The organism is Streptomyces lycii, assembly GCF_009735685.1.
GTDB lineage: Bacteria > Actinomycetota > Actinomycetes > Streptomycetales > Streptomycetaceae > Streptomyces > Streptomyces lycii.
In genome coordinates this window covers 1-55,683 of sequence record NZ_WHPN01000157.1, presented here as the reverse complement: position 1 = coordinate 55,683, position 55,683 = coordinate 1, and the positions used below count along the sequence as shown (strand labels likewise).

The following is a 55,683-nucleotide window of genomic DNA, read 5'->3' as shown; positions in this document are numbered from 1 at the left end:
CGCTTCCGTGGGCCGCCGCGGGATTCCGCCGGGCCGGAACGCGACAGGGCCGAGCCGGGACAGGGCCGAGCCGGGGCGGGCCCGGCCGGTCGGACGCCGGACCGGATCAACCCGGGCGGGTCGGGGCGGCAGCGGTCGGACGAGCCGGCCGGGGCCGGACCAGCCGCGACAGACGGTGCGGACCAGTCCAGTCCGGCCCAGCCAGTCCGGTCGGTCGGTCCGGTCGGTCCGGTCGGTCCAGTCCAGTCGGTCCAGTCCAGTCGGTCCAGTCCAGTCGGTCCAGTCCGGTCAGGCCCGTTCGGGCCGGCCGAAGACCACACAGGAGGCGGCCGGGGCCTCCAGGGACCCCGAGCGCCGGGGAACGCCCGTGGCCGGGTCCACCGTGAACCAGGTGACGTCCCCCGAGCGCTCGTTGGCCGCGTACAGCGTGCCGCCGTCCGGGCCGAGCGCGAGATGGCGCGGCCAGTGCCCGCCGCAGCCGACGGTGGTGACCAGCCGGGGCGTTCCGGCCGGGCCGTCCAGGGCGAGCACGGCGATGCTGTCGTGTCCCCGGTTCGCGGCCCAGAGGAAGCGGCCGTCCCGCGAGATCACGATCTCGGAGGGGAACCTCTCCCCCTCCGCGCCGGCCGGCACCACGGGGCTCTCCCCGGCCGGCGTCAGTTCGCCGGTCTCCGCGTCCCAGCGGCAGGCGGTGACGGTCGGTTCCAGCTCGTTGATCACGTACGCCCGGTCGCCCGCGGGGTGGAACACCAGATGCCGCGGGCCGCTGCCAGGCCGCAGTTCCGTCTCACGGTGCGGGTTGAGGGACCCGGTCCGCGGGTCGAGGGCGTGGACGTACACGGAGTCGGTGCCGAGGTCCACCGCCAGGACCCAGCGCCCGGAGGGGTCGGGCAGCACCGCGTGCGCGTGCGGGCCCTCCTGGCGTCCGGTGTTCGGGCCGCTCCCCCGGTGCCGGTGTACGGCGGTGGGTGCGCCGAGGCCGCCGTCCTCGCGGACGGGGAGTACGGAGACGCTGCCGGAGCCGTAGTTGGCGGTGACCAGGTGGTCCGCCGCGAGGGCCAGATGGGTGGGCGAGTCGCCGCCGACGGGCACGGCCCGGCCCATCGGGGCGGGCCGGTCGCGGTCCGCCCCGAGGTCCAGGGCGACGGCGGCCCCGTCCTCGGTCTCACTGACCGCGTAGAGCGTCCCGCCGTCGGCGGAGAGCGCCAGGAACGAGGGGTCGGTGACCGCGCGGGTGCTGTGCAGCGCGCCCAGTGAGCCGTCAGCGCCGACGGACGCCGTGGTGATGCCGTGTCCGCCCGCCGAGGTGAACGACCCGATGTACGCCCTCGCCGCCCTGCCGCCGCCCATGGTCCGGCCTTCCGCTGGTCCTGCCCGCTGTGACGCGGCAGACTGTATCAGGCTCTGTACCATGCTTCGCCGGACTCCGGGAGGCCGGCCCGGACGGTGCTCAGAACGGCACGAGCGGTGAGCGCGGCGAGCTCTTGACGGGCGCCGCGAGCCGCAGGAGCGCCGCCTCCAGGCCGTGCAGACAGGCCAGCGCCCGATCGGTGCCGAGGGGCGCCTGCGCGGCCGCAGGAGGTACCGCGCCCGGGGTCAGCAGCGCCTCGACGGCTGCCTCCACCCGCAGGCAGGCCGCGGTGAGCCGGGAGTCGTGGCCCGCGTCGCGGTCGGCGGCGATCGCCGCCAGCTCGCGGACCTGGCCGGCGCACTCGTCGAGCAGGGTGACGATCCGCCGGGCCCGGCTCCGGCGTGCGGTCAGCGGGCTGAGCGGGTGCAGCAGCGGGGCCACGGACACCCGCACCCGCCCGAGCAGCAGCTCCAGCTCGGCGACGCGGCGGGCCGGATCCGCCCCGGGGTCCCCGGCCAGCCCGCGGGCCGCCTCCGCCGTACAGGCGCGTACGCAGATCAGCGCCCGCTGGATCCAGCCGTCGGTCGCCGCGTGGGTCGTCACCGGCAGGACCACGGCCACGGCCAGGGCGGCGGCCAGGGCCCCGGCGAGCGTCTCCTCCAGGCGCAGCACGAGCAGCGCCGGGTCGAGCACGCCGAGCAGGCCGTAGCAGAGTCCGGCCATGACGGTCACGAAGAACATCATCCAGCTGTAGGACAGCGCGGCCGTGTAGAAGATGCCGAAGACGCAGACGGCTGCGACGACCGCCGTCGGCACCGGTGCGCCGTGCAGCGGCAGGGCGGTGACGAACCCGGCCGCGATGCCCGCGAGTGTGCCGAACACCCGCCGCCAGCCGCGGACCAGGGTCTCGCCGCGGGAGGCGGTGTTGACGAAGATCCACCAGGCGGCGCCGACGGCCCAGTACCAGCGGTCGCCGGAGAGGATCTGCCCCGCCGCGAGAGCCAGCCCGCAGGCGACGGTGGCCTGGAACGCCTGCCGGGTGGTCGGCCGGGACAGGCCCCGGCCGCCGGGCGGCGCGGGCACGGCCGCCGGCGGGGTGCGGCGTTCGAGACACCAGGGACCGAAGCGCACGGCACCAGCCACGGCGACGGCCAGCACGACGGCCGCGCCCAGCCCGGGCAGCTGCGCGGGCTCCGTGTGCAGGAACTGCACGGCGAAGAACATCATGAAGGCGAAGATGCCGAGCGCGTGGCCGCGCGGACCCCAGCGCCTGGCGTACACCCCGCCGAAGACGACGGCGAGGAACGCGGCGTCGCGCGCCGGCGGCAGTTCCTGCAGAGCCGTGGCCAGGGCCAGCACCGGGAGTCCGGCGACCGGCAGGAGCGCGGTGGTGACCGCCTGCCGCCGTACGGTGGCGTCGCCGACGGTGAAGAGGGCGAGCAGGGCCGCGAGGCCGCTGGTGATCGAGGCGGACAGCGAGAGCCCGGACGCCCCGGTGGCAGCGATCGCGAGCCCGATGCCGAGCACCGCCCGCAGCGAGACGCGCAGCCGCAGCAGGCCCGGGTCCGGGGCGGTGAACATGGTGCGGAGCAGCGGGACGGCTCCCCGGGTCGGTCGCGGCACAGCGGTGTCCCCCTTCTGCTTCCTCTGCTTCACCCGTGTCGTGTCTCTTCCTCCGCGTCACCCGTGCCGGCCGCGTCGCCGCGGGGCACGGGGCGGACGCCGCTGCCGGGCGTCCGTGGCACACATGGGAAAGGCGCTGCGGGGCCCGGACCGGCTTCCTTGCCGTCCGGCGCAGCCCAGCGCAACGCCATCGATACGAACAGGAAAGCATCTGGCGGGACATTGGCTCAACTCAGCCACACCGTGCTGGGCCATTGGTACAGTGATCGAGGATTTTCGCCGACCTCAAGGGAGCCGTTGGCCCATGGCCGCCGTGGACTCGCTCGACACCCGCATCCTGCGGCTGCTGCTGGAGCAGCCGCGCACCAGCGTCCGGGAGTACGCCCGCCTGCTGGGCATCGCGCGCGGAACACTCCAGGCGCGTCTGGAGCGTATGGAACGGGACGGTGTCATCACCGGCTCCGGGCCGCACCTCTCCGCCGCCGCCCTGGGCCACCCGGTCCTGGCGTTCGTCCACATCGAGGTCACCCAGGGGCACCTCGTGGACGTGGGGGACGCGCTGGCCGAGGTGCCGGAGATCATCGAGGCGTTCTCGGTGACCGGCGGCGGGGACCTGCTGACCCGGGTCGTCGCCCGCGACAACGGGCATCTGGAGGACGTCATCCAGCAGCTCATCCAGCTGCCGGGCGTGGTCCGCACCCGTACCGACGTGGCGCTGCGCCGCCGCGTGCCGTACCGGATGCTGCCGCTGGTGGAGTCGGTCGGCCGGGCGGCGCGGCGCCCGGCCTGAGCGGCGGGCGCCCGCTGCCGGCCGGCGGCGGCGCCCTTGGCATGCTGGAGCCATGAACGCCCCGTCCGGCACCCCGCACGTGATCTTCGACCTCGACGGCACCCTCGTCGACAGCGAGCCGAACTACTACGAGGCGGGACGCCGGCTGCTCGCCCGGTACGGCGTGCACGACTTCGACTGGGCGCAGCACACCCGCTTCATCGGGATCGGCACCCGCGAGACGCTGGAGACGCTGCGCGCCCGGTACGCCCTGGACGCTCCCCTCGGGGAACTCCTCGCCGGGAAGAACCGGCTCTATCTGGAGCTGGCCGGTGCCGCGACCGAGGTCTTCCCGCAGATGCGGAAGCTGGTGGAGGCGCTGCACGCGTCGGGGGTGCCGATGGCGGTCGCGTCCGGTTCCTCCCGGGCGGCGATCGAGGCGGTCCTCGCGGTGACGGGGCTGGACGCGCTGATCCCGGTGACCGTGTCGGCGGAGGAGGTCGCGCGCGGCAAGCCGGAGCCGGACGTCTTCCTGGAGGCGGCGCGCCGGCTCGGGGCCGCCCCCGCCGACTGTGTGGTGCTGGAGGACGCGCCGCCCGGCGCCGAGGCGGCCCGGCGCGCCGGGATGCGCTGCGTCGCCGTTCCGTACGTCCCGGAGACGGCCGGCGATCCGGCGTTCGCAGCGGCCGGGCTGCTGTTCGCGGGCGGGCAGCGGGAGTTCGACGCCCGGGCGGCCCTCGACTGGATCACGGGACCGCGCTGAGCCGGCCGTCACCGGCGGCCGGTGACAGGCCGCCGGCCCGGTCTCCGCGTGTGCCGTCCGGCGGCACGGGCGGCCCTGGGCAAGCAGCCGGCCCGGCTGGTACGGCCGGGCCCGGCCGCCCGGGCCGCGGGCCGCGGGGCTCCGCGTCCGGGTGACCCGCAGGCCCGCGCAGGCGTGGCGGCACCGGAGCCGGCGGCGCTTTTCCGGACACTGGCCGGGCATGGATCGCGTCGCTCCGGGCACCGGGCTCCGAGGCAGCCCGGTGGTGTGGAGGTCGGATGAGCGTGGAGGCGGAACAGGAGGCGGCGGCTCCGCCTCCGGCCGGTGAGCGGTCGCTGCGGGTGGGCAGGGCGGTGGTGCGGTGGCTCACCACGACCGATCACAAGGTGATCGGGAACATGTACCTGGTGACGTCGTTCGCCTTCTTCCTGCTGGCCGGGCTCATGGCGATGCTGATGCGGGCCGAACTGGCACGGCCGGGCATGCAGATCGTCTCCGAGCACCAGTACAACCAGCTGTTCACCCTGCACGGCACCATCATGATGCTGCTGTTCGCGACCCCCACCTTCACCGGCTTTGCGAACGCCGTCATGCCGCTGCAGATCGGCGCCCCCGACGTCGCCTTTCCCCGGCTCAACGCCTTCACCTACTGGGTGTTCCTGTTCGGCGGGCTGATGGTCGTCGGCGGCTTTCTCACGTCGAACGGCGCGGCGGCCTTCGGCTGGTTCGCGTACGCGCCCCTCAACCGGCAGGAGTTCTCTCCCGGCACCGGCGGTGACCTGTGGACGGTCGGACTGATCGTGGCCGGACTGAGCACCATTCTGGGGTCGGTCAACTTCATCACCACGATCGTCTGCCTGCGCGCGCCGGGCATGACCGTCTTCCGGATGCCGCTGTTCACCTGGAACGTGCTGTTCACCTCGATCCTGGCGCTGCTCGCCTTTCCCGTGCTGACGGCGGCGCTGTTCGCGCTGTACGCGGACCGGCGGTTCGGCGCGCACGTCTTCGATCCCGCGAACGGCGGTGCCCTGCTGTGGCAGCACCTCTTCTGGTTCTTCGGCCATCCCGAGGTCTACATCGTCGCGCTGCCCTTCTTCGGTGTCGTCACCGAGATCATTCCGGTGTTCAGCAGAAAACCGGTCTTCGGATACCTCGGGCTGATCGGCGCGACCATCGCCATCACCGGGCTGTCGGCCACCGTCTGGGCCCACCACATGTTCGCCACCGGCGGTGTGCTGCTGCCGTTCTTCTCCCTGATGTCCTTTCTGATCGCCGTACCCACCGGCGTGAAGTTCTTCAACTGGATCGGCACCATGTGGAAGGGCTCGCTGTCCTTCGAGACCCCCATGCTCTGGTCGGCCGGCTTTCTCGTCACCTTTCTGCTGGGCGGTCTCACCGGCGTGCTCATCGCCTCCCCGCCGCTGGACTTCCACGTGACCGACACGTATTTCATCGTGGCGCACCTGCATTACGTCCTGTTCGGCACGATCGTCTTCGCGACCTTCGCCGGTTTCTACTTCTGGTGGCCCAAATTCACCGGGAAGATGCTCGACGAACGGCTCGGGAAGATCCATTTCTGGACGCTTTTCGTGGGCTTCCAGGGCACCTTCCTCGTCCACCACTGGCTGGGCGAGCAGGGCATGCCCCGGCGGTACGCCGACTATCTGGCCGCCGACGGGTTCACCGCCCTCAACACCATCTCCTCCATCAGCTCCTTCCTGCTCGGACTGTCCACGCTGCCGTTCCTCTACAACCTCTGGAAGACGGCGCGGTACGGCGAACGGGTCACCACGGACGACCCGTGGGGCTGGGGACGGTCCCTGGAGTGGGCCACCAGCTGCCCGCCGCCCCGGCACAACTTCCACGCCCTGCCCCGGATCCGCTCCGAGTCGCCCGCCTTCGACCTGCACCATCCGGAGACGGCGGGCGCCGGGCACCGTCCCCCCACGGGCTCGTCCGGCCATCCGGCGGGGAAGCGGGCGGACCGGTGAAGACGGAGGCGTACCTGTTCACGGGCGTGGCGGTGTTCTTCGCCGCTGTCACCGCGGTCTACGCCTGGGGGTCACTGGAACCGGCCGGCACCGCGGTCCTGCTGGTCTCCTTCCTGATGGCCTCCCTCGTCGCCGCCTTCCTCTGGGTCCAGTGGGCCCGCGCGGGCAAGCGGCCGCAGGACACCCGGGAAGCACCGGTCCACGAGGGCGCCGGGCCGGTGGACTTCTTCTCCCCGCGCAGCTACTACCCGGTGCTCACCGCGGCCGGCACGGCGCTGCTGGGCCTGGGCATGGTCTACGGGCTGTGGCTGTTCCTCATCGGCATCGGGGTCGTCGCTCCCGGCATCGCCGGATTCGTCTTCCAGCACAACGACCGCTGACCGGCTGACAGGAAGGGGCGCGGCGGATGCTGTTCGCGCGGCGGAAGGGGAGGCCCGGGGCGAAGGCCGGGCGGCCGACCGGAACGGGATTCCGGGCGCTGGACAGCCGGCTGCCCGCGGCCGAGGGCGGGGCGCTGCTGCGCAAGGCGTTCCCGGACCACTGGTCGTTCCTGCTCGGTGAGATCGCCCTGTACAGCCTGGTCCTGCTGGTGCTGACCGGGGTGTTCCTCACGCTGTTCTTCAACCCGGGCATGAGCCAGGTCCCGTACGAGGGCTCGTACGAACCGCTGCGGGGCGTCCCGGTCTCCGAGGCCTACGCGTCCACCCTGCGCATCAGCTTCGACGTGCGCGGCGGGCTGCTGATCCGGCAGATGCACCACTGGGCGGCGCTGGTCTTCGTCAGCGCCATCGGCCTGCACATGCTGCGCATCTTCTTCACCGGGGCGTTCCGCAAGCCGCGGGAGCTGAACTGGGTCATCGGGCTGACGCTGTTCCTGCTGGCGGTCGTCGAGGGCTTCTGCGGCTATTCGCTGCCCGACGACCTGCTGTCGGGCACCGGCATGCGGGTGGTGCAGAGCCTGCTGCTGTCGATCCCGGTCGTCGGCACCTATCTGATGTTCTTCCTGTTCGGCGGCGAATACCCGGGGCACGACATCGTCCCGCGCCTGTACGTGACCCACATCCTGCTCGTCCCGGGCCTGCTGCTCGCCCTGGTCGTCGTCCATCTGATCCTGGTCGTGTACCTGAAGCACACCCAGTGGGGCGGGCCCGGCCGGTCGAACCGGAACGTCGTCGGCAAGCCCGCCTTCCCCGGGTTCACCGCGTCGTCCGCGGGACTGTGCGCCATGGTCTTCGGGGTGCTCGCCCTGCTGGGCGGGCTCGCGCAGATCAACCCGGTCTGGGACTACGGCCCGTACCGTGCCGACCAGGTCAGCACCGGCTCGCAGCCGGACTGGTACGTCGGTTTCCTGGAGGGCTCGCTGCGGCTCATGCCGCCCTTCGAGACCACGCTGTGGGGCCACACCCTCGTGTGGAACGTCCTCGTCCCCACCGTGATCCTGCCGGCGCTGCTGTTCCTGTGCCTGTATCTCTACCCGTTCCTGGAGAGATGGGTGACGGGCGACACCGGGGAGCACCATTTGTGCGACCGCCCCCGGAACCGCCCGGTCCGGACCGGGCTGGGCGCCGCGGGCATCACCTTCTACGGCGTGCTGCTGCTGGCCGGGGGCAACGACGTCGTCGCGTACACGCTGGACATCTCGCTGAACGCCCTGACCTGGGTCCTGCGGGTCGCCCTGGTGGCCGGCCCGGTGGCCGCCTTCCTGCTGACCAGGAGCGTCTGCCTGGGGCTCCAGGCGCACGACCTGGAGCGCATCGAGCGGGGTGACGAGACCGGCGAGGTCCGGCAGAGCGTGCAGGGCGGCCTGGACGAGGGGCGCCGGCCGCTGTCCCCGCGGGAGCGCTGGACACTGGCGCTGAAGGAGTCCCCGCGGCCGCTCCGGCTGCCCGGCCCGGACGCCGGCAAGGCGTCACGGGCCCGGCGGCTGCGGGTGGCGCTCAGCCGCTGGTTCCACGGCGGCTGACGGGATCTCATGTACGGCCGAGCGCACGAGGATCCGCGTTGGCCCGTTCGAGCACACCCCGCGCCGACACGGACCGCGCGGTGCTGGACTGGGCGGCCGGCGCGGCCGACACTGCCTACCACCCGCCACGCGCCGCCCGGACGCGCGAGGACGGGACTGCGTACCGCACACAGGGGAGCCGGCTTCGTGTCAACCGATGGAGAGAGCGGCACACGGCTCAAGCCCGTCGTCTTCTTCGGGTCGTCCGTGCTGATCCTGGCCATCTCGGTCTGGGCGATCATCACGCCGGAGGGCGCGGAGAGCACGATCGGCGTCGTGGTGGGGTGGATCTCCTCCGGTTTCGGCTGGTACTACTTCCTCGCCGCCACCCTGTATCTCCTGTTCGTGGTGTACGCCGCCGCCTCCCGGTACGGGACCATCAAGCTCGGCCCGCAGCACTCCACCCCGGACTACGGCCTGTTCGCGTGGGCCACCATGCTGTTCGCGGCGGGCATCGGCATCGACCTGATGTTCTTCTCCGTCGCCGGGCCGGTCAGCCACTATCTCGCCCCGCCCGAGGGCGAGGCGGAGACGGTCGAGGCGGCGCGGCAGGCCGTGGTGTGGACGCTGTTCCACTACGGCATCACCGGCTGGGGCATGTACGCGCTGATGGGCATGGCCCTCGGTTACTTCTCGTTCCGCTACCGCCTCCCGCTGGCGATCCGGTCGGCGCTGTACCCGATCATCGGCAAGCGCATCCACGGACGGATCGGGGACGCGGTCGACCTCGCCGCCGTCATCGGCACGGTCTTCGGCATCTCCGTGTCCCTCGGCATCGGCGTCGTCCAGCTCAACTACGGGCTGACGTTCCTCTTCGGCATCCCGCAGGGGACGGCCGCGCAGATCGGCCTCATCGCCGTCGCCGTGGTGCTGGCGACGGCCTCGGCCGTGGCGGGCGTGGACAAGGGCATCCGGCGGCTGTCCGAGCTGAACGTCGTCCTGGCCGTCGCCCTGATGCTCTACATGCTGTTCGTCTCCAGCCCCATCCGGCTCCTCAACAGCCTCGTCCTCAACATCGGCGACTACGTCAGCCGCTTCCCGTCGATGATGCTGAACACCTTCGCGTACGACCAGCCCACCGAGTGGCTCAACGCCTGGACGCTGTTCTTCTGGGCGTGGTGGATCGCGTGGGCGCCGTTCGTCGGGCTGTTCCTGGCGAGGATCTCGCGCGGCCGGACCATCCGGGAGTTCGTCGCGGCGACGCTGGTGATCCCCTTCCTCTTCACCCTGGTGTTCCTGTCCGTCTTCGGAAACAGCGCGCTCGCCCTGGTGCGGTCCGGCAACGCCGAGTTCGGCGAGACCGCCGCCACCACCCCCGAGCAGGGCTTCTACGAGCTGCTCGCGCAGTATCCGGGGGCGACCTTCAGCGCCGGGCTGGCGACCTTCGTCGGGCTGCTGCTCTACGTCACCTCGGCGGACTCCGGCGCGCTGGTGATGAGCAATCTCAGTTCGCACCTGCCGACCCCGCTCACCGACGCTCCCTCCTGGGTGCGCATCTTCTGGGCGTCGGCGACCGGGCTGCTGACCCTCGCCATGCTGCTCGTCGGCGGCGTGGAGGCGTTGACGAACGCGACCATCATCATGGGCCTGCCCTTCTCCTTCGTGATGTTCCTCATCATCTGGGGCCTGTACAAGGCGCTGCGCATCGAACGGATGCGGCAGGACGCGTCCAGGACCCCGCTGCCGTCGTCGCTTTCCGGGCCCGCCCCGCACCTCGGCCCGGCCACGGAGGGCACCTGGCGGCAGCGCCTCGGGCGGGCCATGAGCTTCCCCAGCAGGCGGGCGGCGGTCAGATTCCTGGACCAGGTGTGCCGCCCGGCGTTCGCGGACGTGGCGGAGGAGCTGGGCCGGCAGGGGGTCGAGGCGTCGGTCGTGGAGGGGACGGACGAGGAGGCCGGGCTGCCGCACACGGAGATCCGCATCCCGATGGGCGGGGCCGAGGTCTTCTTCTACCGCCTCTGGCCGGTGGAGGTGCCCACCCCGGCGTTCGCGATGCGCACGGTCACCGAACGCGACACGTACGTCCGCTTCGAGGTGCACCTCACCGACGGCAGCCAGGGCTATGACGTGATGGGCTACAGCAAGGAGCAGCTCATCGACAACATCCTCGACCAGTACGAGCGCTATCTGGAGTTCCTGCGGCTGCACCGCGAGGCCACCGCCGGTTCCTCGATGCCGGGCCACCGGCCCGATACGGCCGAGGTGCACCTGCCGGGCAAGGAGGACTGACCCCGGCCGCGGAAGGACCGCGCCGCGCCGGGAGGCGGCCGGGCGTACGCGGCAGCCGGGACGGGCCCGGCCCGCACCGGAGCCGGGCGCGCGGGCGGGCGGAACACCGGCCGCGCCGTCACCCCCTCCGGTGCGGGACCGACGTTTCCGCCCGCGGCCGGGGGTTACCCGCAGCCGTGTCCGTGACCCGCCGCGGAAGTCACGGGCCCGCGGGAAGTACCGCGGAAGTCCCGGGAATGAAACGGAGTACCCATGGCCGGCTCGAAGGTGTCCGACTACATCCTCCAGCGACTGCGCGACTGGGACGTGGAGCATGTCTTCTCCTACGCCGGCGACGGGATCAACGGCCTGCTGGCGGCCTGGGGCCGGGCCGGCAACCGGCCGAAGTTCGTCCAGGCCCGGCACGAGGAGATGTCCGCCTTCCAGGCGGTGGGATACGCCAAGTTCTCCGGCCGGGTGGGCGTGTGCGCGGCCACGTCCGGGCCGGGCGCGATCCACCTGCTGAACGGCCTCTACGACGCGAAGCTCGACCACGTTCCGGTCGTGGCGCTGATCGGGCAGACCAACCGCAGCGCCATGGGCGGCTCGTACCAGCAGGAAGTGGACCTGCAGAGCCTCTACAAGGACGTCGCCTCGGAGTTCTGCGAGACGGCGATGGTGCCGGAACAACTGCCGAACCTGATCGACCGGGCGTTCCGCACCGCGTACGCCAAGCGCACCGTCACCGCGATCATCCTGCCCGCCGACGTGCAGGAGCTGGACTACTCCCCGCCCACCCACGCGTTCAAGATGGTGCCGTCCAGCCTGGGCCTGGGGCACTACGCGCCGGTGCCGGCCGACGAGGACGTCCAGCGGGCCGCCGATGTGCTGAACGCCGGTGAGAAGGTCGCCGTCCTGATCGGGCAGGGCGCCCGCGGGGCACGACAGGAGGTCGAGCGGCTGGCGGACGTGCTCGGCGCCGGTGTGGCCAAGGCCCTGCTGGGCAAGGACGTGCTGCCGGACGACCTGCCCTGTGTGACCGGCTCCATCGGACTGCTGGGCACCCGCCCCTCGTACGAGCTGATGCAGGGGTGCGACACCCTGTTGATGATCGGCTCCAGCTTCCCCTACACCCAGTTCATGCCGGAGCTGGACCAGGCGCGGGCGGTGCAGATCGACATCGACCCGCACATGATCGGTCTGCGCTACCCGTTCGAGGTGAACCTCGTCGGTGACGCCCGCGAGACGCTGCAGCGGCTGCTGCCCCGGCTGCACCGCAAGGAGAGCCGCGGCTGGCGGGAGAAGATCGAGAAGGACGTCGCCCGCTGGTGGGAGGTCATGCAGCGGCGCGCCGCCGTGGACGCCGACCCGGTCAATCCCGAGTACGTGGTGCACGCCCTGGACGGCAAGCTGCCCGACGACGCCCTCCTCACCGCCGACTCCGGCTCCGCCGCCAACTGGTACGCCCGGCATCTGCGGCTGCGCGGCCGGATGCGCGGCTCGCTGTCCGGCACGCTGGCGACGATGGGTCCGGGCGTGCCGTACGCCATCGGTGCGAAGTTCGCGCATCCGGACCGGCCCGCCATCGCCCTCGTCGGGGACGGCGCCATGCAGATGAACGGCATGATGGAAATGGTGACGGCCGCGAAGTACTGCCGCGAGTGGTCCGATCCGCGGCTGATCGTCGCCGTGCTGAACAACGGGGACCTCAACCAGGTCACCTGGGAGATGCGGGCCATGTCCGGTGCCCCGCAGTTCGAGGAGTCGCAGCACATCCCGGACCTGCCCTACGCCGAGATCGCCCGGAACCTCGGACTGGACGGCGTTCGGGTGGAGAAGCCGAAGCACGTCGAGTCCGCCTGGGACCGGGCGCTCGCCGCGGACGGGCCCTTCGTCATCGACTTCCGCACCGACCCGGCTGTGCCGCCCATCCCGCCGCACGCGTCCTTCGACCAGATCGAGGCCGCGGCCTCCGCGATCCTCCAGGGCGACAGCGACCGCGGCTCGATGGTGAAACAGGGCTTCAAGGCCAAGGTGCAGGAGTTCCTGCCGGGCGGCCGGCACCGTGAGGACCGGCCCGGCGCGGCGGAGGAGGACAGCGCCGAGAAGAACGAGTGACCGGGGAACCGGCCCGGGCGCGGCAGCACCGGAGAGCCCGGAATCCCCGGATCGCACTGGCGTGGCGTCCGTTCCCGCGGTGCACGGGACCATGGCCCCCGCCCGGCGCCCGCCGGTCCCGGGGCCCGTCCGCCGCGAGGTCCCGGTACGGATCCGGCCGTACCGCCGTCCCGGTCCCGTGCGCGGACCGTGCGAGGGCGCCGGGGCCGTACGGGGCGACGTCCCGGTCCGCGTGCGGGGAGGCCCGGGAGCCGTGATGGCACGGGACTGCCGGTGCTATCCGAGGAACGACAGCCGCACCTTGCGGTCCGGGTTGTCCCTGTTCGTGTCGACCAGGCACACGGACTGCCAGGTGCCCAGCTCCAGCCGTCCGCCGATGACCGGCAGCGTCGCGTGCGGCGGGACGAGGGCCGGCAGGACATGGTCTCGGCCGTGTCCGGGGCTGCCGTGCCGGTGCCGCCAGCGGTCGTCGGCGGGCAGCAGGTCGCGCAGGGCGGCCAGCAGGTCGTCGTCGCTGCCCGCGCCGGTCTCCAGCACGGCGATGCCGGCCGTCGCGTGCGGCACGAACACATGGAGGAGGCCGTCGCGGCCGCGGGCGCCGGTGCGCAGGAACTCCTCGCAGTCTCCTGTCAGGTCGCGCACCGTCTCCGAGGAACCGGTGCTGACGTCGATCGTGCGGGTGATGAAGGCGTCGGACATGCCTCCATCCTGACCGATTCCGGGCCGTGGGAAGAGCAGCGGGCTCCGTCGCGTTGGCGGGGACGTGAGCATTTCCGGAACGCGGTACGTGGACGTGGCGGTCGTGGGAGCGGGGCAGGCGGGCCTGTCCGGCGCCTACCACCTGCGGCGCGCCGGCTGGGAACCGGACCGCGGCTTCGTCGTCCTGGACCACGCGCCGGGCCCCGGGGGCGCCTGGCAGTTCCGCTGGCCGTCCCTGACCTTCGACAAGGTGCACGGGATGCACGACCTGCCGGGCATGCCGCTGGCCGGCGCGCCCGGCGACCGGCCCTCGGCCGAGGTCGTCGGCGCCTATTTCGGCGCCTACGAGCGCGAGTTCGGCCTCCGGGTGCACCGGCCGGTGGAGGTGTCCGCCGTCCGCGAGGGCACGGGCGGGAGGCTGCTGGTGGAGACCTCGGAGGGCGACTGGTCGGCCCGTGCGCTGATCAACGCCACCGGGACCTGGGACCGGCCGTTCCGGCCGCGCTACCCGGGACAGGAAACCTTCCTCGGCCGCCAGCCGCACACGGCGGACTACCGGGGGCCCGGGGACTTCGCCGGCGAGCGGGTGATCGTGGTGGGCGGCGGCACGTCCGCCGTGCAGCATCTGCTGGAGATCGCCGACGTGGCCGCGGACACGCTGTGGGTGACCAGGCGGCCGCCGGTGTTCCACGAGGGACCGTTCGACGAGCGGCGCGGCCGCGAGGCCGTGGCCATGGTGGACGAGCGGGTGCGGCACGGGCTGCCGCCGCGCAGCGTGGTGTCGGTCACGGGCCTGCCCATGAACGAGGCGATGCGGGAGGCCCGGGCCCGCGGCGTGCTCGACCGCCGGCCGATGTTCGAACGGATCACACCGGAGGGTGTCGTCTGGGCGGACGGCCGCACCGCCGGCGCGGACACCATCCTGTGGGCCACCGGTTTCCGCGCCGCGCTCGGCCATCTGGCGCCGCTGCGGCTGCGCGAGCCCGGCGGCGGCATCCGCCTGGAGGGCAGCCGTGTCGTCCGGGACCCCCGCGTGCACCTCGTCGGGTACGGCCCGTCGGCGAGCACCATCGGTGCGAACCGCTACGGGCGCGCGGCGGTGCGGGAGATCCGCAGGCTGCTGGAGCGCTCGGCGGCACCCGCCGCCTGAGGCTCCGCCGAGGACCGTCCGCGGCCCGGCCCGAGGGCCCTCGGCGGCGCGACGGGCCGGCGGGCTGCGGTCAGGGCGCCGTCACCGCCGCGGCTTCCGGGGCCGTGTCCCCGCTGACGGGAGCCTCCGTGCCCGCGGTGACCACCGGGCCGGCGGCTCCCGCCCCGTCCCCGGTCCCCGAGTCCCGCCGCACCAGCGCGGCGTACCGGCCGTCCCGCGCCAGCAGCTCCGCGTGGGTGCCGCGCTCGACGATCCGGCCGCCGTCCAGGAACACGATCTGGTCCGCGTCCCGGACGGTGGAGAGCCGGTGCGCGATGGTGATGGTCGTGCGCCCGGCCGACAGCGCGTCGATCGCCTGCTGCACGGCCTGCTCGGTGCGGGTGTCGAGGGCGCTGGTCGCCTCGTCCAGGACGAGCACCGGCGGGTCCCGCAGGATGGTCCGGGCGATGGCCAGGCGCTGCTTCTCACCGCCGGAGAAGCGGTAGCCGCGCTCGCCGACGAGCGTGTCGTAACCGTCCGGGAGGCCGGCTATGTGGTCGTGGATCTGGGCGGCCCGCGCGGCCTCGTACAGCTCCTCGTCCGTGGCCGAGGGCTTGGCGAAGCGGAGGTTGTCCGCGACCGAGGCGTGCAGCAGATACGTCTCCTGCGCGACGACGCCGACGGCCCGTGCGAGGGTGTCCAGCCCGAGGTCGCGCACGTCCACCCCGTCGAGCAGCACCCGGCCGCCGGTCACGTCGTAGAGCCGGGGCACCAGATAGCTCAGGGTGCTCTTCCCCGAGCCCGTCGGGCCGACCACGGCGAGGCTGCCTCCGGCCGGAACGGTGAGGTCGATCCCGGAGAGCGTCGGGGCCCCGGGCTGCTCCCCGACGTGCCCGCCGGCGTGTCCCCCGCCGCGCTGCGCGTCATCCCGCTGCTTCTCGGCGCGCTGTCCGCCGTCCTCCCCGTCCCCCCGCGTCCCCCCGGGGCCCTCGGCGTCGTACCGGAAGGTGACGTCCTCGAAGCGCACCTCGCCGCGGATCTCCTCCGGAGTGACCGGATGCTCGGGGTCGGTGATGTCGACGCGCAGGTCGAGATACTCGAAGATCCGCTGGAACAGGGCGAGCGAGGTCTGCATCTGCACGCCCGTGGACAGCAGGCTGACCGTGGGCCGGAACAGCCCCTGCTGGAGGGTGACGAAGGCGACGAGCGTGCCGATCGACATCCGCGGGCCGCCGACGCTCAGCGCGATGCCCGCGGCCCAGTAGAGCAGCGCGGGCATCGCCGCCATGACGATGCCGATGACGGCCATCCGCCAGCGCCCCGCCATGTTCGAGCGGACCTCCAGGTCCACGAGCCGCTCGGACTCCGCGGAGAAACTCCGCACGAGGGAGTCCGAGCGGCCCATCGTGCGGCCGAGCAGGATGCCGCTGACCGACAGCGACTCGGTGACGATCGCGGCCATCGACGCCATCTGCTTCTGCCGCTGCGAGGCGATCCTCTTCCGCTCCCGGCCCACCCGGCGGCTGATCCACACGAACACCGGCAGCAGCAGGAGCGAGACGACGGTCAGCCGCCAGTCGAGGGCGAGCATCGCGACGACCGTGGCGACGACACTGGTGAGGTTGGAGACCAGCGAGGTGGCGGTGGAGGTCACGGTGGCCTGCATGCCGCCGATGTCGCTGGCGATCCTGGACTGGACCTCGCCGGTGCGGGTGTGGGTGAAGAAGGCGAGCGGCATGTGCTGGAGCCGGTCGTAGACCGCGGTGCGCAGATCGTGCATGACGCGCTGGCCGACGGTCGTCGAGATCAGGGTCTGCAGGACCCCGAAGACGCTGCTGACGACGGCGGTGGCGACCATGCCCAGCGCGAGCAGGCTCAGCAGCCCGGTCCGGCCCTGCGGGATCGCGGTGTCCAGGACCTCGCGCAGCAGGAAGGGCGAGGCGACGGAGACCAGCGAGGACGCGGCGACGAGCAGCCCGACCAGGGCGAGGCGGCCGCGGTAGGGGCGGAAGAGCCGCAGGATGCGCCGCAGCTGCGCGGGACGCTCCGGGTCGGCCTGCGGCGGTGTCCCGTCGGGGACCGTTTCGGGGTGAGGCATGGGCTCCTTCGCGATCGGGCCGGCGGGCCTCCGGGGGTCTGCGGGATCGTGCCGGTGCCGGCACCCGGAAAGCCTATCCGCCTCCTCCGACAGTGCCGCCCCGCCCGGGTTCCGCCCGCTTCGCGCGGTGGCATACTGCGCGGGGCCAGCGCCGTACCACCGAGGAGAGCGTCCGCATGCCCTTGCTGGAGCCCAAGTCCGGAACTCTCCGGCCGCACGCCGCGGACGCCGTCCCCGCCCCGGACCGGGTGCCCGGCGAGCGGGCGGCGGGCACCGACGACGAGCTGCGCCGGGGTCTGGAGGCGCTGCTCGGGGCCGGGAAGGTGCTGTGGAAGATCTCCGACCTGGTGCGGTACGCCTCCGACGCCAGCCCCTACCGCTTCGTGCCGCGGGCCGTGGTGCTGGCCGAGGACGTCACCGATGTCTCGCTGGTCCTCTCCTACGCGCTCCGGCACGGCCGGCAGATCGTCTTCCGGGCCGCCGGGACCTCCCTCAACGGCCAGGCGCAGGGCGAGGACATCCTCGTGGACGTCCGCCGCCACTGGTCGGGCATCGAGGTCCTCGGCCGGGGCGAGCGCGCCCGGATCGCGCCCGGCACCACCGTGGTCCGCGCCAACGCGGGTCTGGCCCGGTACGGCCGGGTGCTCGGGCCGGACCCGGCCAGCGCCATCGCCTGCACCGTCGGCGGGGTCGTCGCCAACAACGCGTCCGGCATGACGGCGGGCACCACCCGCAACTCGTACCGTACGGTCGCCTCGCTGACGTTCGTCCTGCCGAGCGGGACCGTGGTCGACACCGCCGACCCGGAGGCCGACGCCCGGCTGGCCGCGGCCGAGCCCGAACTCTGCGCGGGGCTGCTCGCGCTCAGGGCGGAGATCGAGGCGGACCGGGAGCTGACCGCCCGTATCCGCGCGAAGTACCAGCTCAAGAACACCAACGGCTACCGCCTCGACGCCTTCCTCGACGGGACGACTCCCGTGGAGATCCTGCGCGGCCTGATGGTCGGTTCCGAGGGGACCTTCGGTTTCATCTCCGAGATCGTCTTCGACACGCTGCCGCTGCACCGGCGGACCTCCTCCGCGCTCCTCTTCTTCCCGTCCCTGTCCGCCGCCGCGGCCGCCGTGCCGCTGTTCAACGAGGCGGGCGCGCTCGCCGTCGAGCTGATGGACGGCAACACCCTGCGGGCCTCCGTCAGCGTGCAGGGCGTGCCCGCCGACTGGGCGGACCTGCCGAAGGAGACCGCGGCGCTGCTGGTGGAGTTCCGCGCGCCCGACGAGGCCGCCCAGGAGGCGTACGAGGACGCGGCCGCGCGGGTGCTGGAGCGGCTGGACCTGGTGGCGCCGGTCGCCTCGGCGGACAACGCCTTCACCCGGGACCCGGGGACGATCGCGGGCTACTGGAAGGCCCGCAAGGCGTTCGTGACCGCGGTCGGCGGCGCCCGGCCGCCCGGGACCACTCTGATCACCGAGGACTTCGCGGTGCCTCCGGCCCGGCTCGCCGAGGCCTGCGAGGCACTGCTGACGCTCCAGGCCGAGCACGGTTTCGACGCGGCCGTCGCGGGCCACGCCGCGCACGGGAACCTGCACTTCCTGCTCGCCTTCGACGCCGCGAAACCGGCCGACGTCGAGCGCTACGCCTCCTTCATGGACGCCTTCTGCCGGCTGACGGTGGAGCGTTTCGACGGCTCGCTCAAGGCGGAGCACGCCACCGGCCGGAACATCGCGCCGTTCCTGGAGCTGGAGTGGGGCCCGCGGGCCACCGAGCTGATGTGGCGCACCAAGCAGGTGATCGACCCCGCCGGGGTGCTCGCCCCGCGCGTCGTCCTCGACCGCGACCCGGAGGCGCATCTGCGGGGGCTCAAGACGATTCCCCGGATCGAGGCGGTCGCCGACCCCTGCATCGAGTGCGGATTCTGCGAACCCACCTGCCCCAGCGGCGATCTGACGACGACGCCCCGCCAGCGCATCGTGCTGCGCCGGGAGATGATGCGGCAGGCGCCGGAGTCCCCGGTCACCGACAGCCTGCTCGACTCCTACGGCTATGACGCGGTGGACACCTGTGCGGGCGACTCGACTTGCAAGCTGGCCTGTCCGGTCGGGATCGACACCGGCGCCATGATGAAGGACTTCCGCCACCGTCGGCACTCGCCGCGCGAGGAGCGGGCCGCGTCGCTGCTCGCGGAGCGGTTCGCCCTGGTCGAACGCGCCGCCCGGCTGGCGGTGGCCGCCGCGGACCGCACCGGTGACCGGGTGCCCGCCGCACTCACAGCCGCCGCGCGGCGGGCGGTCAGCGGCGAGCTGGTGCCGGAGTGGCTGCCTGCCGTGCCCGGCGCGGCTGCCCGCAAGCTTCCGGTGACGGACCGCCGAGGCGCCGCGGCGGTCTACTTCCCGGCCTGTGTGAACCGCATCTTCGGCGGGCCGGACGGGCACGAGGGGCCGTCGCTGCCGGAGGCCGTGGTCGCCGTCTCCGCGCGCGCGGGCCGGCCGGTGTGGATTCCCGGGGACGTGGCGGGCACCTGCTGCTCGACGATCTGGCACTCCAAGGGCTACGACCGGGGCAACACGGTGATGGCCAACCGGATGGTCGAGGCGGCCTGGGGCTGGACGGAGGGCGGCGCGCTGCCGCTGGTCGTGGACGCCTCGTCCTGCACGCTGGGCATCGCGCGGGAGGTCGTGCCGTATCTGACGGAGGAGAACCAGCGCCTGCACGCGGAGCTGACGGTCCTCGACTCGGTCGTGTGGGCCGCGGAGGAGCTGCTGCCTGGGCTGTCGGTGGAACGCACGGTCGGCTCGGCGGTGCTGCATCCCACCTGCTCGATGCGGCACCTGGGCGACGAGGAGCAGCTGCGGACGGTGGCGGAGGCGTGCGCGGAGGAGGTCGTGGTCCCGGAGGACGCCGGGTGCTGTGCCTTCGCGGGCGACCGCGGGATGCTGCACAGGGAGCTGACGGAGTCGGCGACGGCGCGGGAGGCGGCGGAGGTCGGGGCGCGGGAGTTCGACGCGCATCTGTCGGCCAACCGGATGTGCGAAATCGGCATGGACCACGCCACCGGGCGCGGTTACCGGTCGGTGCTGCTGGAGCTGGAACGGGCGACGCGGCCGCGGTGACGGGCGGGGCCGCCCGGCACGGCGGCCGCGCCGGACACCGGGACGCGGCGCGGATGCGCGGGACACGGCTTACGGGTACGTGACCCCGGTTCAGCGCGCACGCCGCCCGAGCCGGCACCGAGGCCGGCTCCAGCCCCGGCTCCGGCTCGGCTCCGGCTCGGCTCCGGCTCGGCTCCAGCTCCGGCTCGTGCGAACGCCGCCGCCGGGCGCGTGGCACCGGCGGCGGCACGCGCCGCGCCTCAGGCCTTCGCGTCGGCGTGCAGCGCGAGGGCTCCCTTGCCCGGCACGGTCGCGGTCACGGTGCCGTCGTCACCGACGTCCACCGTGTTGCCGTCGCAGGCGTCCGGCGCCGCCCGGGCGACGTTGCAGTAGGTTCCGGCCGGCAGTGAGGTGGCGAAGGTCTCCTGGATCTCGCCGTCCCCGTTGTTGAGGGCGACGAAGCCGCGGTCGCCGCGGCCGAAGGCGATGGCGCTGCCCCCGTTGTCCCACCAGTCGGTCAGCTCGGTGCCGGCGGTGGCGTTGTGGAAACCGACCATGCCGGTGACCGCCTGCTGCTCGTGCACGCAGGTCCAGCCGCCGCTGCCGCAGTCCGCCGCGCCGCCGGCCGGCGGGCCCGCATCCTTGTCGCTCCACTCATAGCCGGAGAAGACGTTGGGCGAGCCGTAGGGCGAGGCGAGCATGAAGACGTTGGCCAGGGTGTGGGTCGCGCCGTCCTTGTAGGTCAGCGTGGAGCCGTTGCGCTCGGTGTCCCAGTTGTCGACGAAGGTACGGGCCTTGTCGCCGGGGAGTTTCCCGTCGGCGATGTTCCGCAGCCCGGTGAGGTCTCCGCCCTGGAAGGCGCTCTTGAGGTGCCCGCCGTAGCGGAACTCGTCGACGTCCCCGATCTCCGTGTACTCCTCCGGCTGCACGGCCTCGCCGCCGCCGTGGATCACCTCCGAGACCCAGAAGCCGGGATCGGCCGTCTTCGCCTTGATCGCGGCGATGTCGTCGGCGGACATGTGCTTGGCCGCGTCGATGCGGAACCCGTCGACACCTAGCGAGCGCAGGTCGTCCAGGTGGGCCGCGATGGTGGTGCGGACGTGGTCGCTGCCGGTGTCGAGGTCGGAGAGGCCGACGAGTTCGCAGTTCTGCACGTTGTCGCGGCTGCCGTAGTCGGCGATGTCCTCGCGGCAGGTGTGGAAGTCCTGGTCCTGGTACAGCCCGGGGTAGTCGTACTTGGCGTACGTGCTGCCGCCCGTGCCGGTGCCGGAACCGGCCGACATGTGGTTGATGACGGCGTCGGCGACCACCTTGACGCCCGCCTCGTGGCAGGCGCCGACCATGGCGGCGAACGCGTCGCGGTCGCCGAGGCGGCCCGCGATCTGGTAGCTGACGGGCTGGTAGGAGGTCCACCACTGTTTGCCCTGAATGTGCTCGGTCGCCGGGGAGACCTCGACGTAGCCGTAGCCCGCCGGGCCGAGGCTGTCGGTGCAGGCGCGGGCCACCGCGTCGTACTTCCACTCGAAGAGGGTCGCGGTGACGGTCTTCTCGCCCGGTGGGGTGGCCTGGGAGTTCCAGGGGGCGAGGGCGACGAGGCCGGAGGCCGCCAGCAGGCCGGCCAGCGTCGCGCGGGCAGCGCGGGAGATCATTGCGGCTCCTTCCGGTGCGGGCACAGCCGTGCCCGTGGAGAGCAGCCACGCGCCGGGCCGCTGTGGGGGTGGTCAGGAGCCTGCCTCTGTGAAGGTGTACACGTCAACCCGTTCCGCAAGATTTTCCATACTCTTGCTGCAAGCGGATGCGGGGGCTCCCGCGCGGGCCTCAGGCCGCGAGCCGCGCCTTGTCCCCCATGACCACGACCGGGTTCAGCCGCGGGTCGAGGGTCCGCAGCAGATACTCCATGCCGGACTTCGGCAGGCTCACACAGCCGGACGTGCCGCTGCCGTGGTCCAGGTGCAGCCAGATGTAACCGCCCTTGGACTGCCCCTGCGGCCGGTTGGGATCGTTCGGCGGGGTGCCCTCGACGCGGTTGTAGTCGATGGCGATGACGTAGTCGAAGTCGTGCCAGTGCGACCGGTCCCAGGTGCGGGGCGCGGCGAAGGCGTCGGAGCGGGTGTACGGCAGTTTCGCGCCCGGGTCGGGGAGCACACCGCCGGCGTCGGACAGCGTGAACACGCCCACGGGGCTGCGCTTGTCGCCCTCGCGGTGGTCCGCGGTCCAGCCCCGCTTGCCGTTGTGCCCCGTCCAGCTGCGCGTCCTGTCCCAGGCACCGTCCTTCCTGGTGTACAGCACCACCCTGGCGTCGGCCGCATCACGGCCGCGGCCGTACACGGCGACGACCTGCCGGGAGTCGCCCGGGATCCTCTGCTGGAGCCGGTCCCCCACGCCGGGGATCCGCGTCGGGTCCGCCTCCGGGGACGCGCTGTGCTCCGGGCGGCCGGTCCCGCCGTCCGCCGCGGTTCCCGCGCCCCCGGATCCTCCGCAGCCGGAGAGCAGAACGAGCCCGGTCACGGCGGCGGCGACGGTACGCGGGCTCCGGATGATGCGCATGGACCCATCCTCGCACCCCGCCGTAAAACCGGTTGATTCCGGCGGCCGGAAAAGGCGAACCTTTCACAGCTCCCCGCCCGAGACCGACCTCTGGGACGTCATGCAGATTCGCGACCTTCCGTATCCCGACCCCGGAGATCCCGACACCCGCTCCGGCGGAGCGTTCCTGCTGTGGCTGGGCCGTCGTCAGCTCGGCGGCCAGCTCAAGTCCCTGGGGTGGGGCACGCTGCACATGGCGGGGCTCGCGGCGCTTCCGCTGGCGGTGGGCACCGCCGTGGAAGCGGTGATCGACCGCTCCGGCGCGCGGCTCGCGCTCGCGGGCGGACTCATCGCCCTGCTCGGCGCGCTGGTCGCGCTGGGCGACACGATGCTGCACCGCACGGCGGTCACCAACTGGATCACCGCCGCGGCGCGCGTCCAGCAGCTGCTCGCCCGCAAGACCGCCGAGATGGGCGCCACCCTGACCCGGCGGGTGGCGGCGGGCGAGGTCGCGGCCGTGTCGACGGGCGACGTCGAGAAGATCGGCTGGTTCGTGGAGTCGCTGTCGCGCTTCACGGCCGCGGCGATCACCACCGTCGCGGTGTGTGTCGCGCTGGTCGTCCACCAGCCCGCGCTGGGCGCCGTGGTGGCGATCGGCGTTCCGCTGCTGGTGCTGGCCGTGCTGCCGCTGCTGCCGCCCGCCACCCGGCGCGCCGACAAGCAGCGGGAGAAGGCCGGGCGCGCCACCGAACTGGCCTCGGACACCGTGGCCGGGCTGCGCGTGCTGCGCGGCATCGGCGGTGAGGAGCTGTTCCTGGGCCGATACCGGCGGGCCTCGCAGGAGGTGCGGCGGGCGGCCGTGCACAGCGCCCGGATGTGGGCGCTGATCGGCGCCGTGCAGGTGCTGCTGCCGGGGCTGCTGCTGATCGGCGTCGTCTGGTACGGAGCCGAACTCGCCTTCAGCGGACGGATCTCGGTGGGCGAGCTGGTCACGGTCTACGGGGCCGTGACGTTCCTGCTCTTCCCACTGCGGCACTTCGAGGAGATCGCCATGGCGTACTCCTTCTCCCGTCCCTCGGCCAAGCGCGCCGCCCGGGTGCTGGCGCTGCGCCGCGGCTCGCCGGAGGCGGCCGGGGACACGGAGCCAGCCGGAGACACGGAGACCGCCGGGGACACGGAGTCCGCCGGGACCGCGTCGACCACGGCCCCCCGGCCGGCCGGCGACCTGTACGACCCGGCGACCGGACTGCTGGCTCCCGCCGGCAGCCTCACCGCCGTGGTGTGCGGCGACCCGGACGCGGCGGGCCGGCTGGCCGACCGGCTCGGCGGGCACGCCGCGCTGCCGGACGGCGAGGCCGCCGAGCCCTCGGCACTGCTCGGCGACACCCCGCTCGACGCCGTCCCGCTGGCCGAGGCCAGGGCCGCCGTACTGGTCCAGGACAAGGACCCGGTCCTGCTCTCGGGCACGCTCGCCGAGCTGCTGGACGTTCCGGCATCGGGCACGGTGGCCCTACCGGCGGCGCTGGCCGCGGCCCGGTGCGGTGATGTGCTCGACGCGCTCGTGCAGGGATCGGCCGACGCCGGGGACGATCCGATGCGGGCCCGGATCACGGAGCGCGGCCGGTCGCTCTCCGGCGGCCAGCGGCAGCGGCTGGCGCTGGCGCGCTCGCTCGTCGCCGATCCGGAGGTGCTCGTGCTGGACGAACCGACGAGCGCCGTCGACTCGCACACGGAGGCACGGATCGCCGACGGGGTGCGGGATCTCCGCGCGGGACGCACGACCGTGGTGTTCTCCTCCAGCCCGCTGCTGCTGGACCGGGCCGAGCGCGTGGTGTTCGTGTCGGAGGGACCGGGAGGCAAGGTCACCGCGACGGGCACGCACCGGGAGCTGCTGCGGACGGACCCCCGCTACCGCGCCGTCGTCACCCGGGAGACCGAGCAGGAGCAGGAAGAGTCCGGCGGGCCGCGGCCCCGGACACCGGTCGCGGAACGCGCCGCGCTCGCGGAGTACGAGGAGTTGGCATGATCGGCACGGCACCCCCCGCGTACGACCCGGCGGCACCGGAGACGGTGACGACCCTGCCGGTGGCGTCGTCCGCGACGGTCCGGGCTTATGTACGGGAGCTGCTGCTGCGGCACCGCCGGGCGTTCGTCCTGCTCGTCGTCGTGAACGCGGTCGCCGTCATCGCCTCGATGACCGGCCCCTACCTCCTCGGCGGCCTGGTGCAGAGCCTGGCGGACGGCGCCCGGGAGATCCGGCTGGAGTGGACGGTGGGGCTGTTCGCGCTGGCGCTCGCCGTGCAGACGGTGTTCACGCGGCTGGTCCGGCTGCGCGGGGCCGTCCTCGGTGAGGAGATGCTGGCCGACCTGCGCGAGGACTTCCTCGTACGGTCCGTCGGGCTGCCGCCGGGTGTGCTGGAGCGGGCCGGGACCGGGGACCTCCTGTCGCGGATCACCACCGACGTCGACCGGCTGGCGAACGCCATGCGCGAGGCGGTCCCGCAGCTGGCCGTGGGCGTGGTGTGGGCGGTGCTGCTGCTCGCCGGGATGACGGTGACGGCACCGCCGCTGGCGCTCGCCGTCCTCGTGGCGCTGCCGCTGCTGCTGGTCGGCTGCCGCTGGTACTACCGCCGGGCCCCCGCCGCGTACCGTTCGGAGGCCGCCGGCTACGCGGCCGTGGCCGCGGCGCTCGCCGAGAGCGTGGACGCCGGACGGACCATCGAGGCGCACCGGCTGGGCCGCCGCCGGATCGCGCTGTCGGACCAGCGGATCCGCGAATGGACGGCGTGGGAAAGGTACACATTGTGGCTGCGGTCGGTGCTGTTTCCCGTCATCAACATCTCGCACGTCACGATCCTCGGCGCCTCGCTGATGATCGGCGGGGTCTGCGTACTGAACGGCTGGATGACGGTGGGCGGCCTGACGACCGGGGCGCTGCTCGCCCAGATGCTGGTCGAGCCGGTCGGGCTGATCCTGCGCTGGTACGACGAACTCCAGGTCGCCCAGGTGTCGCTGGCCCGTCTGGTCGGGGTCCGGGAGATCGGCGACGAGGACGCGGACGACCGGGTCCGGCCCGACGGCACGGACCTGCGGGCGGCGGACGTCCGCTTCGGCTACCGCGCGGGCAACGACGTCCTGCACGGGGTGTCGCTCGACGTGCGGCCGGGGAGCCGGGTGGCGCTGGTCGGCCCGTCCGGCGCGGGCAAGTCGACCCTGGGCCGGCTGCTCGCCGGGATCTACGCACCCCGCACGGGCGAGGTGTCGCTCGGCGGGGCGGAGCTGGCCCGGATGCCGGCTGAGCGGGTCCGCGAGCACGTCGCCCTGGTGAACCAGGAGCACCACGTCTTCGTCGGTTCGCTGCGCGACAACCTGCTGCTGGCCCGGACCGGCGCCGAGGACGCGGAGCTGTGGGCGGCGCTCGGCGCGGTGGACGCCACGGACTGGGCGGGCGCGCTGGACGACGGGCTGGACACCGAGGTCGGGTCCGGCGGGCTGGCGCTCACCCCGGCGCAGGCGCAGCAGATCGCGCTGGCCCGGCTGGTGCTGGCCGATCCGCACACCCTGGTGCTGGACGAGGCGACGTCGCTGCTGGACCCGCGCGCGGCACGGCACCTGGAACGGTCCCTGGCGCGGGTGCTGGAGGGGCGGACCATCGTCGCGATCGCGCACCGGCTGCACACCGCGCACGACGCCGATGTGATCGCGGTGGTGGAGGACGGCAGGATCAGCGAACTCGGCAGCCACGACGAACTGGTCGCGGCGGACGGCGCGTACGCCTCGCTCTGGCGCTCCTGGCACGGGTGACACCGCCCGGCTGCCCTGTCCGCGAGGCCCCGCCGGCGACATCCCCGCCCGCGCACTGCCCCGCCCCCGTCCGGCGTGTCCGGGCGGGGGCGGGGCGGGCGCGGCCGCTGATCAGCGGGCGCGGCGTTTGAGCACCGCGATGGAGGCGAGCGCCACGACGGCGAGCCCGGCGATGTAGGCCGAGACGGACATCGACGTGCCGGTGGACTCCAGCAGCAGCACCATGACGAACGGCGCCAGGCCGCCGCCGAGGACCGCGCTGATCTGGTAGCCGAGCGAGGCCCCGGTGTAGCGCATCTCCGCGGTGAACAGCTCGGAGAACAGCGCCGCCTGCGGGCCGTACATGACGCTCAGGAAGAAGCTGCCGACGAACGTCCCGACAGCAAGCCCCACCAGCGACCCGGTGTCGATCAGCAGGAACATCGGCACCGCCCACAGCAGCAGCCCCGCGGCGCCGAACTCGTAGACCCGGATGCGTCCGATCCGGTCCGAGAGGGCCGCGGCGGCCGGGATCATCAGCAACTGGAAGCAGCTGACCAGCAGGGAGACGGTGAGCACCGCCCCGCGCTCCATGCCGAGTTCACGCGTGGTGTAGTCGAGCACCCCGGTGATGAGGATGTAGAAGGTGGCCGTGTTGACGGCGAACGAGCCGCCGGCGAGCAGCACCGTACCGCGGTGCCTGCCGAGGACCTCGCGCAGCGGGGAGCGCTCGCTGCCGCGTTCCCTCTCCTGCCGGGCGAGCCGCTGTTCGGCCTCCCGGAACTCGGGGGTCTCCTCGACGCGCGTGTGGATGTACCAGGCGAGTACGAGGACGAGCAGCCCGACCAGGAACGGCACCCGCCATCCCCAGGAGGCGAAGGAGCCCTCCGACGTGACGGCCTCGGTGAGCAGGAACGCCGAGTTGGCGGTGACGACGCCGATCGGCACGCCGAGCTGGACCAGGCTGCCGTACAGCCCGCGCTTGCCGGGCGGGGCGTACTCGGTCGCCATCAGCATGGCGCCGCCCCACTGCGCCCCGACGGCGACGCCCTGCAGCACGCGCAGGGTCACCAGCAGGACGGGGGCCAGGACGCCGATCGTGTCGTAGGACGGCAGCAGGCCGATGGCGGTGGTCGACAGGCCCATCACCGTCAGCGCCAGGACCAGCATGGGCTTGCGGCCGCGCCGGTCACCGAGCTGGCCGGCGACGACACCGCCGAGCGGGCGCGCGAGAAAGCCGACGGCGAAGGTGGCGAAGGACGCCAGGACGCCGGCGACGGGGCTGGCCGAGGGGAAGAAGCGGTCGCCGAGGACGAGGGCCGCGGCGATGCCGAAGATGAAGTAGTCGTACCACTCGACCGCGGCTGCCAGCGCCGCGGCTCCGGCGGTGCGCCGGCGGCGCGAGATCTCCGCGGGATCGGAGACGGCGGGACCGGATGCGGCGGGATCGGATGCGGTGGTGGGCGGAGCGGCGGGTCCGGAGGCGGTCCCGCCGGTCGGCGGCGGACTGTCGTTGCCCGGGGCAGAGGTGTCCATGGTGCGGTCCTTCGCGGACGGTACGGACAGTTGAGCTCCGAACCGGGCCGAAACGGAACGCACACCCCGGCGGAGTTCGGGCGAACGTACCGACCGGATGGTATGGCGTCAACAGATCGCGCAGAGGAGCTTTCCGGCTGCGCAGAAGGGCCCGCGGCCGCCGGGCGGTGCAGAGGCTGCACAGAAAGAACGGGTCCCGGCGGCCGCTGGGCCGGGACCCGTGAGGGTGAAGCGGAAGGGTGCGGTGACGACGGCGCGGGGGCGGGGGCGGGAGCGCCGCGGGACAGGTGCGGGGGCGCCGCGGGACGGGCCGCGGTCGTCAGATGAGGCCGAGGGCACCCAGGCAGCCCAGGCCGCCCAGCAGCATGAAGGCCGGCATCAGCACCTTGAGTTCGACCCAGCTCCCCGCCCGGAAGCGCATGGGCTTCGGCGGGCCGAGCGGATACCAGCGCTTGCGCCCGACCGGGATGGGCCACAGGATCGGGCAGCCGGAGACGGTGAGTGCGTCCCCCACGCAGTGGACCAGCGCGCCGAGCACGATGGGCAGCCCCAGCCACAGGTACTCCTGGCCCGGGGCGCTGAACAGCCAGTCCGAGCCGTTGCCCGGCTTGTTCAGGACGCCCGCCAGGATCCAGGCGCTGGTGGCACCGAGGAGCCAGACCAGGACGTCGCTGGAGACCCGCGCCGCCCGCCACAGCAGGCCCTCGACCGCCAGCACCATGTGGACGAACAGGATGCCCAGCACCGCCCAGCGGCCGCCGCTCATCGCCAGCACGGAGGTGCCGGTCCCGATGAGAACGGCCCACAGCCAGGTGTGCGTGAGCGTCCGGTGACCGCCGGTGCGCCGCGGGTCGCCCTGTTTCTTCGTCGCTTTGTAGACAGCGAACGAGAGCTTGTCGATGATCTCGCACAGCAGCCGTGAGACCGGCCCGAAGGCGCGCGAGATCGTCGCCGACTTGTGGTCCAGGTCCGGGGCGAGCGCGGCGCCCGAGCAGATCAGAGCCCCGACGACCAGCACCGGCCAGGGCATCGGATGGTCCGCGGCCGCCGCCGCGGCGCCCACCCCCAGCCATGCGGCGGCTCCGGACAGTGAGTGCGCCGGTCCCATCATGCGGTCGCCCGCCCCCCTTGTTGTCTGCTCGGCTCTCGGGTCGCAGCGCTTCCACTGATGACCTGTCGGCGGCCAGCGTATCGCCACATGATCTTCGCCCGGTCGCCCGGTTCCCCGATCCGGCCGGTTGGCAGGCAGTATGGAGGGCGTGACCCTCATCGATCATCTGCCGAACGACGCCGATCCCGACGCTCTCTTCGAGGCGTTCTCCAGCTGGGCCGAGGAGCAGGGCATCGCCCTCTATCCGGCTCAGGAGGAGGCACTGATCGAAGTGGTCTCCGGGGCGAACGTCATCCTGTCCACCCCGACGGGATCCGGCAAGAGCCTGGTCGCGGCGGGAGCGCACTTCACCGCGCTGGCGAAGGACGAGGTCACCTTCTACACCGCGCCGATCAAGGCTCTGGTGTCGGAGAAGTTCTTCGACCTGTGCAAACTGTTCGGCACGGAGAACGTCGGCATGCTCACCGGTGACGCGTCGGTCAACGCCGACGCTCCGGTGATCTGCTGCACCGCCGAGGTGCTGGCCTCCATCGCGCTGCGCGACGGCAAGGACGCGGACATCGGCCAGGTCGTGATGGACGAATTCCATTTCTACGCCGAGCCCGACCGCGGCTGGGCCTGGCAGATCCCGCTGCTGGAACTGCCGCAGGTGCAGTTCGTACTGATGTCGGCGACGCTCGGTGACATGTCGCGGTTCGAGGAGGACCTCACCCGGCGCACGGGCCGGCCGACCGCGGTCGTGCGGTCCGCGACCCGTCCGGTGCCGCTGTCCTACGAATACCGCACGACTCCCCTGACGGAGACGCTGACCGAACTGCTGGAGACACACCAGGCACCCGTCTACATCGTCCACTTCACCCAGGCGGCGGCGGTGGAGCGGGCCCAGGCGCTGATGAGCATCAACATGTGCACCCGGGCCGAGAAGGACGAGATCGCCAAGCTGATCGGCGACTTCCGCTTCACCACGAAGTTCGGCCGGAACCTCTCGCGCTATGTACGGCACGGGATCGGCGTCCACCACGCGGGCATGCTGCCCAAGTACCGGCGCCTGGTGGAGCGGCTGGCGCAGGCGGGACTCCTCAAGGTCATCTGCGGCACGGACACCCTCGGGGTCGGCGTCAACGTGCCGATCCGCACGGTGCTGTTCACCGCGCTGACGAAGTACGACGGACAGCGCGTCCGGACGCTGCGGGCACGGGAGTTCCACCAGATCGCCGGGCGTGCGGGCCGGGCCGGCTTCGACACGGCGGGCTTCGTCGTCGCCCAGGCCCCCGAGCACGTCGTCGAGAACGAGAAGGCGCTCGCCAAGGCCGGTGACGATCCCAAGAAGCGCCGCAAGGTGGTCCGCAAGAAGGCGCCCGAGGGCTTCGTCTCCTGGGGCCAGAACACCTTCGAGAAGCTCATCGCCTCCGATCCGGAGCCACTGACCTCCCGGTTCCGGGTCACCCACACCATGCTGCTGTCGGTGATCGCCCGCCCCGGCAACGCCTTCGACGCGATGCGCAGGCTGCTGGAGGACAACCACGAGCCGCGCAAGAACCAGCTGCGGCACATCCGCCGCGCCATCGCCATCTACCGCTCGCTGCTGGACGGCGGCGTGGTCGAGCGGCTCGACGAGCCCGACGCCGAGGGCCGGATCGTCCGGCTGACCGTGGACCTCCAGCAGGACTTCGCCCTTCAGCAGCCGCTGTCCACCTTCGCGCTCGCGGCTTTCGACCTGCTGGACCCGGAATCCCCCTCCTACGCCCTGGACATGGTGTCGGTCGTGGAGTCGACGCTGGACGACCCGCGGCAGATTCTCGCCGCCCAGCAGAACAAGGCGCGCGGCGAGGCCGTACAGGAGATGAAGGCCGACGGGATCGAGTACGAGGAGCGGATGGAACGGCTCCAGGACATCACCCATCCCAAGCCGCTGGAGGAACTCCTCTTCCACGCCTACGGCGTCTACCGCAAGAGCCACCCCTGGGTCGGGGACCATCCGCTCTCCCCGAAGTCGGTCATCCGGGACATGTACGAGCGGGCGATGACCTTCACCGAGTTCACCGCCTTCTACGAACTCGCCCGCACCGAGGGCATCGTCCTGCGCTACCTGGCGAGCGCCTACAAGGCGCTGGAGCACACCGTCCCCGACGACCTCAAGTCCGAGGACTTCGAGGACCTCATCGCCTGGCTCGGGGAGATGGTCCGGCAGGTCGACTCCAGCCTCCTGGACGAATGGGAGCAGCTGGCCAACCCGGAGGTGGAGACGGCCGAGGAGGCACAGGAGCGCGCCGACCAGGTCAAGCCCGTCACCGCCAACGCCCGCGCCTTCCGGGTGCTCGTCCGCAACGCGATGTTCCGCCGGGTCGAGCTGGCGGCGCTGGACAAGGTGGCCGAGCTGGGCGAGCTGGACGAGGAGTCCGGCTGGGACGAGGACGCGTGGGGCGAGGCCATGGACGCCTACTGGGACGAGTACGAGGATTTGGGCACCGGGCCGGACGCCCGGGGGCCGAAGCTGCTCAGCATCGAGGAGGACACGGAGCACGGGCTGTGGAAGGTCCGGCAGACCTTCGCCGACCCGCGGGGCGACCACGACTGGGGCATCAGCGCGGAGGTCGATCTCGCGGCCTCCGACGCGGAGGGCCGGGCCGTCATCCGGGTCACGGACGTCGGCCAGCTGTAGGCCGTCCTCGGCGCCGGTCCGCCGCCCGGACGCCGGCTCCGCGCCGGTACGGGCCCGGCTCACCGGGGATTCCGGAACAGCCGCCGCCAGGATCCGCCGGCCCGCCGCTCCCCGCCCCCGCCCGGGACGGGGCCGGCCGGGACGGGGCCGGACGGACGGGAGCGGGGCGGCGGCCCGGAGGCCACCGCTCCGGCCGGGTCCGTCACTCCGGCCGGGTCCGTCACACCACCGCCCGGCGGTCCGACCGCGGGCTCCGGGGATGTGGGGCCGGGTGCTGCGGATTCGGCTCCGGGCGCCATAGGTCCGCGTCCGGGCTCCGTGGGTGCGGGTCCGGGCGCCCTGGGCCCGGGTTCCGGCGCTGTGGGTTCGAGCCCCGGCGCCGTGAGTCCGAGTCCGGGCCGGGGCGCCGTGGGCCCGGGTCCGGGCGCCATAGGTCCGGTTCCCGACGCCGTGGATTCGAGTCCCGGCGCTGTGCATCCAGGCCCGCGCCCCCGCGGGTCACTCGGCTCCCCCGCCGCCCGCTCCTCGGTGCTGGGGCTGGACGGGCCCGCTCCGGCCGGCGAGGAGTCCCGACCGGAACGGGAGTCTGCCTCCCCGGCCCCGTGCGCCAGGGCTCCGAACCCGGCCGTCCGGCTCCGGACACGACCCGCTCCCGCCCCGGCCCCGGCACGACCCGCTCCCGGCCCCGCCCGGAGACGGCCCGTTGCCGCCCCGGCCAGGACGCCCCCGGCTCAGGCTCCGGACCCCGCACGGCCAACTCGCTCCCGGGCTCCCGCCTCCCCGGCCGGGGCGCCGGCTGCACCGCCCGTGCCTCGTCCAGGCAGAGCAGCAGGCTGATGCGGTGCCAGAGGATCTCGTCCGGGTCGTCGGCGAACAGCAGCCGCTCCACCACCGGCCACGAAGCCGAACCCCCGGGGCGCAGCGGCAGCAGGGAGGGCTGCAGCCGCCGCAGATGGGCCCGCTCATAGGGGTCGTCGACGACGTCCACGAGCTGGTCCGCGCCCAGCACGGCCGCGGACACCGCCGCGCGCCGCCAGGCGTCCTCCGTCTCGCGGACGAGCTGGCCGATGCGCCTGCTGCGCCAGTTCCGCGGGCGCCAGTCCTCTCCCGCGTCGAGCATCGCCCGCAACCCCTTCGGGGTGCACCCCGTCAGCAACTGCGGCTCCCGCTCGGCGAACCGTCGCAACTCGGCCGCCGGATAGCGCCAGACCACGGCGCGATAGCGGTTGACGCGGAAGGCCACCGGGCTGAAGCAGCCGACCCGGGCGAGCCGGGTGAAGCGGCCGGCTCCGACGCCCATCAGCACGGCACCTTCGGCTGTGCCCACCGCCCGCACCCGGTCCCGCAGCACGTCGGGGAAGCCCTCGGCCGCCCGCAGCCGGTCCACCTCGGCACGCGGCACCCGGCGCCGTCCCGCCGGGTCGGCGACGGACCGGATCACGCCGAGGCACGTCCCGAGCTCCAACTCCCCCGGTTTCAGCAGCAACTGCTCGGCCGCCCTGCGGAAGCCCAGCAGCTCCCCGTGGCCGCCCCGCACCACCGAGTCCCGCTCGGCAACCGACGCAACCCCCTCGGCCGTCGCCGAGTCCCGCTCGGCAGCCGATGCAGCCCGCTCGGCCATCGCCGCGTCCCCCTCGGCAGCCCACGCAGCCCGCTCGGCCGTCGCCGCACTCTGCCCGACCCTGGCCGCGTCCCGCTCACCTTCCGTCGCGGTCCGCTCCCGCGCCGCCTCCGTGTCCACTGCCATGACAGTCCTCCCCCGCTCGGTCGATCACTCTCGGTGACGACCGTAGCGCGGAAGTGCGACATCCCGCGGAGCCTGTGGAAAACCTCGTTTCCGCCCGTGACGGAGGTGTGGAGAGGAGCGGCGCGGCGCGCCCGCGGCCGGTCAACCGACCGGTCACCGCTCAGCCGGCCCCTCTGCAGTCAGTTGGCTGCTCTGCCGCCAGCCGACCGCCCTCGGTTCAACCGGCGGCTTCCCGTTCAGCCGACCGCTCACCGGTCAGCCAACCGGTCTCCGCCCAGCCCGTCTCCGCCCAGCCGGCCTTCACTCAGCCGGCCTCGGCCGGTCCCCCGCGGTCCCGGGCCGCGACGCCCAGGTGTTCGCCGACCCGGTTCACCAGCAGCGTCATCTCGTACGCGACCTGGCCTATGTCGGCGTCGGCGCCCGCGAGAACGCACAGACAACTGCCGTTGCCCGCGGCTGTCACGAACAGCACCCCGTCGTCGAATTCCACCATGGTCTGCCGCACCCGCCCCGCCCCGAAGTGGTGGCCGGAGCCCTTGGCGAGGCTGTGCAGGCCGGAGGACACCGCGGCCAGATGCTCCGCGTCCTCCCGGCCCAGATCGGAACTGGCCGCCGTCACCAGGCCGTCGTTGGACAGCACCAGCGCGTGGCGGACATACGTCAGGCGCTTGGTCAGGTCGTCCAGCAGCCAGTCGAGCCCTTGATTGAGCGCCATGCTCCTGCCTCCCGGTCCAGCGGCTCACGTCAACTGCCTGCCACCCTGTCCCACCCCGGTACCCGGAGGCAACCCGCACTTTCCGTCACGCGGCCGACGGCACGCACCCGCGGCAGCAGGCGGCACGCGCCCGCGGCAGCAACAGGCCCCGGGGAATCAGCCGACCGTCCCGTTCCGCATGCCCGTGACACCGTCGCCCGCAGGCGCACACTGGAAGGACACGGAATCGGGCCAGGAGAGACACGCGACCTCGGTGAGGGGTGACCGGTCATGCTGCGCAGACTTCGCAAGCTGGTGGTTCCGCCGAGGCCGGCCGGCGGGAACGACGGGTCTCCGGCCCCGCGCCCGCACAATCTGTTCGAGGCGGCAGCCGCCTACGTCGCGGCCGGTGCCGAGGCCGACGACGAGCGGGAGGAGGAAGCCGCGGGCTGGGTGTCCCCGGAGGCCCTGTCCTTCGGTGTGACGGAACTCGCCTGCCGGGCCGTCGCCCAACTGGCCCGGGAACGCGGCGAGTCGCCCCGGACCGTGGCCCGTTCCCTGCTCGGCCTCCCCCCGGACTGACCCGTCGGCCCGGGAACGGCGAGATCGCACGCCCGTCGCGGACGGTCACGGACCGCTGCGAATCGTGGCGGGGCCGTGGCAGGGCCGTGGCAGGGCCGTGACCGCACGGGCGCGGCAGAGCCTTCCCGCGCGGCCTCCCCCACCGCGGGCGCGAGCGTTCGGAACCCTCGACTCCGGGGTTACCCACTGGTTAAGGTTCGGCCACCACTGACCGCTGGGGAGGCTGCCGTGGCCACGACGGAGGACGTCGAGGAGACCGAGGACGCGCTGTTCGTACTGACGGCCGTGCTGCTCACGCCTGCTCGCTTCCCGAGCGTGCTCGGCGACGACTATCCGGAGGCGTGCGGGGTCCTCGGGCTCGAACCGTATCCGCAGGGCTACGGCCTGGTGCTCGGCCAGGACGGCCGGGGTGCCCGCTGGACCGTGGTCGTCGACGACGTCTCGCTCGTCGCCTGCGCCCTCGCCGCGTGGGACTGCGGCATGGAGTACGACCTGTCACCCGACGAGCGGACGGTGGTCTGCGCGCTCCCCGGCTGGCCGCTGCACGTCGCAGTCGCCGCCCCGGGCGTCCCGGCGCCGCACGACCCGCTCCCCGGACCCGGCATGGAGGACCTGCAGGCCCCGCTCGCGCCGCCGGACTCCTCCCAGTGGGGTTCCGAGCAGCGGCGGCTGGGCGCCGACGAGATCGCGCTGCAATGGGCGGTGTGGCGGGAGCAGTTCGAGGAGCCGGAGACGTCCGCTGACGCCTCCGGGCCGGGCGGTGCCGCCGAACCGGCCGAGCCGTCGCACGAGGGGGTGCGCAAGGTCCTGCGCGAGGCGCACGCCTATGTAAAGACGCCTCCTCCGCTGGGTCGCATCCGTTCTTCCTTCGCTTCCGACGGCGCCCGGATCCTGCGCGCGGACGGCCCCGGCTGGAGCATGGTGGCCCGCACCGACGACATCGCGTTCGTGCTGCTCGACAACATGCCGGGCGAAGTGCTGCCGGTCGGCCGGGGATCCCGGCTTCCGGGGCTGCTCAAGGCGCTGGACGAACTGGCCGCCCGCCCGGCCTGACGCGGGACGGCAGAGGCCGGGGTCCGAGGCCCGGAGGCGAAGCCGGGAGGCGGGGCCGGGAAGCGGGGCCGGGAAGCGGGGCCGGGAAGCGGGGCCGGGAAGCGGGGCCCGGAGGCGGGGCCGGGAAGCGGGGCCCGGAGGCGGGATCAGGGAGCAGGAGCAGGGGGAAGGGGCAGGGCAGCGGCAGGGGGAGCAGAAGCCGCGCCGCCGCTTTCCGGACGGCGTTCCGCCGGTTGTCCGCGGCCGCACCGCTCGCCGCAAGCCCACACAGCGCGCCCCAAGCCCGCCCGCACAGCGTGCCCCAAGTCCGCACAGCGCGCCCCAGAGCCCGCGTGACCTCCCGGCCGCTCGCCCCACCCAAGTCCGTACCGCTTCCCGGCCGCCGGCCGCGCCGGAAGCCCGTGCGGCATCCCGCCCGCCGCGGCCCTCGCGGGACCCCCCTGACCCCCGCACGCCCCCAGACCCCGCGGTCCCCGCGGCGCCCCCGCGGACAGCCGTAGTGCTCGCCGGCCGGCGCCCACACCCGGTGCCGGCCCACCGTGTGGGCCGCGCCCATGGCCGTCGCGGCACGGCCGTCGGCACGATGTGGCGCCGCGCCCCGTTCCGCGACCCGAACCGGAGGACCCTCCATGCGTCCGCGCCGCAGAGCCGTACCTCTCCTCGCCACCGCCCTGCTGATGGTGACCGTCGCCGGCGGCGGCGCCCCGGCCCGGGCCTCGGCGCACACGCCGTCCGGCGCGCACGGCGGCCACTGCGCCCGGCAGGACAGGATCGACGTACCCCGCGCCGAGCACCAGGAGTCCGCCTGCCTGCCCGATCTGACCACGGCCGCACTCGCCGGCACCCGGTACACCGACACCGCCGACCAGACCGGTCTCGCCGCCGCCGGCACCCGCCGCCCCAGCGGCGTGCCGGGCATCCAGATCGACGGCTACTTCCCCGACGATTCGCGGCTGAACACCACACACGGCTGGCACCACGACGCGCAGTTCGTGATCCGGCTGCCCGACGACTGGAACGGCGGGCTCGTCGTCACCGGCGCCCCGGGCACCCGCAAGCAGTACGCGACGGACGCGCTGATCTCCGATCACGTGCTGGCCCGCGGCTACGCGTACGCGTCGACCGACAAGGGCAACAGCGGGCCGGACTTCCACACCGACGGCGGGCGCCCGGGGGACGCCATCGCGGAGTGGAACCGGCGCACCACCGAGTTGACCCGCGCCGCGCGCGCGGCGGTCGCCGACCGCTACGGGCAGCGGCCCCTGCGCACGTACATCACGGGCATCTCCAACGGCGGCTATCTGACCCGCTGGCAGCTGGAGAACCGCCCGGAGCTGTACGACGGCGGAGTGGACTGGGAGGGCACCCTCTGGACCGCCGAGGGCCCGAACCTGCTCACCTCGCTGCCCACCGCGGTGGCGTACGGCACCGATGAGGCGTCCGCCACCGACATGGCACGGGCCGGTTTCGCGCCGGAATCCGGCTTTCTGTGGCCGTACCACCAGCAGGCGTACTGGGGTGTCACGCAGAAGACCTACCGCGCGGAACTCGACCCCTCGTACGACCCCCACTGCCCGGGCCCGTCGGCGGGCGGGACCACCGAGGAGATCCTGGCGCCCTGCGCCTCCGACGCGTCCTACGTCTACGAGCGCCGCCCCGCGTCGGTGCGCAAGGCGGTCGGGCGGATCGCCCTCACCGGCCGCATCGGGAAGCCGATGATCACTCTGCACGGCGATCTGGACGCGCTGCTGCCGCTCGCCGCGGACTCCGGGGTCTACGACCGGATGATCTCCGAGCGGGGCCGCGAGCGGCTGCACCGCTTCTACACGGTCGAGGACGGCACGCATGTCGACGGGCTGTACGACCGCCATCCGGACCGGCTGCGGCCGATTCTGCCCTGCTACCGGGCGGCGCTGTCCGCGCTGACGGCCTGGGTGGAGCGCGGTGCCGCTCCACCCGCGGACCGCACGCTGCGCCGCCCCGGCGGGGGCGACCTCGTGAACTCCTGTTCGCTGCGCGACCGGGGCTGACGGCTCAGCCCAGGACGAACGGCAGCTTCGCGGCTGGGCCGCCCAGCGCGGCCCGCTCCGCATCGGTCGGGGCGCGGCGTCCGGTGCCGGCCAGCAGCACGTCCCGGTCGGAGAAGGAGGCGGGAAACGGGCTCCCGGCGATCTGCTCCAGCAAGGCGCGCGCCGCCGCGAGGGTCTCGGCGGGCGGCCCGGCGGCAGGCGGAAGACACGCGATCAGGTCGAGGTGGTGCAACGTCCATTCGAGCACGTACGCGGAGAGGTAGTCGCCGATGGTCAGCACCTTGCCCCGGGTGCCGACGCACACGGCGGGGTCGGCGAGCGCGGCGGCACGGCCCGCGGCGGAACCGACGTCGTCGAGGTGGAACTTGAGCAGCCCCGGCTCGCCGTACGCGGCGGCCAGCCGGGGAATCAGCGCGTCGAGCGGGTCCTCGCCCGTCGGCGGCGTGCCGGTGACGTCCCAGTAGGTGACCGCGTCCGCGGTCGGTGCGGTTCCGGCGGGCGTGACCAGGGTGATCAGAACGTCCTGGGCGTCGATGACGAGATGGCACACCAGGTCCCGCACGAGCCAGCCGGTACAGCCGGACGGCTGCTCGAAGTGCTCGTCCGGGAGGGCGGCGACCGTCGCGCGCAGCGCGGCCCACGAGCGTGAGAAGAGGTCCACCGCGGCACGGTAAGCCGGGCGGGAACGGCGGACAAGCGCATTCGGACGGGCGGACAAGCGCGTTGGGACGGGCCGGCCCGGCCGGATCAGGTACCCATGGCCGGACCGAATCACGTGCCCATGGCCGGACCTGGTCACGGTCTCATGGCCGGACCGGATCACCTGCCCGTGGCCGGACCGGATCACGCACCGGCGAGAGGGCCCGGTCTCGCACGCACCCGTCACGGGTCGGTGTCGCGCCCGTGACGGAAGCGGCCTCGCATCCGTGACGGAAGCGGCCTCGCACCCGTGACCGAAGCAGCCTCGCACCCGTGACGGGACCGGTCCCGCCCCCGTCAAGGGAGCGGATCGCGCGCCCGCGCGGGTGCCACACGACCGTCCCGGCAGTGGGTCCCCGCAGGTCGGCGGGCGTTGTTCGCAGGCACCCGGGAGGGCCGGCCTCCCGGCAACGCGCGGATCCGCCCACCCGGCGAGCCGGGCGGGGGCCGGCAGGCCGGGGCCGATGCCCGGCCCGCTCCGTCAGCCGTGGCGGTCCGGGGCGGTCCGGGCCTGTCCGGGGCGGTCCGGGGCGGTCCGGGCCGGTCCGGCGGACGGCTCACCGGGGCCGCCGGCCGGGCCGCCGGCCCCGGCCGCCGGTTCTCAGCGGCCCAGTTCCTTGCGGGTCACCCTCTTCAACCGGCGCCGCTGCGACTCGTCCAGCGTCAGATACGCCGCGGTCGGAACGCCGACGATGACCAGCAGCGCCGCCCAGAAGGGCAGCAGCCACAGCAGCACGAGCCCCGCCGCGACACCCCCGGCGGCGACTTTCGCTCTCTTCGACATGTCCCCTGGCCTCCTCCTGCGGCGGATGCCGCTGTGGGGTGAACGGGTGTGCGCGTCCCACAGTTCCATGCCCCCACCGGCCCCGGGACCGCATCGACCGAACACACGGCCCGGTGACGCAGGACACAGCCGGGAGCGGAGCACGCACCGTGGCTCGTCGGGTACCCTCGGCCAGCCCTGTCGCCACTAGTCAAGTTTGAGGAACGCGCCCGCTGTGACCATGCTCCCCGCGGCAACACCCTCCGAGATCTCCGGGCTCGTACGCTGTCCGGCCGTCTTCCTGCCCGGCGATCCGGCCCGTACCGGCCGTGTCGCGTTCTGGCAGCCGGAGCGCCCGGACGAGGCGCCGGCCGCCGCCCCCGGAACACCCGAGGACCTGACGGTCGTGGTGCCGGACGGGCCCGGCGTGGTGACCCGGCCCGTCCGGGCCGTGCTTCTCCCCGTCGACCGGGCCGTACCGGTGCTGACCCGGGCCCGGGCCGCGCACGCCGCCGGTCCCCCGGGCGCCGATCCGGCCGCCGCCTTCTGGGGCACGGCGGCCGTGCTCGCGCTGCAACTCGCCGCGCGGGGCCGGCTGCTGCCCGGCCTCACGGCCACGGACCACGACGCGTGGCGTGCCGGTCCGCTGGCCCCCGAGGACCTGCACCGGGTACGGGAGCTGGCCGCCGCCATGCCGCCGGCCGCCCACGCCGTACCGCTGCCCGGCGCGGAACCGCTGCTGCTGCCCGAACCCGAACGGCTGCTGCGGGCGTTCCTCGACGCCGTCGCCGACGGCCTGCCCCGCTCCCCCGCCGCCGCGCTCGCCGCCGGCGGGCCGGCCTTCGCCGCCCGCAAGCCGAGCCGTCTGCCCGAACAGCGCGACTGGGCCGCCGATGTGGCGGCCGGTCACGACGCGGGCGTACGGGTCTCGCTCCGGGTCGAGCTGCCCGGGCTGGTGACGGTCGCCGGGCCGCCCGGCGGCGGGGCGGAAACGGAGCCGGCCGGCGCGGCCGTTCCCCCCTTCCGCGCGGTCCTCCAGCTGCACAGCCTGGCGGATCCCGCCCTCGTCGCCGACGCGGCCGAGGTGTGGACCGGAGCCCCCGCCGGTGCCGCCTTCGGGCCGCGCGCCCGGACGGACACCCTGCTCACCCTGCGCCGTGCCGCCCGTGCCTGGCCGCCGCTCGCGCCCCTGCTGTCGGCCGCGGTCCCGGACGCGATCGAACTCGCCGACGAGGAGGTCACCGAACTGCTCGGCGAAGGAGCACGTTCGCTGGCCGCCGCCGGGGTCCGGGTGCACTGGCCGAAGGAACTCGCCCGGGAACTCACGGCCCGGGCCGTGGTCGGCCCGCCGGACGACGGCGCGGGACCCGGCAGAACGCTCTCCGACCTGCCGTCCTTCCTCTCCGCGGACGCGCTGCTCGGTTTCAGCTGGCGGTTCGCCGTCGGCGGCCGGGAGCTGACCCGCGACGAACTCGACCGGCTCGCCGAGGCCGGCCGCCCCCTGGTCCGGCTGCGCGACCAGTGGGTCCTGGTGGACCCGGACGCCGCGCGCCGGGCGCGCGACCGCCAGGACCGCAAGCTGACACCGGTCGAGGCGCTGTCCGCCGCGCTCACCGGTGAGGCCGAGGACGGCGGCGAGCGGGTGGAGGTGGTGCCGAGCGGGGCGCTGGCCGCCCTGCGGGACCGGCTCGCCGACCCGGAACGCCCGGACCACACGCCCGTTCCGCAGCCGGCGGCGCTCGCCGCGACACTGCGCGACTACCAGCTGCGCGGCCTGGACTGGCTGCACCGGATGACGTCCCTCGGGCTGGGCTGCTGCCTGGCCGACGACATGGGCCTGGGCAAGACGATCACCTTGATCGCGCTGCATCTGCACCGCCGGCAGGATCCGGAGACGGCCGGCCCCACCCTCGTCGTCTGCCCTGCCTCGCTGCTCGGCAACTGGCAGCGGGAGATCGGGAAGTTCGCCCCCGGCACCCCGGTCCGCCGCTACCACGGCGCCGCCCGCGGCCTGGACGGCCTGGCTCCCGACGAGTTCGTGCTCACCACCTACGGCACGATGCGGGTGGACGCCCGGCGGCTGGCGGACGCCGGCCCCTGGGGCATGGTCGTCGCCGACGAGGCGCAGCACGTGAAGAACCCGTTCTCCGCGACGGCCCGGCAGCTGCGCACCATCGGCGCGCGGGCCCGGGTGGCGCTCACCGGCACCCCGGTGGAGAACAACCTCTCCGAGCTGTGGGCCGTCCTGGACTGGACGACTCCGGGTCTGCTGGGCCGGCTCGGCACCTTCCGGCGCCGCTACGCGCAGGCCGTCGAGAGCGGCGCGGACCCCTCGGCCGCCGACCGGCTGGCCCGGCTCGTACGCCCCTTCCTGCTGCGCCGCCGCAAGAGCGACCCGGGCATCGCCCCGGAGCTGCCGCCGAAGACGGAGACCGACCGCGCCGTCGCGCTCACCCCGGAACAGGCGGGGCTCTACGAGGCCGTGGTCCGCGAGTCCCTCGCGGAGATCTCCGGCGCGGACGGGTTCGCCCGGCGCGGGCTGATCGTGTCCCTGCTGACCTCGCTCAAGCAGATCTGCAACCACCCCGCGCAGTACCTCAAGGAGGAACAGCCGCGGCTGCCCGGCCGGTCCGGGAAACTGGAACTGCTGGACGAGCTGCTGGACACGATCCTCGCGGAGGACGCGAGCGTGCTGGTCTTCACCCAGTACGTGCAGATGGCCCGGCTGCTGGAGCAGCATCTGGCCGGCCGCGGGATCGGCACGCTCTTCCTGCACGGCGGCACCCCGGTGCCGCGGCGCGAGGAGATGGTCCACGCGTTCCAGGACGGCGGGGCACCGGTGTTCCTGTTGTCGCTGAAGGCGGCCGGGACGGGGCTGAACCTCACCCGCGCCGAGCATGTCGTGCACTTCGACCGCTGGTGGAACCCGGCCGTGGAGGCGCAGGCCACGGACCGCGCGTACCGCATCGGGCAGACCCGGCCCGTCCAGGTGCACCGGATGGTCACCGAGGGCACGGTCGAGGACCGGATCGCGGACATGCTGGCCCGCAAGCGGGAGTTGGCCGACGCGGTGCTGGACTCCGGCGAGGCCGCGCTCACCGAGCTGACCGACACCGAACTGGCCGATCTCGTCGAGCTGCGGAGGGACTGACATGAGCGCGTCCGAGGACTTCGGGACCGGTGACCACGACGGCGGGGAGGCGGGGCCCGAGCGGACCTTCGCAGCCCTGCCGCCCGCCCGCGGCCGCGGCTTCGCCGGCACCTGGTGGGGCCGGGCGTGGCTGAAGGCGCTGGAGGACACGGCGCTGGACACCGGGCAGCTCGCCATCGGCCGCCGGTACGCGCGTCTGGGCGCGGTGGGCGCGGTGTCCGTACGGCCCGGCCGGATCACCGCCGTGGTCCGGGACCGGGACCACACCCCGCACCGCTCCGACGTACTGGTGACGGAACTCTCCGGCGCGGACTGGGACCGGCTGCTCGGCATGGTCGCCGACCGGGCGGGGCACCTGGCCGCGCTGCTGGACCGGGACATGCCGCCGCAGCTGGTCGAGGACGCCGCCGCGGCGGGTGTCGAGCTGCTGCCCGGGATCGGTGACCTGGAGCCGGAGTGCGACTGCGACGCCTGGGACCACTGCATGCACACCACCGCGCTGTGCTATCAGGTGGCGCGGCTGCTCGACGAGGATCCGTTCGTGCTGCTGCTGATGCGCGGCCGCGGTGAGCGCCGGTTGCTGCAGGAGGTGCAGGAGCTGAGCGCGGTCCGTGCCGCGCGGGACGCGGCCCCGGCACGGGAGCGCGGGGGGCCGGAGGCAGCTGCCTCGGGCGGCGGTCCCGTTCCGGACGCGGTCCCGGCCGGCGCGGCACCGGACGGGGTCGCCGCCGCGGAGGCGTTCGCCGCGCGGGAGATCCTCCCGCCGCTGCCGGAACCGCCGCCCCGGGTCGCGGAGCCCGGCCTGCCACCGGTCCTGGGCGGCGGCACGGAGCCCGCGCCCGGGGTCGACGTGACGGCGCTGGAGTTCCTCGCCGCCGACGCGGCGGCGCGGGCCCGGCTGCTGCTCTCCGACGCCCTTGCGCCGGGGCACGAGAAGCGTCCCGTCCCGCCCGTGCTCACGGTCGGCGAGGACGCGGTGCGCCTCGCCGCCGCGCGGCCCGGGGACCGGATCACCGCCCGCCTCGCCACCGGTTCCGGACGCGACCGGACCGGTCTCGCCCTCGCCGTACGGGCCTGGGAGCAGGGCGGGACCGCCGCGCTGGCGGTCCTGGAGGAGGAGTGGACGCCCGGGCCGGAGCTGCTGGCCCGCGCCCGGGAGCAGCTGGCGCGGTGGGCGGACGAGACGGACGGCGCGGCCGGGGGGACGGGCGGCGCGCCCGCCCTGCGGCCGGCCGGCAACCGGTGGACCGCGGCCGGTGTCCCGGCACAGCTGCGGCTGGGACGTGACGGCCGCTGGTGGCCGTACCGGCGGGACGGGAGCCGCTGGAGCCCGGCGGGCCCGGCCGCGGGCGACCCGGCCGCGGCGATGGCAGCGATGGCGGAGACGGCAGTCATGGCGACGACAGCTCCGGGGCCGGGCGGCGTCTCCGGGGACTGAGGGGCGGGCAGGCCGCGGCGCGGTCCGAGGCCGGGCGAGGGCAGCCGACGCGGTGCCCGGACAGCCCGAGGGGCGTGCACGGATGACCGTGCACGCCCCTCGTCCGTCGTCGTCCGGACGGACCCGGGCCGGCCCGGGTCCTTCGCCAGGGTCAGCCCCGGGCGCCCAGCAGGTGGTCCATCGCCAGCTGGTCCAGCCGCTCGAACGCCATGCCGCGCGCGGCCGCCGAGTCCACGTCGAAGGTCTCGAACGCGGTGCGGTCCGCCAGCAGCCCGGCGAGCGTCTCGCCCTCGCCGAGGGTCGGCTGCGCGAGCTGGTCGAGCCGGGAGTCGCGCAGCGCCTCCTGCACGTCCGGGTCGGCCCGGAACGAGGCGGCACGCTCCTTGAGGATCAGGTAGTTGCGCATGCAGCCGGCGGCGGACTCCCACACGCCGTCGTAGTCCTCGGTGCGCGGCGGCTTGAAGTCGAAGACCTTCGGGCCGGAGTAGCCGGCCGTCTCCAGCAGGTCGACGAGCCAGAAGGCGGCCCGCACGTCGCCCGCGCCGAAGCGGAGGTCCTGGTCGTACTTGATGCCGTGCTGGCCGTTGAGGTCGATGTGGTAGAGCTTCTCCGCCCACAGGGCCTGCGCGATGCCGTGCGGGAAGTTCAGGCCCGCCATCTGCTCGTGGCCGACCTCCGGGTTGACGCCGAAGAGCTCCGGGCGCTCCAGCTTCTCGATGAAGGCGAGCGCGTGCCCGACGGTGGGCAGCAGGATGTCGCCGCGCGGCTCGTTCGGCTTGGGCTCGATCGCGAAGCGCAGGTCGTAGCCCTGCTCCGTGACGTAGTCGCCGAGGAGGTCGAACGCCTCCTTCATCCGGTCCAGGGCGACCCGGACGTCCTTGGCGGCGCCGGACTCGGCGCCCTCGCGGCCGCCCCAGGCGACATAGGTCGTGGCGCCGAGCTCGACGGCCAGGTCGATGTTGCGGATGACCTTGCGGAGCGCGAAGCGGCGGATCTCGCGGTCGTTGTTGGTGAACCCGCCGTCCTTGAAGACGGGGTGGGTGAAGAGGTTCGTGGTGGCCGCGGGGACCTTCATGCCGGTGGCGTCGAGCGCCTGGCGGAAGCGCTTGATGTGCGACTCCCGTTCGGTGTCCGAGGAGCCGAAGGGGATCAGGTCGTCGTCGTGGAACGAGACACCGTACGCACCGAGGTCGGCGAGCCGCCGCACGGTGTCGGCCGGGTCGATGGCGGCCCGGGTGGCGTCACCGAACGGGTCGCGGCCCGTCCAGCCGACGGTCCACAGTCCGAAGCTGAATCCGTCGTCGGGGGTGGGCTGGTAGCTCATTGCGGCTCCCTCGCTATTTCGTCATGGCTGTTTACAAATTAGTATGCCGGAGCGGAACAGGGAAGACCGGGGACACCCCGGGCACCGGACCAACGGCCTCCGCAAGGCTCCGTACGGCTCCACAAGCTCCGTAAGGCTCCGTAAGACGAGGAAGGGATCGCGCGATGACAGCAACGGGAGGGCAGCCGTCCGGCGGCGGGCCGTTCGTCGTGGGCGTGGACAGCTCCACCCAGTCCACGAAGGCACTGGTCGTCGACGTCGCCACCGGCGAGGTCGTCGCGCGCGGCCAGGCGCCGCACCGGGTGTCCGGCGGCGCGGGCCGGGAGAGCGACCCCGAGCAGTGGTGGGACGCGCTCGGCGAGGCGCTGCGCCAGTGCGGCGAGGCGGCCCGGCGGGCGGGTGCCGTGTCCGTCGGCGGACAGCAGCACGGGCTCGTCACCCTCGACACCGCCGGCCGCCCGGTGCGACCGGCGCTGCTCTGGAACGACGTGCGGTCCGCGCCGCAGCGCGACCGGCTCGTGGAACGGCTGGGCGGCGCCGAGGCCTGGGCGCGGCGGACCGGTTCGGTCCCGGCCCCGGCCTTCACCGTCACCAAGTGGGCCTGGCTCATGGAGAACGAGCCGGAGGCCGCCAAGGCCGCGGCGGCCGTGCGGCTGCCGCACGACTACCTCACCGGCCGGCTGACCGGGCGCGGCACGACGGACCGGGGTGACGCCTCGGGCACCGGCTGGTGGACCGGCAGCGGCGGGCCCGGCGGGTCGTACGACGAGGAGATCCTCGACCTGGTCGGGCTGGACCCGGCGCTGCTCCCGGAGGTCGTGCCGCCGGGCGAGCCGGCGGGCGAGGTGCGGGCGGACCTGGAGGGCCTGCCGCTGCCGGGAGGGGCCCTGGTGGCCGCCGGGACCGGCGACAACATGGCAGCGGCGCTCGGGCTGGGCCTCCGGCCCGGCCGCCCCGTGCTGAGCCTCGGCACCTCCGGCACCGTGTACGCCGTGGCCGGGCAGCGCCCGTCCGACCCGACGGGCACGGTCTCCGGGTTCGCCGCCGCGCACGGCGACTGGCTGCCGCTGGCCTGCACGCTGAACTGCACCCTCGCCGTGGACCGCGTCGCCGCGCTGTTCGGGCTGGACCGGGAGTCGGTGGAGCCGGGCGGCTCGGCGGTCGTGCTGCCGTTCCTCGACGGCGAGCGGACGCCGAACCTGCCGTACGCGTCGGGGCTGCTGCACGGTCTGCGGCACGACACGACGGCCGGCCAGGTGCTCCAGGCGGCCTACGACGGGGCGGTGTACGCGCTGCTCGCGGCCCTGGACCTGGTGCTCGACGCGGACGCCGACCCGGACGCGCCGATTCTGCTCATCGGCGGCGGCGCGCGAGGTGTCGCGTGGCGGGAGACCGTGCGGCGGCTGTCGGGCCGCCCGGTGCTGGTACCGGCCGCCTCGGAACTGGTCGCGCTGGGCGCGGCGGCGCAGGCCGCGGGCGTGCTCACCGGCGAGGACCCGGTGGAGGTGGCCCAGCGCTGGGGCACCGACCGGGGCGAGTTCTTCGACGCGGTCGGGCGGGACGAGGAGGCCGTGGCCCGGCTGGCGGCGACCCTTGACGCGGCGGGTCCGCTGCTCCAGGGCGTCTGACCGGCACCGGGGAGCCGGACGGCGCGCCGTCCGTACCGGGACCGGCACGGACGGGACCGGCGCGGACTTGTCCGGGCACCCGGCGGGGCCGGCGCGGACTTGTCCGGCTCCGGACGGGGCGGGCACCGGCAGGCCCCGCCGCGGGAGCCGGCTCCCCCGGGGCGGCGTACGGCACAGGCACAGGCGTCGGCGCGGCGCGCGGAGAGCGGCGCCCGTAAGGTCGGTGCGCAGCGACGAGAGGAGCACGAGGCCGTGGCCGTACCGTCCCCCGGTGACCGGAACGGGGCAGCTCAGGCGAACACCCAGCAGGCCATGCGGCAGCGCAATCTCTCCCTCGTGCTGCACGCCGTGGCCGAACACGGGCCGCTGTCGCGCGCGGCCGTCGCCGCACGCATCGGGCTGACCCGGGCCGCCGTGTCGACCCTCGTCGACGAACTGGCCCGGGCCGGGCTGCTCGTGGAACTCGGCCGCAGCAGGGCCGGCACCGTCGGGCGCCCCGGCAGCGATCTCGCGCTGAGCGAGAACGGTCCCGCGGGCATCGGTGCCGAGATCGGCGTGGACCGGCTCGCCGTCTGCGCCGTCGACCTGCGCGGGCGGGTCCGGGTCCGGGCCGAGGAACCGGCCGAGCACCGCAGCAGCGCCACCGGGCCGGTGCTGCGCGGTCTCGCGCGGCTGTGCGCCCGGGTGGCGGCGGACGCGGAACGCGAGGGGCTGCGTCCGGCCGGTGTCACGGTCGCGGTCCCCGGCCTGGTGGCGCGGGACGCGGCGACCGTCGTCCGCGCGCCCAACCTCGGCTGGCAGAACCTCGACCTCGCGGCGGCGCTCGCGGCGGACCTCCCGCTGCCCGTCGCCGTGGACAACGAGGCCAACCTCGGCGCCCTCGCCGAGCTGTGGCTCGGCGGGCACAGCCCGGCGCCCCGGGACTTCGTGCACGTCTCCGCCGAGATCGGCATCGGTGCCGCGGTGGTGGTGGACGGCGCCCTGCTGCGCGGGGCGCACGGTTTCGCGGGCGAACTCGGCCATGTGCCGGTCCGCCCGGAGGGGCGCCCGTGCGTGTGCGGGGGCCGGGGCTGTCTGGAGCAGTACGCCGGTGAGGAGGCGGTGATACGGGCCGCCGGGATCGAGCAGCGGGGCAGCGCGGGCGCCGCGGTGCTGCGGGCACGGGCGGCCGACGGCGACCGCGCGGTGCACCGGGCGCTGCGGGGCGCGGGCGCGGCGCTCGGCACGGCCCTCGCCGGGGTGGTGAACCTGCTGGACCCGGAGACGGTGGTGCTCGGCGGCGCGCTGGCCGGATTCGCCCCGTGGCTGCTCCCCGCGGCCGAGCGGGAGCTGCGCCGCCGGGTCGCGGACCCCTCACGCGCCTCCTACGGCGAGATCGTGGTCTCCGGCCTCGGCCGCGACGGGCCGCTCCTGGGCGCCGCGCACTCCGTACGGCAGCGGGTGCTGGACGACCCGGCGGGCAGCGCGGTCACCGCGGCGGACTGAGCCCGGCGGAACAGGCCGCGGACCGGCCGTCGCGCCGCCCGGTCCGCGGCGCCGCGCGGCGGGACATCCCGGAGCAGAACATTCCGCACCGGGACGCGCCGGACCGGGGCGGGGGCGCCGGACGGGGCGGGACGGACCGAGGCGGAACGGGGACGGACCGGGGCGGCCGGTCCGGCGTGTCACCGGATGGGCAGCCCCGTGTAGTTCTCGGCGAGTTCGGTGGCCGCGGCCGTGGAGTCGGCGATCCGGTGCAGCTGGGCCAGCTGGAGCCGGCCGTCGAAGTCGCTCTGCTCCGGGTCGGTGTGCAGCGCGGTCGTCATGAAGTACGAGAAGTGCTCGGCCCGCCAGACCCGGCGCAGGCAGGTGTCGGAGTACGCGTCGAGCAGCTCCGCCGAGCCCGTCCGCTGCCGGTGCTCGAGCGCCCGGGCGAGGACGACGACGTCCGAGACGGCCAGATTGAGGCCCTTCGCGCCGGTGGGCGGCACGATGTGCGCGGCGTCGCCCGCGAGGAAGAGGCTGCCGTGCCGCATCGGCTCGGTGACCCAGCTCCGCATCGGTGTGACGGACTTCGCCGTGATGGGCCCGCGCTCCAGTGTCCAGTCGGTGTCGACGGCGAACCGGGCGTCCAGTTCCTCCCAGATCCGCTCCTCGGACCAGTCGGCCGGATCGGTGCCGTTCGGCACCTGGAGATAGAGCCGGCTGACGGACGGGGTGCGCATGCTGTGCAGGGCGAAACCGCGCGGCGAGTGCGCGTAGATCAGCTCGTCGCAGGAGGGCGGGACGTCGGCCAGGATGCCCAGCCAGGAGTACGGATACGTGCGCTCGTAGGTGCGGCGCGCCGCCTCGGGTATCGCGCTCCGGGCGATGCCGTGGAAGCCGTCGCAGCCGACGACCACGTCGCAGGAGAGGGTCTGCTCCCGGCCCCGGTGCGTGTAGCGGACGACGGGGCTGCCGGTGTCCGCCCCTTCCACGGCCAGCGCCCGCGCCTCGAACAGCAGCGGGCCGCCCTCGGCGAGCTGGAGCGCGACGAGGTCCTTCACGACCTCCGTCTGCGCGTACACCATGACGCTGCGGCCGCCGGTGAGCGCCGGGAAGTCGATCCGGTGGCCGCGGCGGTCGAAGCGCAGTTCGATGCCGTGGTGTTCCAGTCCCTCACGGTCCATGCGGGCGCCCGCTCCGCAGGCGCGCAGGGCGTCCACGGTGCCCTGTTCGAGGATGCCGGCGCGCTGCCGCTGTTCGACGTAGGCGCGGTCGCGGTTCTCCAGGACGACCGAGTCGATGCCGGCGCGGTGCAGCAGCCGCGCGAGCAGGAGTCCGGCGGGCCCGCCGCCGATGATGCCGACCGTGGTACGCATCAGTTGCCTCTCGGGTCTGTGGGACGGGGGTCCGCCGCGGGGGCGGGTGCGAAGTGGGCGGCCAGGGCCGCGGTCACGGCGGCGGGCCGTTCGATGCCCGCCAGGTGCGCGGCCCGGGCGAGTTCGAGGAGGTCGGCGCCGGGGATGCCGTCGGCCAGTTCGCGCGCGTGCGGCGGCGGGGTCGCCGGGTCGTCCCGGCCCGCGACGACGAGGGTCGGGGCCGCGATGCCGGCGAGCCGGTCCCGGAGGTCGTAACCGGCGAGCGCCTCGCAGCAGGCCGCGTAGCCGCGCGGGTCGGTCTCGGCGAGGTCGTCGAGCACGGTGGCACCCCAGGGGGTCCGGGCGGTGGCGGCGGGGTCGGCGAACCAGCGGCCGGGAGCTGTTTCCAGCAGGGGCGCGGTGCCCCGTTCGCGGACGAGCCGGGCCCGGTCGTGCCAGCCGGAGGGCTCGCCGAAACGGGCCGAGGAACAGACCACCGCCAGTGCCTCGACGCGTTCGGGGTGGTGTGCGGCGAGATACGCGCCGACCGCGCCGCCGAGGGAGATCCCGGCGTATCCGAAACGGTCCCAGCCCTGCCGGTCGGCGGCGGCGAGCACCAGCCCGGCGAGGCGGCCGACCGTGGCCTCCTCGCCCGGCAGCAGGTCCGCCGGGCTCCCGCCGTGCCCCGGCAGGTCCCAGCGCAGCACCCGGTGGCCGCGTGTCAGTCCGGGGAGCTGGGGCTGCCAGACGGCGAGCGAGGTGCCGAGCGACGGGCCGAGTATCAGCGGCGGCGCCGACTCCGGCCCGTCGAGCCGGTGGTGCGGTGCCCGGGGCGCGGTCATGCTCTCTCCTGGCGGGCCGGGGGCGGAGGGGTGTGCGGACGCGGTGCCGCGGGGGCCGGGGTACGGCGCAGTGCCCGGTCCGTCAGCCCGGCGGCCTCGCCGGTGTACCGGGCGGGGTCGGTGAGTTCCCGCAGCCGCTCCTCGGTCAGCGCCTCCCGCACCTCCGGCTCGGCGTACAGCGCCCGGCGCAGCTCGGCGCCCTCCTCGGCGACCTGCCGGGCCGCGTCCGCGAGCAGCCGTTTCGCCCGCTCCCGGCCGAGCAGCGGGGCGAGTTCGACGGCGAGCCGTTCGGACACGACGAGGCCGCCGGTGAGGCCGAGGTTCGCCCGCATCCGCGCGGGCCGGACGCGGAGGCCCTCGGCGAGTCCGGCGGCGGCTTCGGCGGCGCCGCCGGTGAGGCGCAGCGCCTCCCGCAGCGGCTGCCACTCGGCGTGCCAGGCGCCGCCGGGCCGCTCGTCCTCGGCGGCGAGCGCCCCGCACAGGACGGCGGCGTGCGCGGGGACCTGCCGGGCGGCGGAGGCGATGAGCACGGCGCGGGCGGGGTTGGCCTTGTGCGGCATCGCGGAGGAGCCGCCGCCGGTGCCCTCGGCGACCTCCCCGGCCTCCGTGCGGGAGAGCACGAGGACATCGGCCGCGAGCTTGCCGAGTGCCCCGGCGGCGAAGGCCAGGGCCGAGCCGAGGTCGGCGACCGGGGTGCGCAGCGTGTGCCAGGGCAGCTCGGGCTCGGCGAGGCCGAGTTCGCGGGCGAACCGGGACACGAGCCGTGTGCCGGGGCCGCCCGTGGGGGCCGTACCGGCCCGGGCGGCGGGGCCGTCCGGGCCGGGCGGACCGTCCGGTACGCCGTCGGCGTCGGCGTGATCACGGCCGCTGTACCGGTCACCGCCGCCACCGCCACCGTCGCCCTCGGCCGCCGCGTACGCGCCGAACGCGGCCAGGGTGCCCGCGGCGCCGCCGAGTTGCGCGGGGAGGCCGTCCGCCAGCACGGCCGCCAGCCGGTCGTGGGCGTCCAGCAGCAGTGAGCGCCAGCCCGCGGCCTTGAGGCCGAAGGTGGTGGGAACGGCGTGCTGGGTGAGGGTGCGGCCGGGCATCGGGGTGTCCCGGTGCCTGGCGGCGAGCCGGCCGAGGGCGTCGGCGGCGCGTACCAGGTCGGCCAGGATCACCGGCAGGGCACGGGAGGCCACCAGCATGGAGGCGGTGTCCAGGATGTCCTGGCTGGTGGCGCCCCGGTGCACGTACGGGGCCGCGCCGGGGTCCGCCCGGCCCACCGCGTCGGTCAGGTCACGGACCAGCGGGATGACGGGGTTGCCGCCCGCCCGGGCGCGGACGGCCAGGTCCCGGGCGTCGAAGGCGCCCTCGCGGGCCGCCCGGCCCACGCTCTCCGCCGCCGCGCGCGGCGCCAGTCCGAGCGCGGCCTGCGCGCGGGTGAGCGCGGCCTCCGCGTCGAGCATGGCGGCCAGCCAGGCGCGGTCGCCGGTCGCCGCCTCGACGGCGGTCCCGGCGCGTACCGGGGAGAGCAGCCCGGTGTCCTCGGCGGAGCGCTCGCCCGTCGCCGCGGGCGGGTCCGCGGGCCGGTCCGCGGGGTCAGACGTACTCAAGGAAGACCGTCTCCTCGTCGCCCTGGAGGCGGATGTCGAAGCGGTACGTGCGGTGCCGTCCGGGTTCGGCGGCGGCGATCAGGGTCGCGCGGCGCCCGGGCTCAAGTCCGGCCAGCAGCGCGTCCCCGGCGTCCTCCCGGAGATAGGCCCGGGTGAACAGATGGTGCATCAGCCCGCGCGCGAAGACGCACACCGACAGGTACGGCGCGTCGCCGCCGGGCGGCAGGGTCCGCAGCGCGTAGTGGCCGTCCGCGTCGGTGGGGACCCGGGCGAAGCCGGTGAACTCCACACCGTCGCGTCCGACGACCGCGCCGGTGACGGGGTCGCGGCGCAGCGAACCGGGGGCGCCGGCGAGCGAGCCGTCCGGTCCGGCCTGCCAGAACTCCAGCAGCGCGTCGGGCACGGGAGCACCGGCGCCGTCGAACACCCGGCCGTGGACGGTGATGGTGTCGGGGTGCCCGGCCGGCGCCACGTCGCCACCGCCGGCGAACGGCAGCGCGTAGCCGTAGAAGGGGCCCACGGTCTGCGACGGGGTGGGCGGCAGCGGGGGTGTCGCGGTCATCAGCGGCCCTCCTCGATCCAGGTGGCGGACGGTCCGTCGAGGACGACGTCCCAGCGGTAGCCGAGGGACCACTCGGGACTGGACAGTCCGTGGTCGTAGGCGGCGACGAGGCGTTCCCGCGCGGAGGTGTCCGTGACGGAGGAGAGGATCGGGTCGTACCGGAAGAGCGGGTCGCCGGGGAAGTACATCTGCGTCACCAGCCGCTGGGTGAAGGCGGTGCCGAAGAAGGAGAAGTGGATGTGCGCGGGCCGCCAGGCGTTCAGGTGGTTGCGCCAGGGATAGGCGCCGGGCTTCACGGTGGTGAAGGTGTAGGTGCCGTCGTCGTCGGTGAGGCAGCGGCCGACGCCGGTGAAGTTGGGGTCGAGCGGCGCGGGGTGCTGGTCGCGCTGGTGCGCGTAGCGGCCGGAGGCGTTGGCCTGCCAGACCTCGACGAGCTGGCCGCGCACCGGGCGGCCGTCGCGGTCCAGCACCCGGCCGGTGACGGTGATGCGCTCGCCGAGCGGCTCGCCCTGGTGCTGCCGGGTCAGGTCGGCGTCCAGCTCGGTGACGTCGGTGGCACCGAAGACCGGGCCGTGCAGCTCGGCCGTGTCCGGGTCGCCGCTGACCGCGGCCGGCGGCTGCCGCGGGTGGCGCAGGGCGCTGCTGCGGTACGGGAGGTAGTCGCGCGGCGGATGGTGGGCGACGGGCGCCCCGGCCGCGCGGGCCTTCTCGTAGGCCGCCTGCCGCTCGGCCACCTCGCGGTCGATGTCGGACTGGAGAAGCGGCGGTGCGGCCTGGGCGGGCACGGCGGCGGGCGGCTGCGCGGCGGCCGGCACCGGGGCGGGGCGGGAGGTGGTCATGCGGCACTCCTTCCGGCGTTCTTCAGCGTCCGCAGGGCGGTGATCTCCGCCTCCGTGGGCGGCGCGGTGGCCGTCACCCGGTCCGCGACCCGGAGTTCCCAGCCGGTGGCGGCCCGGACCCGGTCGGTGGTGACGCCCGGGTGGACCTCGGTCAGGACGAGCTCCGCGGTCTCCGGGTCGGGCCGCAGGATGCCGAGGTCGGTGATGACGGCCGTCGGGCCGCGGCCGCGGAGCCCGAGCCGTTCGCGGTCACCGGGGCCGCTGCCGTGGCCGACGGTGGTGGTGAAGTCGAGCTTCTCCACGAAGTTCCGGGTGGAGTGGCGGAGCACCATCAGGACCCGGCCGCAGTTGGCGGCGATCTCGGGGGCGCCGCCCGCGCCGGGCAGCCGGCCCTCGGGGCGGCCGGGGCCGCGGTCGACGACGGTGGTGTTGATGTTGGCGTAGCGGTCGGTCTGCGCGGCGCCGAGGAAGCCGACGTCGATCCGGCCGGCCTGGAGCCAGTAGTTGAAGATCTCCGGGACGGAGACGACCGCGTCGGCGGTGTCGGCGAGTTCGCCGTCGCCGATGGACAGCGGCAGCCGGGTCGGCTTCGAGCCGAGCGTGCCGGATTCGTAGACGAGGACGAGGTCCGGGTTGTCGGTGCGCCGCGAGAGGTTGGCCGCGGTGCTGGGCAGTCCGATGCCGACGAAACAGGTGCGCGCGCCGGCCAGGGCGCGGGCGGCGTTGACGGTCATCAGCTCGTCGGGCGTCACCTCGGTGGCGGCCGCGGCTCGCGGGGCGGTGGTCATCGGGCCTGGCTCCTGTCGTGCACGTGTTCCTCGATCCACTTCCGGAAGGCGTCCCGGTCCCGGGAGATCGGGTCCCACGCCTGGTAGAAGGCGTTGTCGCGGACGGAGTAACCGGCGGCATACGAGGGGTGGGCGCCGTCCGGCGCCGGGGCGACGGCGGTGACGGCCCAGCCGGGGAGGACGACACCGGTGGGCCGGGGCGTCAGCTCGTCGACGATCTCCTCGACGGTGACCAGGACGCGCCGGGCGGCGAGCGCCGCCTCCTTCTGGACCCCGGTCAGGCCCCACAGCTGGACGTTGCCGTCGTGGTCGGCCTGCTGGGCGTGGATGACGGTGACGTCCGGGTTGACCGCCCGCACGGCGGCCAGCTCCTCGCCGGTGAACGGGCAGGTCACCGTGGAGACCGTGTCCGTGCGCTCCGGGATGTCGCTCCCCCGGTAGCCGCGCAGCACGGCGAACGGCAGGCCGGAGGCACCGGCGACATAGCGGTTGGCCATGCCGGCGTGGCTGTGCTCGTCGATCTCGAGGGGGCGCGGCCAGCCGTTCTCGACGGCGTCGCGGAAGCGGTGCAGGGAGCCGACGCCGGGGTTGCCGCCCCAGGAGAAGACCAGCTTCTTCACCAGGCCGGCGCCGATGAGCTGGTCGTAGATGACGTCCGGTGTCATCCGGACGAGGGTGAGATCGGTGATGCCCTGCCGGATGATCTCGTGCGCGGCCGCGAACGGGATCAGGTGGGTGAAGCCCTCCATGGCCACCGTGTCGCCGTCGTGGACCAGTTCGGCGACGGCGTCGTGCAGGGTGCGGATTTCTGCCATGCCCTCTCACTTGTTCGCGGGGTGAACTATCGTTCATAATCTGGCGGGGCTGAGTCTGCGCCTCCCCGGCGCGGCTGTCAACGGTCCCCGCACACTCCCGGCAGCTCCCGGACCAGGGCTTCCGGCACCACCCGACGCCGAGGGAGCACCATGGGCGAGATCAGCGACGACCGGCAGACCGCGGCGACCGGACCGGCCCGCGGGCCGGATCCGCCCGGCGGGGAGGCCCCCGTGGTCGGCCCGCTCGTCCGGGGGCTGACCGTGCTGCGCGCGATGGCCCGGCCCGGCTGCCACCGGCTGCGCCCGAGCGACCTGGTGCACGCCACCGGCCTGGCCCGGGCCACCGTCGACCGTGTCGTCGGCACGCTCGTCCGGCTGGACCTGCTGCGCGCCGCGGGCCGGGACGTCGAGATCACGCCGCGGCTGCTGGCGTTCGGCAATGCCTATCTCGCGGGCTGCGGGATCGCCGACGCGCTGGAGCCGTTCGCCGAGCGGCTCGCCGACGAGCTGGACGAGTCGGTCTCGGTCGCCGTCCCGGACGGCACCGGGGTCCGCTTCGTCACCCAGGTCATCCGCCGCCGCGCCATGACGCCCGTCTTCCGCATCGGCGACCTGCTGCCCGCCGACCGCTGCGCCGCCGGGATGGTCCTCGGGCGGGACGCCCCCGAGTGGGCCGTGGACGACCAGCGGATGGAGCAGGGCCTGATCGCCGTGGCCGTGCCGGTACGGGATCCCGGCGGGCGCCGGATCTGCGGCGTGAGCGTGGTCTCCAACACCGGCCGGCACACGGCCGGCTCCCTCACGGCCACCGCGCTCCCCCGGCTGCGCGCCCTGCTGCCCGCCATGGAGGCGGCCGTCG

The 55,683-nt window shown here is 74.2% G+C and carries 40 protein-coding genes; 20 read left to right on the top strand and 20 right to left on the bottom strand.

Features of this window, described 5'->3' with window-relative positions:
- Positions 1 to 288 precede the first annotated feature (288 nt).
- Positions 289 to 1,350 (bottom strand): lactonase family protein, encoded by a 1,062-nt coding sequence (locus tag GCU69_RS06675; RefSeq protein WP_156205388.1) that lies wholly within the window; start codon positions 1,348 to 1,350, stop codon positions 289 to 291.
- A gap of 100 nt (positions 1,351 to 1,450) precedes the next feature.
- A complete protein-coding gene (locus GCU69_RS06670; protein WP_176604540.1) occupies positions 1,451 to 2,932 on the bottom strand; it encodes an FUSC family protein in 1,482 nt (493 codons plus the stop codon).
- Between the two features lie 346 nt (positions 2,933 to 3,278).
- On the opposite strand from GCU69_RS06670, the gene GCU69_RS06665 reads away from it, so the two are divergent.
- From GCU69_RS06665 to GCU69_RS06635, 7 genes are all read left to right on the top strand, one after another.
- Positions 3,279 to 3,764: an Lrp/AsnC family transcriptional regulator gene (locus tag GCU69_RS06665; RefSeq protein ID WP_098750464.1), complete on the top strand. Its 486-nt coding sequence runs from the start codon at positions 3,279 to 3,281 to the stop codon at positions 3,762 to 3,764.
- A 52-nt stretch (positions 3,765 to 3,816) separates the two neighbouring features.
- Complete coding sequence (locus tag GCU69_RS06660; protein ID WP_098750465.1) at positions 3,817 to 4,506, top strand: HAD family hydrolase; 690 nt, start codon at positions 3,817 to 3,819, stop codon at positions 4,504 to 4,506.
- Positions 4,507 to 4,784: 278 nt separating this feature from the next.
- Positions 4,785 to 6,497 (top strand): aa3-type cytochrome oxidase subunit I, encoded by a 1,713-nt coding sequence (gene ctaD / locus GCU69_RS06655; protein ID WP_098750466.1) that lies wholly within the window; start codon positions 4,785 to 4,787, stop codon positions 6,495 to 6,497.
- Positions 6,494 to 6,877 (top strand): aa3-type cytochrome oxidase subunit IV, encoded by a 384-nt coding sequence (gene ctaF / locus GCU69_RS06650; protein WP_098750467.1) that lies wholly within the window; start codon positions 6,494 to 6,496, stop codon positions 6,875 to 6,877. The genes ctaD and ctaF overlap by 4 nt, the downstream gene beginning before the upstream one ends.
- Positions 6,878 to 6,903: 26 nt before the next feature.
- Positions 6,904 to 8,460 carry a cytochrome bc1 complex cytochrome b subunit gene (gene qcrB, locus GCU69_RS06645; RefSeq protein WP_156205387.1) on the top strand — a complete coding sequence of 519 codons (1,557 nt, stop codon included), beginning with the start codon at positions 6,904 to 6,906 and terminating at the stop codon, positions 8,458 to 8,460.
- 186 nt (positions 8,461 to 8,646) lie between these two features.
- Entirely contained in the window at positions 8,647 to 10,728 is a 2,082-nt protein-coding gene (gene betT / locus GCU69_RS06640; protein WP_180268690.1) for a choline BCCT transporter BetT, read from the top strand.
- Between the two features lie 252 nt (positions 10,729 to 10,980).
- Positions 10,981 to 12,825 carry a thiamine pyrophosphate-requiring protein gene (locus GCU69_RS06635; RefSeq protein ID WP_098750470.1) on the top strand — a complete coding sequence of 615 codons (1,845 nt, stop codon included), beginning with the start codon at positions 10,981 to 10,983 and terminating at the stop codon, positions 12,823 to 12,825.
- 276 nt (positions 12,826 to 13,101) lie between these two features.
- On the opposite strand, the gene GCU69_RS06630 is transcribed toward GCU69_RS06635, so the two are convergent.
- The gene (locus GCU69_RS06630; RefSeq protein WP_098750471.1) at positions 13,102 to 13,524 is read right to left on the bottom strand and encodes a YjbQ family protein; all 423 of its coding nucleotides are present in this window, start codon (positions 13,522 to 13,524) and stop codon (positions 13,102 to 13,104) included.
- 64 nt (positions 13,525 to 13,588) lie between these two features.
- Here GCU69_RS06630 and GCU69_RS06625 point away from each other — a divergent pair, with 64 nt between their 5' ends.
- Positions 13,589 to 14,674 carry an NAD(P)-binding domain-containing protein gene (locus GCU69_RS06625; RefSeq protein WP_098750472.1) on the top strand — a complete coding sequence of 362 codons (1,086 nt, stop codon included), beginning with the start codon at positions 13,589 to 13,591 and terminating at the stop codon, positions 14,672 to 14,674.
- Between the two features lie 70 nt (positions 14,675 to 14,744).
- Here GCU69_RS06625 and GCU69_RS06620 read toward each other — a convergent pair whose 3' ends face one another.
- Complete coding sequence (locus GCU69_RS06620) at positions 14,745 to 16,751, bottom strand: ABC transporter ATP-binding protein (RefSeq protein WP_098750473.1); 2,007 nt, start codon at positions 16,749 to 16,751, stop codon at positions 14,745 to 14,747.
- A gap of 176 nt (positions 16,752 to 16,927) precedes the next feature.
- Here GCU69_RS06620 and GCU69_RS06615 point away from each other — a divergent pair, with 176 nt between their 5' ends.
- Positions 16,928 to 19,858 carry an FAD-binding and (Fe-S)-binding domain-containing protein gene (locus tag GCU69_RS06615; protein WP_156205385.1) on the top strand — a complete coding sequence of 977 codons (2,931 nt, stop codon included), beginning with the start codon at positions 16,928 to 16,930 and terminating at the stop codon, positions 19,856 to 19,858.
- 239 nt (positions 19,859 to 20,097) lie between these two features.
- Here the strand turns inward: GCU69_RS06615 and GCU69_RS06610 are convergent, their stop codons facing one another.
- Positions 20,098 to 21,486 (bottom strand): alpha-amylase, encoded by a 1,389-nt coding sequence (locus GCU69_RS06610; RefSeq protein WP_156205384.1) that lies wholly within the window; start codon positions 21,484 to 21,486, stop codon positions 20,098 to 20,100.
- 169 nt (positions 21,487 to 21,655) lie between these two features.
- A complete protein-coding gene (locus GCU69_RS06605; RefSeq protein ID WP_098750476.1) occupies positions 21,656 to 22,384 on the bottom strand; it encodes a L,D-transpeptidase family protein in 729 nt (242 codons plus the stop codon).
- Between the two features lie 100 nt (positions 22,385 to 22,484).
- On the opposite strand from GCU69_RS06605, the gene GCU69_RS06600 reads away from it, so the two are divergent.
- Both GCU69_RS06600 and GCU69_RS06595 read left to right on the top strand, forming a co-directional pair.
- Positions 22,485 to 24,389, top strand: a complete 1,905-nt coding sequence (locus GCU69_RS06600) for an ABC transporter transmembrane domain-containing protein (protein WP_156205383.1) — start codon at positions 22,485 to 22,487, stop codon at positions 24,387 to 24,389.
- Positions 24,386 to 26,167 (top strand): ABC transporter ATP-binding protein, encoded by a 1,782-nt coding sequence (locus GCU69_RS06595; protein WP_156205382.1) that lies wholly within the window; start codon positions 24,386 to 24,388, stop codon positions 26,165 to 26,167. Before GCU69_RS06600 ends, GCU69_RS06595 begins: the two co-directional genes overlap by 4 nt.
- Positions 26,168 to 26,278: 111 nt before the next feature.
- Here the strand turns inward: GCU69_RS06595 and GCU69_RS06590 are convergent, their stop codons facing one another.
- Both GCU69_RS06590 and GCU69_RS06585 read right to left on the bottom strand, forming a co-directional pair.
- Positions 26,279 to 27,682, bottom strand: a complete 1,404-nt coding sequence (locus tag GCU69_RS06590) for an MFS transporter (protein WP_156205381.1) — start codon at positions 27,680 to 27,682, stop codon at positions 26,279 to 26,281.
- A 319-nt stretch (positions 27,683 to 28,001) separates the two neighbouring features.
- Positions 28,002 to 28,793, bottom strand: a complete 792-nt coding sequence (locus tag GCU69_RS06585) for a metal-dependent hydrolase (protein ID WP_098750514.1) — start codon at positions 28,791 to 28,793, stop codon at positions 28,002 to 28,004.
- 148 nt (positions 28,794 to 28,941) lie between these two features.
- Between GCU69_RS06585 and GCU69_RS06580 the strand changes: the two genes are divergently transcribed.
- Positions 28,942 to 31,455 carry a DEAD/DEAH box helicase gene (locus GCU69_RS06580; RefSeq protein ID WP_098750519.1) on the top strand — a complete coding sequence of 838 codons (2,514 nt, stop codon included), beginning with the start codon at positions 28,942 to 28,944 and terminating at the stop codon, positions 31,453 to 31,455.
- A gap of 220 nt (positions 31,456 to 31,675) precedes the next feature.
- Here GCU69_RS06580 and GCU69_RS34310 read toward each other — a convergent pair whose 3' ends face one another.
- Together GCU69_RS34310 and GCU69_RS06570 are read right to left on the bottom strand one after the other, a co-directional pair.
- On the bottom strand, positions 31,676 to 33,202 hold the full coding sequence (locus GCU69_RS34310) for a DUF6397 family protein (RefSeq protein ID WP_156205380.1): 1,527 nt from the start codon (positions 33,200 to 33,202) through the stop codon (positions 31,676 to 31,678).
- Between the two features lie 304 nt (positions 33,203 to 33,506).
- On the bottom strand, positions 33,507 to 33,917 hold the full coding sequence (locus GCU69_RS06570; protein ID WP_098750516.1) for a roadblock/LC7 domain-containing protein: 411 nt from the start codon (positions 33,915 to 33,917) through the stop codon (positions 33,507 to 33,509).
- Between the two features lie 270 nt (positions 33,918 to 34,187).
- On the opposite strand from GCU69_RS06570, the gene GCU69_RS06565 reads away from it, so the two are divergent.
- From GCU69_RS06565 to GCU69_RS06555, 3 genes are all read left to right on the top strand, one after another.
- Positions 34,188 to 34,478 carry a hypothetical protein gene (locus GCU69_RS06565; RefSeq protein ID WP_156205379.1) on the top strand — a complete coding sequence of 97 codons (291 nt, stop codon included), beginning with the start codon at positions 34,188 to 34,190 and terminating at the stop codon, positions 34,476 to 34,478.
- A 228-nt stretch (positions 34,479 to 34,706) separates the two neighbouring features.
- Positions 34,707 to 35,531 (top strand): hypothetical protein, encoded by an 825-nt coding sequence (locus tag GCU69_RS06560; protein ID WP_156205378.1) that lies wholly within the window; start codon positions 34,707 to 34,709, stop codon positions 35,529 to 35,531.
- Positions 35,532 to 36,160: 629 nt separating this feature from the next.
- Positions 36,161 to 37,561, top strand: a complete 1,401-nt coding sequence (locus tag GCU69_RS06555) for a tannase/feruloyl esterase family alpha/beta hydrolase (protein ID WP_156205377.1) — start codon at positions 36,161 to 36,163, stop codon at positions 37,559 to 37,561.
- A 4-nt stretch (positions 37,562 to 37,565) separates the two neighbouring features.
- On the opposite strand, the gene GCU69_RS06550 is transcribed toward GCU69_RS06555, so the two are convergent.
- Positions 37,566 to 38,222: a maleylpyruvate isomerase N-terminal domain-containing protein gene (locus GCU69_RS06550; RefSeq protein ID WP_098750520.1), complete on the bottom strand. Its 657-nt coding sequence runs from the start codon at positions 38,220 to 38,222 to the stop codon at positions 37,566 to 37,568.
- Between the two features lie 639 nt (positions 38,223 to 38,861).
- On the bottom strand, positions 38,862 to 39,044 hold the full coding sequence (locus GCU69_RS06545; protein WP_098750521.1) for a hypothetical protein: 183 nt from the start codon (positions 39,042 to 39,044) through the stop codon (positions 38,862 to 38,864).
- Between the two features lie 214 nt (positions 39,045 to 39,258).
- Here GCU69_RS06545 and GCU69_RS06540 point away from each other — a divergent pair, with 214 nt between their 5' ends.
- Positions 39,259 to 42,174 carry a DEAD/DEAH box helicase gene (locus GCU69_RS06540; RefSeq protein ID WP_235978281.1) on the top strand — a complete coding sequence of 972 codons (2,916 nt, stop codon included), beginning with the start codon at positions 39,259 to 39,261 and terminating at the stop codon, positions 42,172 to 42,174.
- Between the two features lies 1 nt (position 42,175).
- Positions 42,176 to 43,612: an SWIM zinc finger family protein gene (locus tag GCU69_RS06535; protein WP_156205376.1), complete on the top strand. Its 1,437-nt coding sequence runs from the start codon at positions 42,176 to 42,178 to the stop codon at positions 43,610 to 43,612.
- 151 nt (positions 43,613 to 43,763) lie between these two features.
- Here the strand turns inward: GCU69_RS06535 and xylA are convergent, their stop codons facing one another.
- Complete coding sequence (gene xylA / locus GCU69_RS06530; protein ID WP_098750523.1) at positions 43,764 to 44,936, bottom strand: xylose isomerase; 1,173 nt, start codon at positions 44,934 to 44,936, stop codon at positions 43,764 to 43,766.
- Positions 44,937 to 45,100: 164 nt separating this feature from the next.
- Here xylA and xylB point away from each other — a divergent pair, with 164 nt between their 5' ends.
- Entirely contained in the window at positions 45,101 to 46,564 is a 1,464-nt protein-coding gene (gene xylB / locus GCU69_RS06525; RefSeq protein ID WP_156205375.1) for a xylulokinase, read from the top strand.
- Positions 46,565 to 46,876: 312 nt separating this feature from the next.
- Positions 46,877 to 48,049: an ROK family transcriptional regulator gene (locus tag GCU69_RS06520; RefSeq protein ID WP_098750526.1), complete on the top strand. Its 1,173-nt coding sequence runs from the start codon at positions 46,877 to 46,879 to the stop codon at positions 48,047 to 48,049.
- A 179-nt stretch (positions 48,050 to 48,228) separates the two neighbouring features.
- Here GCU69_RS06520 and GCU69_RS06515 read toward each other — a convergent pair whose 3' ends face one another.
- The 7 genes from GCU69_RS06515 to GCU69_RS06485 are packed head-to-tail and all read right to left on the bottom strand — an operon-like array spanning position 48,229 to position 54,824.
- Positions 48,229 to 49,404, bottom strand: a complete 1,176-nt coding sequence (locus GCU69_RS06515; RefSeq protein WP_098752251.1) for a 4-hydroxybenzoate 3-monooxygenase — start codon at positions 49,402 to 49,404, stop codon at positions 48,229 to 48,231.
- Positions 49,404 to 50,225 (bottom strand): 3-oxoadipate enol-lactonase, encoded by an 822-nt coding sequence (gene pcaD / locus GCU69_RS06510; protein WP_098752252.1) that lies wholly within the window; start codon positions 50,223 to 50,225, stop codon positions 49,404 to 49,406. Before pcaD ends, GCU69_RS06515 begins: the two co-directional genes overlap by 1 nt.
- Positions 50,222 to 51,820 carry a class-II fumarase/aspartase family protein gene (locus GCU69_RS06505; RefSeq protein ID WP_408055770.1) on the bottom strand — a complete coding sequence of 533 codons (1,599 nt, stop codon included), beginning with the start codon at positions 51,818 to 51,820 and terminating at the stop codon, positions 50,222 to 50,224. Before GCU69_RS06505 ends, pcaD begins: the two co-directional genes overlap by 4 nt.
- Positions 51,807 to 52,382, bottom strand: a complete 576-nt coding sequence (gene pcaG, locus GCU69_RS06500) for a protocatechuate 3,4-dioxygenase subunit alpha (protein ID WP_098754479.1) — start codon at positions 52,380 to 52,382, stop codon at positions 51,807 to 51,809. The genes GCU69_RS06505 and pcaG overlap by 14 nt, the downstream gene beginning before the upstream one ends.
- The gene (pcaH, locus tag GCU69_RS06495; protein ID WP_156205374.1) at positions 52,382 to 53,221 is read right to left on the bottom strand and encodes a protocatechuate 3,4-dioxygenase subunit beta; all 840 of its coding nucleotides are present in this window, start codon (positions 53,219 to 53,221) and stop codon (positions 52,382 to 52,384) included. The genes pcaG and pcaH overlap by 1 nt, the downstream gene beginning before the upstream one ends.
- On the bottom strand, positions 53,218 to 54,009 hold the full coding sequence (locus GCU69_RS06490; RefSeq protein ID WP_098750383.1) for a CoA-transferase subunit beta: 792 nt from the start codon (positions 54,007 to 54,009) through the stop codon (positions 53,218 to 53,220). The genes pcaH and GCU69_RS06490 overlap by 4 nt, the downstream gene beginning before the upstream one ends.
- Positions 54,006 to 54,824 (bottom strand): CoA transferase subunit A, encoded by an 819-nt coding sequence (locus tag GCU69_RS06485; RefSeq protein ID WP_098750384.1) that lies wholly within the window; start codon positions 54,822 to 54,824, stop codon positions 54,006 to 54,008. Before GCU69_RS06485 ends, GCU69_RS06490 begins: the two co-directional genes overlap by 4 nt.
- A 150-nt stretch (positions 54,825 to 54,974) precedes the next feature.
- Here GCU69_RS06485 and GCU69_RS06480 point away from each other — a divergent pair.
- A partial coding sequence (locus tag GCU69_RS06480) for an IclR family transcriptional regulator domain-containing protein (RefSeq protein WP_156205373.1) occupies positions 54,975 to 55,683 on the top strand: 709 nt, incomplete at its 3' end.

Bases quoted from the DNA above. Each gene is read 5' to 3' on its own strand.
- GCU69_RS06675 (WP_156205388.1), bottom strand. From the start codon at position 1,350: ATGGGCGGCGGCAGGGCGGCGAGGGCGTACATCGGGTCGTTCACCTCG.
- GCU69_RS06670 (WP_176604540.1), bottom strand. From the start codon at position 2,932: ATGTTCACCGCCCCGGACCCGGGCCTGCTGCGGCTGCGCGTCTCGCTG.
- GCU69_RS06665 (WP_098750464.1), top strand. From the start codon at position 3,279: ATGGCCGCCGTGGACTCGCTCGACACCCGCATCCTGCGGCTGCTGCTG.
- GCU69_RS06660 (WP_098750465.1), top strand. From the start codon at position 3,817: ATGAACGCCCCGTCCGGCACCCCGCACGTGATCTTCGACCTCGACGGC.
- ctaD (WP_098750466.1), top strand. From the start codon at position 4,785: ATGAGCGTGGAGGCGGAACAGGAGGCGGCGGCTCCGCCTCCGGCCGGT.
- qcrB (WP_156205387.1), top strand. From the start codon at position 6,904: ATGCTGTTCGCGCGGCGGAAGGGGAGGCCCGGGGCGAAGGCCGGGCGG.
- GCU69_RS06635 (WP_098750470.1), top strand. From the start codon at position 10,981: ATGGCCGGCTCGAAGGTGTCCGACTACATCCTCCAGCGACTGCGCGAC.
- GCU69_RS06630 (WP_098750471.1), bottom strand. From the start codon at position 13,524: ATGTCCGACGCCTTCATCACCCGCACGATCGACGTCAGCACCGGTTCC.
- GCU69_RS06620 (WP_098750473.1), bottom strand. From the start codon at position 16,751: ATGCCTCACCCCGAAACGGTCCCCGACGGGACACCGCCGCAGGCCGAC.
- GCU69_RS06615 (WP_156205385.1), top strand. From the start codon at position 16,928: ATGCCCTTGCTGGAGCCCAAGTCCGGAACTCTCCGGCCGCACGCCGCG.
- GCU69_RS06610 (WP_156205384.1), bottom strand. From the start codon at position 21,486: ATGATCTCCCGCGCTGCCCGCGCGACGCTGGCCGGCCTGCTGGCGGCC.
- GCU69_RS06605 (WP_098750476.1), bottom strand. From the start codon at position 22,384: ATGCGCATCATCCGGAGCCCGCGTACCGTCGCCGCCGCCGTGACCGGG.
- GCU69_RS06600 (WP_156205383.1), top strand. From the start codon at position 22,485: ATGCAGATTCGCGACCTTCCGTATCCCGACCCCGGAGATCCCGACACC.
- GCU69_RS06595 (WP_156205382.1), top strand. From the start codon at position 24,386: ATGATCGGCACGGCACCCCCCGCGTACGACCCGGCGGCACCGGAGACG.
- GCU69_RS06590 (WP_156205381.1), bottom strand. From the start codon at position 27,682: ATGGACACCTCTGCCCCGGGCAACGACAGTCCGCCGCCGACCGGCGGG.
- GCU69_RS06585 (WP_098750514.1), bottom strand. From the start codon at position 28,793: ATGATGGGACCGGCGCACTCACTGTCCGGAGCCGCCGCATGGCTGGGG.
- GCU69_RS34310 (WP_156205380.1), bottom strand. From the start codon at position 33,202: ATGGCAGTGGACACGGAGGCGGCGCGGGAGCGGACCGCGACGGAAGGT.
- GCU69_RS06570 (WP_098750516.1), bottom strand. From the start codon at position 33,917: ATGGCGCTCAATCAAGGGCTCGACTGGCTGCTGGACGACCTGACCAAG.
- GCU69_RS06565 (WP_156205379.1), top strand. From the start codon at position 34,188: ATGCTGCGCAGACTTCGCAAGCTGGTGGTTCCGCCGAGGCCGGCCGGC.
- GCU69_RS06555 (WP_156205377.1), top strand. From the start codon at position 36,161: ATGCGTCCGCGCCGCAGAGCCGTACCTCTCCTCGCCACCGCCCTGCTG.
- GCU69_RS06545 (WP_098750521.1), bottom strand. From the start codon at position 39,044: ATGTCGAAGAGAGCGAAAGTCGCCGCCGGGGGTGTCGCGGCGGGGCTC.
- GCU69_RS06535 (WP_156205376.1), top strand. From the start codon at position 42,176: ATGAGCGCGTCCGAGGACTTCGGGACCGGTGACCACGACGGCGGGGAG.
- xylA (WP_098750523.1), bottom strand. From the start codon at position 44,936: ATGAGCTACCAGCCCACCCCCGACGACGGATTCAGCTTCGGACTGTGG.
- xylB (WP_156205375.1), top strand. From the start codon at position 45,101: ATGACAGCAACGGGAGGGCAGCCGTCCGGCGGCGGGCCGTTCGTCGTG.
- GCU69_RS06520 (WP_098750526.1), top strand. From the start codon at position 46,877: ATGCGGCAGCGCAATCTCTCCCTCGTGCTGCACGCCGTGGCCGAACAC.
- GCU69_RS06515 (WP_098752251.1), bottom strand. From the start codon at position 49,404: ATGCGTACCACGGTCGGCATCATCGGCGGCGGGCCCGCCGGACTCCTG.
- pcaD (WP_098752252.1), bottom strand. From the start codon at position 50,225: ATGACCGCGCCCCGGGCACCGCACCACCGGCTCGACGGGCCGGAGTCG.
- pcaG (WP_098754479.1), bottom strand. From the start codon at position 52,382: ATGACCGCGACACCCCCGCTGCCGCCCACCCCGTCGCAGACCGTGGGC.
- pcaH (WP_156205374.1), bottom strand. From the start codon at position 53,221: ATGACCACCTCCCGCCCCGCCCCGGTGCCGGCCGCCGCGCAGCCGCCC.
- GCU69_RS06490 (WP_098750383.1), bottom strand. From the start codon at position 54,009: ATGACCACCGCCCCGCGAGCCGCGGCCGCCACCGAGGTGACGCCCGAC.
- GCU69_RS06485 (WP_098750384.1), bottom strand. From the start codon at position 54,824: ATGGCAGAAATCCGCACCCTGCACGACGCCGTCGCCGAACTGGTCCAC.